The sequence below is a fragment of the Candidatus Borrelia fainii genome (genome assembly GCF_027925085.1).
Lineage (GTDB): Bacteria > Spirochaetota > Spirochaetia > Borreliales > Borreliaceae > Borrelia > Borrelia turicatae.
The window spans coordinates 461371-519041 of the sequence record NZ_AP027070.1 but is presented as its reverse complement, the minus strand read 5'-3'; the positions used below and the strand labels follow the sequence as shown (position 1 = coordinate 519041).

Annotated in this window: 50 protein-coding genes, 6 tRNA genes, 3 rRNA genes and 1 other RNA gene (2 of these 60 only partly in view); 36 read left to right on the top strand and 24 right to left on the bottom strand. The window is 29.3% G+C overall.

The genetic code is table 11. The features are described from left to right. From QMG63_RS02380 to QMG63_RS02365, 4 genes are all read right to left on the bottom strand, one after another. Positions 1 to 3146, bottom strand: the 5' portion of a protein-coding gene (locus tag QMG63_RS02380) for an ATP-binding protein (RefSeq protein WP_281861386.1). Its footprint begins 1306 nt before the window's first position; 3146 of the gene's 4452 nt are visible here — the first part of the coding sequence; its start codon is at positions 3144 to 3146; the stop codon falls past the left edge of the window. Positions 3147 to 3201: 55 nt separating this feature from the next. Next, positions 3202 to 3312: ribosomal RNA gene (gene rrf / locus QMG63_RS02375) — 5S ribosomal RNA — on the bottom strand. A gap of 21 nt (positions 3313 to 3333) precedes the next feature. Continuing rightward, positions 3334 to 6268 (bottom strand): 23S ribosomal RNA (locus QMG63_RS02370). A 306-nt stretch (positions 6269 to 6574) separates the two neighbouring features. After that, positions 6575 to 7414, bottom strand: coding sequence for a Cof-type HAD-IIB family hydrolase (locus tag QMG63_RS02365; protein ID WP_281861384.1), 840 nt, complete (start codon positions 7412 to 7414; stop codon positions 6575 to 6577). A 133-nt stretch (positions 7415 to 7547) separates the two neighbouring features. Between QMG63_RS02365 and hpt the strand changes: the two genes are divergently transcribed. The 3 genes from hpt to purB are packed head-to-tail and all read left to right on the top strand — an operon-like array spanning position 7548 to position 10753. After that, entirely contained in the window at positions 7548 to 8072 is a 525-nt protein-coding gene (gene hpt / locus QMG63_RS02360; RefSeq protein ID WP_281861382.1) for a hypoxanthine phosphoribosyltransferase, read from the top strand. A 9-nt stretch (positions 8073 to 8081) separates the two neighbouring features. Beyond that, entirely contained in the window at positions 8082 to 9365 is a 1284-nt protein-coding gene (locus QMG63_RS02355; RefSeq protein WP_281861380.1) for an adenylosuccinate synthase, read from the top strand. After that, positions 9350 to 10753, top strand: coding sequence for an adenylosuccinate lyase (purB, locus tag QMG63_RS02350; protein WP_281861378.1), 1404 nt, complete (start codon positions 9350 to 9352; stop codon positions 10751 to 10753). The genes QMG63_RS02355 and purB overlap by 16 nt, the downstream gene beginning before the upstream one ends. Here the strand turns inward: purB and QMG63_RS02345 are convergent. Beyond that, entirely contained in the window at positions 10750 to 11304 is a 555-nt protein-coding gene (locus QMG63_RS02345; RefSeq protein WP_281861377.1) for a DNA-3-methyladenine glycosylase, read from the bottom strand. The genes purB and QMG63_RS02345 overlap by 4 nt on opposite strands. Before the next feature lie 164 nt (positions 11305 to 11468). Here QMG63_RS02345 and QMG63_RS02340 point away from each other — a divergent pair. Next, positions 11469 to 11542, top strand: a tRNA-Ile gene (locus tag QMG63_RS02340). Between the two features lie 520 nt (positions 11543 to 12062). Here the strand turns inward: QMG63_RS02340 and QMG63_RS02335 are convergent. The 4 genes from QMG63_RS02335 to rsmI all read right to left on the bottom strand — a co-directional run bounded on the left by QMG63_RS02335 (position 12063) and on the right by rsmI (position 16361). Next, positions 12063 to 12137: transfer RNA gene (locus QMG63_RS02335), tRNA-Ala, on the bottom strand. 73 nt (positions 12138 to 12210) lie between these two features. Further along, a 16S ribosomal RNA gene (locus tag QMG63_RS02330) occupies positions 12211 to 13747 on the bottom strand. A 135-nt stretch (positions 13748 to 13882) separates the two neighbouring features. Continuing rightward, positions 13883 to 15298 carry a DNA repair protein RadA gene (gene radA / locus QMG63_RS02325; protein ID WP_281861375.1) on the bottom strand — a complete coding sequence of 472 codons (1416 nt, stop codon included), beginning with the start codon at positions 15296 to 15298 and terminating at the stop codon, positions 13883 to 13885. Between the two features lie 388 nt (positions 15299 to 15686). Further along, a complete protein-coding gene (gene rsmI / locus QMG63_RS02320) occupies positions 15687 to 16361 on the bottom strand; it encodes a 16S rRNA (cytidine(1402)-2'-O)-methyltransferase (protein ID WP_281861373.1) in 675 nt (224 codons plus the stop codon). A gap of 202 nt (positions 16362 to 16563) precedes the next feature. Here rsmI and QMG63_RS02315 point away from each other — a divergent pair, with 202 nt between their 5' ends. Continuing rightward, positions 16564 to 16884 (top strand): hypothetical protein, encoded by a 321-nt coding sequence (locus QMG63_RS02315; RefSeq protein ID WP_281861371.1) that lies wholly within the window; start codon positions 16564 to 16566, stop codon positions 16882 to 16884. A 9-nt stretch (positions 16885 to 16893) separates the two neighbouring features. Here the strand turns inward: QMG63_RS02315 and QMG63_RS02310 are convergent, their stop codons facing one another. Beyond that, positions 16894 to 17283: a DUF1893 domain-containing protein gene (locus QMG63_RS02310; RefSeq protein WP_281861369.1), complete on the bottom strand. Its 390-nt coding sequence runs from the start codon at positions 17281 to 17283 to the stop codon at positions 16894 to 16896. Between the two features lie 114 nt (positions 17284 to 17397). On the opposite strand from QMG63_RS02310, the gene QMG63_RS02305 reads away from it, so the two are divergent. The 3 genes from QMG63_RS02305 to QMG63_RS02295 all read left to right on the top strand — a co-directional run bounded on the left by QMG63_RS02305 (position 17398) and on the right by QMG63_RS02295 (position 19629). Further along, the gene (locus QMG63_RS02305) at positions 17398 to 17976 is read left to right on the top strand and encodes a YigZ family protein (RefSeq protein WP_281861367.1); all 579 of its coding nucleotides are present in this window, start codon (positions 17398 to 17400) and stop codon (positions 17974 to 17976) included. Positions 17977 to 18169: 193 nt separating this feature from the next. Continuing rightward, positions 18170 to 18922 (top strand): ParA family protein, encoded by a 753-nt coding sequence (locus QMG63_RS02300; RefSeq protein WP_281861366.1) that lies wholly within the window; start codon positions 18170 to 18172, stop codon positions 18920 to 18922. A 2-nt stretch (positions 18923 to 18924) separates the two neighbouring features. Next, positions 18925 to 19629, top strand: a complete 705-nt coding sequence (locus QMG63_RS02295; protein ID WP_281861364.1) for a hypothetical protein — start codon at positions 18925 to 18927, stop codon at positions 19627 to 19629. Here QMG63_RS02295 and QMG63_RS02290 read toward each other — a convergent pair. The 3 genes from QMG63_RS02290 to gyrB all read right to left on the bottom strand — a co-directional run bounded on the left by QMG63_RS02290 (position 19622) and on the right by gyrB (position 24885). Next, positions 19622 to 20404, bottom strand: coding sequence for a ParB/RepB/Spo0J family partition protein (locus tag QMG63_RS02290; protein ID WP_281861362.1), 783 nt, complete (start codon positions 20402 to 20404; stop codon positions 19622 to 19624). The two genes, QMG63_RS02295 and QMG63_RS02290, sit on opposite strands and share 8 nt — an antisense overlap. Before the next feature lie 132 nt (positions 20405 to 20536). Further along, positions 20537 to 22969 (bottom strand): DNA topoisomerase (ATP-hydrolyzing) subunit A, encoded by a 2433-nt coding sequence (gene gyrA / locus QMG63_RS02285; RefSeq protein ID WP_281861360.1) that lies wholly within the window; start codon positions 22967 to 22969, stop codon positions 20537 to 20539. An 11-nt stretch (positions 22970 to 22980) separates the two neighbouring features. Further along, complete coding sequence (gene gyrB, locus QMG63_RS02280; RefSeq protein ID WP_281861359.1) at positions 22981 to 24885, bottom strand: DNA topoisomerase (ATP-hydrolyzing) subunit B; 1905 nt, start codon at positions 24883 to 24885, stop codon at positions 22981 to 22983. Between the two features lie 246 nt (positions 24886 to 25131). On the opposite strand from gyrB, the gene dnaA reads away from it, so the two are divergent. The 11 genes from dnaA (at position 25132) to QMG63_RS02225 (ending at position 35339) form a co-directional block, all read left to right on the top strand. After that, positions 25132 to 26586, top strand: a complete 1455-nt coding sequence (gene dnaA / locus QMG63_RS02275; protein ID WP_281861357.1) for a chromosomal replication initiator protein DnaA — start codon at positions 25132 to 25134, stop codon at positions 26584 to 26586. A gap of 240 nt (positions 26587 to 26826) precedes the next feature. Then, entirely contained in the window at positions 26827 to 27987 is a 1161-nt protein-coding gene (gene dnaN, locus QMG63_RS02270; RefSeq protein WP_281861355.1) for a DNA polymerase III subunit beta, read from the top strand. A gap of 19 nt (positions 27988 to 28006) precedes the next feature. After that, positions 28007 to 29074: a DNA replication/repair protein RecF gene (recF, locus tag QMG63_RS02265; protein WP_281861353.1), complete on the top strand. Its 1068-nt coding sequence runs from the start codon at positions 28007 to 28009 to the stop codon at positions 29072 to 29074. Further along, entirely contained in the window at positions 29055 to 29354 is a 300-nt protein-coding gene (locus QMG63_RS02260; protein WP_281861351.1) for a DciA family protein, read from the top strand. Before recF ends, QMG63_RS02260 begins: the two co-directional genes overlap by 20 nt. A 90-nt stretch (positions 29355 to 29444) precedes the next feature. Next, a complete protein-coding gene (gene rpmH, locus QMG63_RS02255; protein WP_011772387.1) occupies positions 29445 to 29600 on the top strand; it encodes a 50S ribosomal protein L34 in 156 nt (51 codons plus the stop codon). Further along, positions 29581 to 29925 (top strand): ribonuclease P protein component, encoded by a 345-nt coding sequence (rnpA, locus tag QMG63_RS02250; RefSeq protein WP_281861349.1) that lies wholly within the window; start codon positions 29581 to 29583, stop codon positions 29923 to 29925. The genes rpmH and rnpA overlap by 20 nt, the downstream gene beginning before the upstream one ends. Then, positions 29922 to 31559 (top strand): membrane protein insertase YidC, encoded by a 1638-nt coding sequence (gene yidC / locus QMG63_RS02245; protein ID WP_281861347.1) that lies wholly within the window; start codon positions 29922 to 29924, stop codon positions 31557 to 31559. Before rnpA ends, yidC begins: the two co-directional genes overlap by 4 nt. After that, the gene (gene jag, locus QMG63_RS02240) at positions 31556 to 32275 is read left to right on the top strand and encodes an RNA-binding cell elongation regulator Jag/EloR (protein WP_281861345.1); all 720 of its coding nucleotides are present in this window, start codon (positions 31556 to 31558) and stop codon (positions 32273 to 32275) included. The genes yidC and jag overlap by 4 nt, the downstream gene beginning before the upstream one ends. 150 nt (positions 32276 to 32425) lie before the next feature. Further along, a complete protein-coding gene (locus QMG63_RS02235) occupies positions 32426 to 33484 on the top strand; it encodes an NAD-dependent epimerase/dehydratase family protein (protein ID WP_281861343.1) in 1059 nt (352 codons plus the stop codon). A 117-nt stretch (positions 33485 to 33601) separates the two neighbouring features. After that, positions 33602 to 34681 (top strand): class II fructose-bisphosphate aldolase, encoded by a 1080-nt coding sequence (fbaA, locus tag QMG63_RS02230; protein ID WP_281861341.1) that lies wholly within the window; start codon positions 33602 to 33604, stop codon positions 34679 to 34681. A 247-nt stretch (positions 34682 to 34928) separates the two neighbouring features. Next, positions 34929 to 35339, top strand: a complete 411-nt coding sequence (locus QMG63_RS02225; RefSeq protein ID WP_281861339.1) for an Hsp20/alpha crystallin family protein — start codon at positions 34929 to 34931, stop codon at positions 35337 to 35339. Positions 35340 to 35366: 27 nt separating this feature from the next. Here the strand turns inward: QMG63_RS02225 and aspS are convergent, their stop codons facing one another. The 8 genes from aspS to QMG63_RS02185 form a co-directional block, all read right to left on the bottom strand. After that, positions 35367 to 37124, bottom strand: a complete 1758-nt coding sequence (gene aspS / locus QMG63_RS02220) for an aspartate--tRNA ligase (protein WP_281861338.1) — start codon at positions 37122 to 37124, stop codon at positions 35367 to 35369. Between the two features lie 3 nt (positions 37125 to 37127). Then, positions 37128 to 39176 (bottom strand): cation:proton antiporter domain-containing protein, encoded by a 2049-nt coding sequence (locus tag QMG63_RS02215; RefSeq protein ID WP_425592809.1) that lies wholly within the window; start codon positions 39174 to 39176, stop codon positions 37128 to 37130. 68 nt (positions 39177 to 39244) lie between these two features. After that, positions 39245 to 39526 carry an HPr family phosphocarrier protein gene (locus QMG63_RS02210; protein ID WP_281861333.1) on the bottom strand — a complete coding sequence of 94 codons (282 nt, stop codon included), beginning with the start codon at positions 39524 to 39526 and terminating at the stop codon, positions 39245 to 39247. 14 nt (positions 39527 to 39540) lie between these two features. Then, a complete protein-coding gene (locus tag QMG63_RS02205; protein WP_281861331.1) occupies positions 39541 to 39837 on the bottom strand; it encodes an HPF/RaiA family ribosome-associated protein in 297 nt (98 codons plus the stop codon). Then, positions 39827 to 39943 carry an RNA polymerase factor sigma-54 gene (locus QMG63_RS02200; RefSeq protein ID WP_281861329.1) on the bottom strand — a complete coding sequence of 39 codons (117 nt, stop codon included), beginning with the start codon at positions 39941 to 39943 and terminating at the stop codon, positions 39827 to 39829. Before QMG63_RS02200 ends, QMG63_RS02205 begins: the two co-directional genes overlap by 11 nt. Before the next feature lie 482 nt (positions 39944 to 40425). Then, complete coding sequence (locus QMG63_RS02195) at positions 40426 to 40656, bottom strand: RNA polymerase factor sigma-54 (protein ID WP_281861327.1); 231 nt, start codon at positions 40654 to 40656, stop codon at positions 40426 to 40428. 367 nt (positions 40657 to 41023) lie between these two features. Continuing rightward, the gene (locus QMG63_RS02190; RefSeq protein WP_281861325.1) at positions 41024 to 41557 is read right to left on the bottom strand and encodes a chromate transporter; all 534 of its coding nucleotides are present in this window, start codon (positions 41555 to 41557) and stop codon (positions 41024 to 41026) included. A gap of 2 nt (positions 41558 to 41559) precedes the next feature. Beyond that, positions 41560 to 42135, bottom strand: a complete 576-nt coding sequence (locus QMG63_RS02185) for a chromate transporter (RefSeq protein ID WP_281861323.1) — start codon at positions 42133 to 42135, stop codon at positions 41560 to 41562. A 172-nt stretch (positions 42136 to 42307) separates the two neighbouring features. On the opposite strand from QMG63_RS02185, the gene QMG63_RS02180 reads away from it, so the two are divergent. Next, complete coding sequence (locus QMG63_RS02180; RefSeq protein ID WP_281861321.1) at positions 42308 to 43174, top strand: mechanosensitive ion channel family protein; 867 nt, start codon at positions 42308 to 42310, stop codon at positions 43172 to 43174. Here QMG63_RS02180 and QMG63_RS02175 read toward each other — a convergent pair. Then, entirely contained in the window at positions 43166 to 44323 is a 1158-nt protein-coding gene (locus QMG63_RS02175; RefSeq protein ID WP_281861319.1) for a glycosyltransferase, read from the bottom strand. The two genes, QMG63_RS02180 and QMG63_RS02175, sit on opposite strands and share 9 nt — an antisense overlap. Positions 44324 to 44382: 59 nt before the next feature. On the opposite strand from QMG63_RS02175, the gene holA reads away from it, so the two are divergent. Next, entirely contained in the window at positions 44383 to 45372 is a 990-nt protein-coding gene (holA, locus tag QMG63_RS02170; protein WP_281861317.1) for a DNA polymerase III subunit delta, read from the top strand. 99 nt (positions 45373 to 45471) lie between these two features. Here holA and uvrC read toward each other — a convergent pair whose 3' ends face one another. Then, positions 45472 to 47280: an excinuclease ABC subunit UvrC gene (gene uvrC / locus QMG63_RS02165; RefSeq protein ID WP_281861315.1), complete on the bottom strand. Its 1809-nt coding sequence runs from the start codon at positions 47278 to 47280 to the stop codon at positions 45472 to 45474. 116 nt (positions 47281 to 47396) lie between these two features. On the opposite strand from uvrC, the gene QMG63_RS02160 reads away from it, so the two are divergent. The 4 genes from QMG63_RS02160 to QMG63_RS02145 all read left to right on the top strand — a co-directional run bounded on the left by QMG63_RS02160 (position 47397) and on the right by QMG63_RS02145 (position 50525). After that, entirely contained in the window at positions 47397 to 48914 is a 1518-nt protein-coding gene (locus QMG63_RS02160; protein WP_281861313.1) for a fibronectin type III domain-containing protein, read from the top strand. Then, entirely contained in the window at positions 48907 to 50214 is a 1308-nt protein-coding gene (locus tag QMG63_RS02155; RefSeq protein ID WP_281861312.1) for a tetratricopeptide repeat protein, read from the top strand. The genes QMG63_RS02160 and QMG63_RS02155 overlap by 8 nt, the downstream gene beginning before the upstream one ends. A gap of 69 nt (positions 50215 to 50283) precedes the next feature. Then, a tRNA-Ser gene (locus tag QMG63_RS02150) sits at positions 50284 to 50373 on the top strand. Positions 50374 to 50439: 66 nt separating this feature from the next. Further along, a tRNA-Ser gene (locus QMG63_RS02145) sits at positions 50440 to 50525 on the top strand. Positions 50526 to 50556: 31 nt separating this feature from the next. Here QMG63_RS02145 and QMG63_RS02140 read toward each other — a convergent pair. Continuing rightward, positions 50557 to 51243 (bottom strand): DUF3298 domain-containing protein, encoded by a 687-nt coding sequence (locus QMG63_RS02140; RefSeq protein ID WP_281861311.1) that lies wholly within the window; start codon positions 51241 to 51243, stop codon positions 50557 to 50559. Positions 51244 to 51370: 127 nt separating this feature from the next. Between QMG63_RS02140 and QMG63_RS02135 the strand changes: the two genes are divergently transcribed. The 11 genes from QMG63_RS02135 to lptB form a co-directional block, all read left to right on the top strand. Next, positions 51371 to 51444 (top strand) — tRNA-Arg (locus QMG63_RS02135). A gap of 15 nt (positions 51445 to 51459) precedes the next feature. Beyond that, positions 51460 to 51546, top strand: a tRNA-Ser gene (locus tag QMG63_RS02130). Between the two features lie 2 nt (positions 51547 to 51548). Further along, positions 51549 to 51646: signal recognition particle sRNA small type (gene ffs, locus QMG63_RS02125), an RNA gene on the top strand. 163 nt (positions 51647 to 51809) lie between these two features. Further along, a complete protein-coding gene (gene dnaX, locus QMG63_RS02120) occupies positions 51810 to 53456 on the top strand; it encodes a DNA polymerase III subunit gamma/tau (RefSeq protein WP_281861309.1) in 1647 nt (548 codons plus the stop codon). Positions 53457 to 53462: 6 nt separating this feature from the next. Continuing rightward, positions 53463 to 53762, top strand: coding sequence for a YbaB/EbfC family nucleoid-associated protein (locus QMG63_RS02115; protein WP_281861307.1), 300 nt, complete (start codon positions 53463 to 53465; stop codon positions 53760 to 53762). A 3-nt stretch (positions 53763 to 53765) separates the two neighbouring features. Beyond that, entirely contained in the window at positions 53766 to 54350 is a 585-nt protein-coding gene (recR, locus tag QMG63_RS02110; RefSeq protein ID WP_281861305.1) for a recombination mediator RecR, read from the top strand. A 285-nt stretch (positions 54351 to 54635) separates the two neighbouring features. Next, positions 54636 to 55145 (top strand): nucleoside-diphosphate kinase, encoded by a 510-nt coding sequence (locus QMG63_RS02105; RefSeq protein ID WP_281861303.1) that lies wholly within the window; start codon positions 54636 to 54638, stop codon positions 55143 to 55145. Continuing rightward, positions 55120 to 55971 carry a DNA adenine methylase gene (locus QMG63_RS02100; protein ID WP_281861301.1) on the top strand — a complete coding sequence of 284 codons (852 nt, stop codon included), beginning with the start codon at positions 55120 to 55122 and terminating at the stop codon, positions 55969 to 55971. The genes QMG63_RS02105 and QMG63_RS02100 overlap by 26 nt, the downstream gene beginning before the upstream one ends. Before the next feature lie 237 nt (positions 55972 to 56208). Further along, positions 56209 to 56742: a hypothetical protein gene (locus QMG63_RS02095; protein WP_425592808.1), complete on the top strand. Its 534-nt coding sequence runs from the start codon at positions 56209 to 56211 to the stop codon at positions 56740 to 56742. Beyond that, complete coding sequence (locus QMG63_RS02090; protein ID WP_281861297.1) at positions 56739 to 57437, top strand: LptA/OstA family protein; 699 nt, start codon at positions 56739 to 56741, stop codon at positions 57435 to 57437. Before QMG63_RS02095 ends, QMG63_RS02090 begins: the two co-directional genes overlap by 4 nt. Continuing rightward, positions 57415 to 57671 carry the 5' portion of an LPS export ABC transporter ATP-binding protein gene (lptB, locus tag QMG63_RS02085; RefSeq protein WP_281861295.1) on the top strand. It continues 535 nt past the right edge of the window, so only the first 257 of its 792 coding nucleotides appear in the window; the start codon lies at positions 57415 to 57417; its stop codon lies beyond the right edge, outside the window. Before QMG63_RS02090 ends, lptB begins: the two co-directional genes overlap by 23 nt.

Sequence of the window (57671 nt, the reverse complement as noted above, 5' to 3'; positions counted from 1 at the left end):
AATGCCTTATAAGCATGCTCATAAGAATAAAAATAATGTATATTATCCTTATAATCAAATGTCTTACTTATGTTTCTTAATACCTCAACAGTCTTTTTACTTAAAGATAAGCTTAAAATCTTTTTATTCCTTACCAATTCCAATTTATTTACTTCTTTATCTTTAATCTTATGACCTAAAACAAAAGGCAACATAAATGAAAAAGTTGTTCCCTTGCCTAACTCACTTTCAACTGCGATACCAGGACCTCCCATTAAACTAACAAGCTTCCTAGATATTGCAAGTCCAAGACCGCTTCCTTCATACTTCTTTGAATCAGAATCATTGCATTGTCTAAATAACCCAAATATTACTGGTATATTAGTTTCCTTAATTCCTTTACCAGTATCAGTTACTTTAAACTCAATAGTAATTATTTTATTACCATCATTATCTTCTGTACTGCGGATCATCTCATAGTTTAAAACTATGATTCCATCCGTAGTAAATTTAAAAGAATTTCCTATTAAATTAATTAGTACCCTCTTAAGCCTAGCTCTATCTCCTATTAAGTAATTTTCTAAATCTGATTTTGAATAAAAAATCAAATCAATATTTTGTTTTGCACTTTGCGACTGAAAACCTTTCAAAACACATTCAATTTCATGCTCCAAATCTATTTCATTATTTTCAATATAGATCCCATTCATATCTATTTTAGAGATATACAATATTTCATCAATTAAAGAGAGTAATGAGATAGATGAATAATTTATCATTTGCACATACTCTTTTTGCACACCCAAAAGATTAGTATTTTCCAAAAGCTCAGTGGCTGCTATTATGCCATTAATGGGGGTACGAATATCATGGCTCATACTTGCTAAAAAAATAGTTTTGGCAGCAATAGCATTCTCAATAACCTTTTTCTCACTGATTACAGAAGAATACATTTTTTTCCTAAATCCTATCTCCTTCCACAAATTAAATAGGCAAAACATAAAAATAGTAAAAACAAACATACCCATGGTTAATATCGATATACCAGACTTTTTTAGTCTTAGATCCTTAAAACTTTCATGAACGTTGAATACCCAATCATCAAAATATAATTTACTATTAACATTTGTACGAAATAAAATCTTTTGTATAATTCTTCTTAAAATATAATTTTGGTTATAAACTGCAATATTTAAATCAAATGTTAGATTTGGAACAGTAAAAATTTTCTTAATATCCCTAATATTTAAGTCTTCAAAATTAATAGTAGCAGTATATTCATCGCTAACAATTCCACTGACCTTGCCCCTATAGAGAAGATCCAAAGCATCTGTAAAGCTATCCACTTGAATCAGTTGTGTTCCTATTTTGGTTTCCAATTTTTTGCTATACAAAAACTTAAGCACCGCAATACTATCAAACGACCTAGAAGTAAATAGTTTAGTTTTATTTGAAAAAAGATGTAGTGGGATTCCTGATACTGCTTTGATGTTAAAAATATAATCTGAATTCGAATCATCTAAATTAGCAGACAATATATCTATTTTTCCTAATTTCATTAATTTTTCAATATCTCTTTCATGCACACTTATAATATTGAAATCCAAGTTTGTCAATCTTTTTATTTTCTTAATTAACCACTCATTTACTCCTTTATAACGACCAGAATTAAAATAATCAATAGGATACCAATCTTTAACAGCAAGGGTTAACCTCTTATTGTTTTGTAACCAAATTTTTTCCTCAATATTAAAGTTCTTGCTATTTATATGCCCATAAAAATTATTCTGATAATCTTCAATCTCATCTTGTCCAAGCCAATTTTTACCTATTTGCAACAAAGTGTCGAACAAAATGTTTTCTATCAGCGCATTCAGCATATATGCAAACAATTGTAATCTTTTATTATTAACAGCTAATATCAAAAATTTATCTTTACTTAGACTTGAATCCTGAAATTTCAATATATTATTGTATCCATGCAATTTTAATAAATAGTTTACGGTAATTGAATTTTCTACAAATCCATATGAATGATTGACTATATCTAAAAAATTACTTACTATGTCTGTATTTTTATCTAATTGAATATTATTTAAACTTAAATCAATAACTTGTGAATTTATGACTTTATTACTATTTTTAGCATTTGTAAAATACAAATTAAAATTAAGTGAACATATTGGAGCAGTTGCTTTATACTTTTTAGAAGTTAAAATATTATCATCTTCAATAATTCCACCCCAAACAGACACATCCTTATCATCCAGGTTTTCTTTAATGCTCTCCTTTGGGAATCCTACAAATTTAACTGAAAAACCATATTCTCTAGCAAGAGCATTCCACAAATCAACTAAAATGCCTGCAAATTGACCTTTAGAATTAATAAAACTCAAAGGAGGATAATCATTATATATTCCAACATCCAGCTTAAATAAAAAATCGAATTCTCTAAAAGAAGCATATTCTTCTCTAGAGAGAGATTGCATATAACTTAAAAGATCAACATCTAAATCTTTTAGTTGGCTAACAGCATTCTTGCTAATAGCAGCTCTTATACCAAAACTGTAAAAATACTCAGAATTAAAAACTTTCATAAAAGATGGATAAAAAGAACTATACCATACACAAGATAATGACTTATAACTCCCATATACTAAATCAATCTTATTATCTTTTAATGCCAAGAGTAATTTTTCAGTATCTGGAAATAAAAAAACATTATCATTATGACCATGAAATCTTAAAATATCTTCATATATAGTATTCTTTATAACACCTACACGTAATTCGTTTGAAAAAAATAAATTGGAAGGTTTTTGCTCTTTTTCTGAATCATAAATCAATACGGTTACACATTTGCCAATCTCATTTTTAAAATAAAGGTATTCATTTAAGTCTGAATTATAAGTTAATCCCAAATAAACTACATCATCTTCAATTTTATCCTTATCAAGATAATCAATAGCTTCTATACTAATGTCATAATCATTATCTTGTGCCCACTTGTCTAGAAGATAAAAAATCATACCAACCATCTTATTTTCTTGATTTTTATAATAAAGTGGATAATATTGATCTACAAGTTTAAATTTTAAGGTTTCTTTAGCGTGTAAACTGATATTAGAGACAAAAAATAAAAACAAAAATAAACTCAAACCACGCATAATTTATATTATATGTCTAATACATATTAAATATATCAAAATGCAAACAAAAAAACCCTGGCAATAACCTACTCTCCCGCGAACTCGCAGTACCATCAGCGAATAAGAGCTTAACTTCTGTGTTCGGAATGATAACAGGTGTTTCCTCTTTTCTTCAATCACCAGGGTATATAAGGAAGACAAAAATATGGTCAAAGATTTGGGTAATTAGTATTAGTCAGCTTAATATATTACTATACTTACACTTCTAACCTATCAACCTGGTATTCTCCCAGGACCCTAATAGGATATCTCATCTTGAGGAAGGCTTCCCACTTAGATGCTTTCAGCGGTTATCCCTTCCGAACGTAGCTACCCAGCACTTACCCTTGGCAGGATAACTGGTACACTAGAGGTTCGTCCATCTCGGTCCTCTCGTACTAGAGATAGCTCCTCTCAAATATCCAACGCTTGTGGCAGATAGGGACCAAACTGTCTCACGACGTTCTGAACCCAGCTCGCGTACCGCTTTAAATGGCGAACAGCCATACCCTTAGGACCTGCTCCAGCCCTAGGATGCGATGAGCCGACATCGAGGTGCCAAACCCTTCCGTCGATGTGAACTCTTGGGAAGGATAAGCCTGTTATCCCCGGAGTACCTTTTATTCGTTAAGTGACGGCGCTTCCACTCGCTACCGCCAGATCACTAAGACCTACTTTCGTATCTGCTCGACTTGTCAGTCTCACAGTTAAGCTACCTTATGCCTTTACACTTACAGAGTGATTTCCAACCACTCTAAGGTAACCTTTGCGCACCTCCGTTACTCTTTGGGAGGCGACCGCCCCAGTCAAACTACCCACCTGGCACTCTCCTCATATCACTATGAGTTAGAAACTTAATTAAACAAGGGTGGTATTTCAAGTACGACTCCACTATCCCTAACGAGATAGCTTCAAAGTCTCCCACCTATCCTACACATATTTAATCAAACCTCAATACCAAGCTATAGTAAAGGTTCACGGGGTCTTTCCGTCTAACCACAAGTAATCGGCATCTTCACCGATACTTCAATTTCACCGAGCTCCACGTTGAGACAGCGTCCAAATCGTTACACCATTCGTGCGGGTCGGAACTTACCCGACAAGGAATTTCGCTACCTTAGGACCGTTATAGTTACGGCCGCCGTTTACTGGGGCTTAAATTCAATGCTTCGCTTTTACACTAACATCTCCTCTTAACCTTCCAGCACCGGGCAGGTGTCAGTCCCTATACTTCTCTTTACAGATTTGCAGAGACCTGTGTTTTTGGTAAACAGTCGTTCGGACCATTTTTATGCTACCTAATCTCTTAGGTCATACTTATCCCGAAGTTACGTATGTATTTTGCAGAGTTCCTTAACGTGGATTCTCTCGCGCGCCTTAGAATTCTCATCCCACCTACCTGTGTCGGTTTGCGGTACGGTCCCTTATAGCCTAACCTTAGAAGTTATTTCTTGGCACCTTGACTACCTACATTTCATGTTGCCTAAACAACACTCATCATCACATCTCAGCTCTTTTAGCGGATTTTCCTACTAAAATCAACACCTTAATGCTTAAACTAGGACTACCATCGCCTAGCAGTAGTTAACCTCATGCGTCACTCCAATCGAAACTATAAGAGGTACGGGAATATTAACCCGTTTCCCATCGACTTCACTTTTCAGCTTTGCCTTAGGGGCCGACTAACCCTGGGAAGACGACCTTTACCCAGGAAACCTTAGGTTTTCGGCGAATGGGAATCTCACCCATTTTTTCGTTACTCATACCTGCATTCTCACTTCTGATACCTCCATTAAACTTCTCAATTTAACTTCTCAGGCTTACAGAACGCTCCTCTACCATTCTAACGTAAATTAGAATCCAAAGCTTCGGTAATGTGTTTAGCCCCGTTACATTATCGGCGCTTAAGTACTCGACCAGTGAGCTATTACGCACTCTTTAAAGGTATGGCTGCTTCTAAGCCAACCTCCTGGATGTTTACGTACCTAAACCTCCTTTTCCACTTAACACATTTCTGAGACCTTAGCTGTTGGTCTGGGTTGTTTCCCTCTCGACTATGGACCTTATCGCCCATAGTCTCACTCCTATTCATCATACAATAGCATTCGGAGTTTAACTGAGTTTGGTACCCTTTGACAGGCCCTAGCTCAATTAGTGCTCTACCTCTATTGCACTAAAATAAGGCTGAACTTAAATCCATTTCGAGGAGAACCAGCTATATCCGAGTTTGTTTAGCCTTTCACTCCTATTCACAGCTCATCCCTGCCTTTTTAAACAGACTAGAGTTCGGCCCTCCACTTGGTTTTACCCAAGCTTCAGCCTGGCCATAAATAGATCACTCGGCTTCGGGTCTACCACATCTAACTAAATCGCCCGTTTAAGACTCGCTTTCGCTCAGGCTCCAGCACTACAATGCCTTAACCTTGCTAGACATGATAACTCGCAGGTTCATTATGCAAAAGGCACGCCATCACCATGAATAATCATGGCTTTGACTGCTTGTAAGTCTACGGTTTCAGTTCTATTTCACTCCCCTCCCGGGGTTCTTTTCACCTTTCCCTCACGGTACTCTTCACTATCGGTAGCTTTATAGTATTTAGCCTTGGAGAGTGGTCTCCCCAGCTTCAGACAAGGTTTCTCGTGTCCCGTCCTACTTAGGAACATCTTTAAGAAGATATTTACATTTAAATTACAGGGCTATCACCTTCTTTGGCTAACTTTTCCAAGTTATTCTTCTACATAAATATTTTGTAACTTCTCAGCTTATTGCAGACTAAGCTCCAAGCGTCCTACAACCCTCTAAATGCAATGCTCTGCAGCTTGACACATTTAAAGTTTAGGCTACTCCCCTTTCGTTCGCCACTACTTAGGGAATCTCTTTGATTTCTTTTCCTCAGGGTACTTAGATGGTTCACTTCCCCTGGTATAGCCTTTACTACATACGTAGTAAATAATTAGCATCTAGCTAATTGGATTACTCCATTCGGTGATCTTGGGATCATAAAATGTTTGCTTTTTCCCCAAGCTTTTCGCAGCTTACCACGACCTTCTTCGCCTTAAAGCTCCTAGGCATCCACCATAGACTCTTTATTACTTTGACCATATTTTTATCTTCCATCTCTAACTTGCCAATCGTTTATACAACATAGAATAATATATACTTTTCACTTTACTATGTCAATACCATTATTACACTTTTTATTAAATAATTTTTTCAATAATTAAAGGACACAAAACAAATACCAGATTAATTGTTGACAAAAAAAATAATCATACAATCTGTACACAAAATAACCATTAAAAACACATAATTCATGAAGCAAGCAAATAAAATACTTACCCTTAGATAAAGTAAAGCAAATATTAAAAACCCAAATGGTTTAAATAAAATATAAGAAAAAGATTACCTAAAATTGAATGTCAAGATTAAAAAACTCAATTAAAAACTTTGCAACTCCATCTTCATCATTACTGAATTTCGTAACCTCGTTGTTTAACAAATTATTCTTAACAAACTCGTTTGCATTTTTCATGAGAATACCTTTTCCAGCATTTTTTAACATCTCATAATCATTACCATTATCTCCAAATGCTAAAATAGCATCAATAGAAACACCTTCAAATAAAGCAATATTTTTAATAGCATTATATTTACTAGCATCAATATTTGTAATTTCCAAAAGATCGTTAGCAGAATAAAATATACTTATATCTTTAAAATTTTTATCTTTGATTTTATTTGCAAACTCTTCAAGCTTAGAAAAATCATGAAAATAATAAACTATTTTAGAACAGGAATCTATCTCAAGTTCAGATAAATCAGTAATAATAGGTTGTATGCCTAAATTTTCAATAAAATAATTCATGATTGGACTTCTAATCTCTCTATCAGAATACCAATCATTAAGAGTATAAAGATTAACATCAATATCCCCTCGCTTTACTTTAAGAAGTTCTCTTACTAAATCATAATTAATCTCATATCTCAAAATTAAATTATTTTTTAAAAATATCTCAGCACCATTAGCCGTTACAATATAACTTTCATCAATTTGCACATCTTTAAGTTGCATTAAAACGTCTTTAATTTCATATAATCTTCTACCAGTAGCAACAATTATATGAAAATCATCCTTTAATCTTAAAAGAACTTTAAGAGTCAATGGCGCAATTTCATGATTGTTATTAAGCAATGTTCCATCAAGATCAAAAACCAACATCTTATACTTTTCATAATTGGCATTCATTGTAACATCCTCTTTTTAAATAAATGATATCACATTAAATTTATGACTTATAATCTCTAACTTGAATTAAATTAACAAAAAAAATATAATAATTAATGTTAAAAGTTAAAGAGAGAGTTAAATGTAAAGCTGAATGAGTGATAAAATTTCAACTTTATTCACAGAAGAAAAAATAAAAAGAAAAATTAAAGAGCTAGCACAAAAGATTAAAGACTATTATGAAGATAAAAACAATGTGGTTTTTATATCAATTCTTAAAGGCTCTTTTATATTTTTTGCAGATATTACAAGAGAAATTGGATTAAACGTAAAAATAGATTTTCTGCAAGTTTCAAGTTATAAAAATAAAACTTTCTCTTCATTAAATGTACTAATTAAAAAAGATATTGATATTAATATACAAAATAGTTATGTAATCATCTTTGATGATATCATAGATACTGGGCTTACATATGAAAAAATAGTTGCTCACTTAAAAACCAAAGATCCTAAAGAGATTAAAATTTGTACTCTTTTTAACAAACCATCCAGAAGATTAATAGAATTAAAGATAGACTATGCGGGATTTGAAATTGAAAATGATTTTATAGTTGGATATGGCATTGACTTTAATGAACAACATAGAACTTTAAAGAATGTAGCAAAAATAAGTAAATAGGAGATATAAATGTCAATTTATGCAGTTATTGGAACTCAATGGGGTGATGAGGGTAAGGGAAAAATTATAGACTTCCTCTCATCAAAGATAGATTATGTTGTAAGGTTTAACGGAGGAAATAACGCTGGACATACAATTGTTGTTAATAATAAAAAATTCATCTTTAATTTACTACCATCAGGTGTCTTGCAAGGAGCAAAATGTATACTTGGCCCTGGAGTAGTAATTGATCCTTTAATTTTAATTAAAGAACTTGAAGTTCTCAAGAATAATAACATAAAGACAGAAATATTCATAAGTGATAAAGCACATATAATAATGCCTTATCACATTAAACTTGACGAGCTTAATGAACAAAAAAAGGGTGTTCACAAAATCGGAACTACAAAACGAGGAATTGGACCTTGCTACGCTGATAAAATTAACAGAACAGGCATAAGAGCTGTTGACTTACTTGACATTGAAATTTTTAAAAGAAAATTAAAAATAAATTTGGATGAAAAAAATGAAATTATAGAAAAAATATACAACCATAAACCTTTTTATTATGATAATATTTTAAATAAATATAAAAAATATATAGCAATACTTCAATCTGCAATCACAAATACAGAAGAAATGTTAACTCAGGCCATAAATTCAGGAAAAATTATCTTAATAGAAGGTGCTCAAGGCACAATGCTTGACATTGAACATGGAACATTTCCATTCGTAACATCAAGCAATACATTAATTACAGCAACAATAGGCTGTGGTATTCCTATCTCAAGAATCAAGGAAAAGATTGGCATAGTAAAAGCATTCTCATCAAGAGTTGGTTCAGGACCGTTTGTAACTGAAATTTTAAGTCCTATTGGAGATAAAATTAGAGAAAAAGGACAAGAATATGGATCAACAACAAATAGACCTAGAAGAATTGGTTGGCTTGATCTCTTAACAATAAAAAAATCGATAAGCCTTAACGAACTAAACCATTTAGCCCTAACTAAATTAGACATACTAAATGACATTGAAAACCTTAAGATTTGCACAGCTTACGAACTTAAAGGTAAAATATATAACTATATACCTACTTCTTGTGAAATACTCGAGAATGTTAAACCTGTATACAAAGTCTTTAAAGGATTTAAACAAAATATTAGAAATATTAGCCATTATGAAGATTTGCCTATTGAAGCTAAAGAGTACATTGAATTTATAGAAAAAGAAGTAGGGGTACAAATTTCAATTTTATCTCTTGGAGCAGAAAGAGAAAAAACCATTTTTAGGAATCAAAAATGGATAAATATATAAACCCGCTAAAATCAAGATATGCAAGCAAAGAAATGCTTTACATTTTTTCACCAAAATTCAAGTATACCACATGGAGAAAGTTGTGGTACAACTTAGCTTTAGTGCAAAAAGAATTGGGAATAAACATTAGTAATAAACAACTCAATAAACTATCCAAATACATAGAAAACATTGATTTCAAACTTGTAGAAAAATATGAGTCAAAATTTAAACATGAAGTCATGGCACATCTTTATGCTTATGCCGACTTGGCTGGTGATGATGCTAGAAAAATTCTACACCTTGGCGTCACAAGTGCATATTTAATGGATAACACAGACTTAGTCCAAATCAAAGAAGCTTTATTGATCATCGAAAATAAACTGATAAAACTAATTAACACTTTAAAAAAGTTTTCAATAAAGCACAAAAACCTGGTAACACTTGCATATACACATCTACAAGAAGCACAATTAACAACTCTTGGAAAAAGAAGTAGCTTATGGCTCCAAAGTCTAATTTTTGACTTTGAAGAACTTAAGTTCATTATGTCCAAAATGTGCTTTAGAGGAGTAAAGGGAACGGTTGGAAATCAAAGTAGCTTTAAAGAATTGTTTGCGTCCAACTTTGAAAGGGTAAAAGATCTAGATATCAATCTTGCAAAAAAAATGGGATTTGACAAAGTTTATAAAATAACTAGTCAAACTTATGATCGCAAATTTGATTCATCAATATTAAATTTCTTAAGCAATCTAGCTCAAAGTGCACATAAGATTACCAATGACATCAGATTCATGCAACATCTTAAAGAAATTGAAGAACATTTTGAAAAACACCAAATAGGTTCATCCGCAATGCCTTACAAAAGAAATCCTATCTATAGCGAAAGAATAGCTTCCCTTGCCAAGTTTATAATAAGCCTACAATCAAGTGGTAGTTTTATAGCAGCAACTCAATGGCTTGAAAGAACTCTGGATGATTCAGCCTGCAAAAGACTCAATATTCCCCAAGCATTCTTAGCTACTGATGCTATCTTAATACTACTAAATAAAATGTTTAATAATATCAGGGTAAACAAAAAAATGATTGAAAAACACGTTACAACAGAAATGCCATTTACATTAACAGAAGACATATTAATGAAAGCAACAAACAATGGAGGTGATAGACAAATATTACATGAAAAGATAAGAATTTATTCAATGCAAGTAAAGGAAAATCTCTATTCAGGAACAACTGAGAACGAATTAATTAAACTAATCCTTAATGATCAAAGTTTTAAATTAACATCTAAAGACATAGATGAAATCTTAAATCCAAATGAAAATATAGGTTTTGCCTCATTCCAAGTTGAAAATTTTATTAAAGAAATAATTGATCCTATTCTTGAAAAAAATAAGGAAAATTAACATTTAGAAACATATTTATTGCCCCTTATGTAAAATCGCCAAAGTTTATTCGCATACTCCTTACCTGCATAATCAACATTTATTCTCTTTGAGCATGACACTTCAAAATTAAAAGATAAACCTCTTTTTAAAAAAAGTTCACTATTATTAATAAGATCAACTTTATTAAAGTTTAAATCTATATTTAAAAACTTAGCAAGCTTGCCAGGTCCATTAGTAAATATCCCATCAACTTTTGGTGAAATAGGCTCAACACCTCTTATTAAAACAGCATGGGGATTATGTTCATTAGATGCCACAACGTTTAACATGTAATACATGCCATAAATCATATAAACATAAGCATGTCCCCCAATATTATACATGGCACTGGTACGACTTGTCCTTTTTCCCCCATAAGCATGACAAGCTTTGTCTATTACACCCATATAAGCTTCCGTCTCAACAATTCTTGAAATAATTTCTCTATCACCTATTTTCCTAACAAGCAAGTGTCCAAGCAAAGATTTGGCTACAATAACAGCATCTTGCATAAAAAATTCTCTATTCATCAGTACAATTTTAAACCAAAACAAAAATCAAATTCAAAATTTATTACAATTGAAAAAAACGTTAAATAAAAATTACAAATAACAAATAACTATTATGAAAAAGAAACCATATATTGACAAACACAATAAAGTTAAATAAAATCTTAAAGGGTAAGAATATTTAAGGGATCATAGCTCAGGTGGTTAGAGCGCAGGTCTGATAAACCTGAGGTCGGAGGTTCAACTCCTCCTGGTCCCAATTGATTAAATTCAACCCCTATTAAGTATTTAGTAATCTCAATAAAATAATTAAAAATGCATTTTTGAACTTCAATCAAGTTCGCCATGTGCAATAAAATTTGCTAAGTCTATTTAAATTTATCACTAAAACCATCAAGACAACAAGTAATATAAAACCATGATCTGAAATATCAAACCATATATTATATTTATTCACTCAAAACAAACAAGAACATCAAATATCTTAAAATTTGCATGAAGTAAAAATTATTTCCTACAAGCTAAAAAATTTTAAAATAACTTAAATAAAATAATTTAAAAAAATAAACAAGTAACACCCTTATTTTTTATGTTGCTTATCTTATATAAATGAGAATTTTCTCTGAGTAAATTATTAAACAAAAAAATATTTTATCTGGAAATCAAAATTTAAATAGAATTTTCTTTAATTTTTGAAGCTAGTTTTTAATTGATACAACACAAGTTACTCTTTAAAAACTATAACCTCCATCTATTCATTCACTTTTACAATAAACAAATGGAGGTTAAGGGATTCGAACCCTTGACCCCCGGCTTGCAAAGCCGATGCTCTAAACCAACTGAGCTAAACCCCCAAAAAAAGTCTTTGAAAAGACAAAGGAAGAGTTAAAATAATAATTTACCATAATAATAATTTCTTTCTCTTAGAAAGGAGGTGATCCAGCCACACTTTCCAGTACGGCTACCTTGTTACGACTTCACCCCCCTCACTAAACATACCTTAGATACCTTCCTCCCTTGCGGGTTAGAATAATAGCTTCGGGTATCCTCAACTCGGGTGGTGTGACGGGCGGTGTGTACAAGGCCCGAGAACGTATTCACCGTATCATTCTGATATACGATTACTAGCGATTCCAACTTCATGAAGTCGAGTTTCAGACTTCAATCTGGACTGAGACCTGCTTTATGCGTTTTGCTTCACATCACTGTTTCGCATCGCTTTGTACAGGCCATTGTAGCACGTGTGTAGCCCAGGACATAAGGGCCATGATGATTTGACGTCATCCCCACCTTCCTCCGGCTTATCACCGGCAGTCTCGTCTGAGTCCCCATCTTTACATGCTGGTAACAGACAATAAGGGTTGCGCTCGTTGCGGGACTTAACCCAACACCTCACAGCACGAGCTGACGACAACCATGCAGCACCTGTATACAGACCCCAAACGGGGAATAGTTATCTCTAACTACATCCTGTATATGTCAAGCCCTGGTAAGGTTCCTCGCGTATCATCGAATTAAACCACATGCTCCACCGCTTGTGCGGGCCCCCGTCAATTCCTTTGAGTTTCACTCTTGCGAGCATACTCCCCAGGCGGCACACTTAACACGTTAGCTTCGGTACTAACCTTTCGATTAACACCAAGTGTGCATCGTTTACAGCGTAGACTACCAGGGTATCTAATCCTGTTTGCTCCCTACGCTTTCGTGACTCAGCGTCAGTCTTGACCCAGAAGTTCGCCTTCGCCTCTGGTATTCTTCCTGATATCAACAGATTCCACCCTTACACCAGGAATTCTAACTTCCCCTATCAGACTCTAGTCATGCAGTTTCCAGCATAGTTCCACAGTTGAGCTGTGGTATTTTACGCATAGACTTACATATCCGCCTACTCACCCTTTACGCCCAATAATCCCGAACAACGCTCGCCCCTTACGTATTACCGCGGCTGCTGGCACGTAATTAGCCGGGGCTTATTCATAAATTAACGTCATCACCTTGTCATTTCCTACAAAGTTTATTCCTCATTTATAAAAGAACTTTACAATCTTTCGACCTTCTTCGTTCACGCAGTGTCGCTCCGTCAGGCTTTCGCCCATTGCGGAAGATTCTTAGCTGCTGCCTCCCGTAGGAGTCTGGACCGTATCTCAGTTCCAGTGTGACCGTTCACCCTCTCAGGCCGGTTACTTATCATAGCCTTGGTAGGCTATTACCCTACCAACTAGCTAATAAGACGCAGACTCATCTACAAGCGAAGCTTTAAAGGCTTCCTTTCATCAATTAACATCTCAATTGACCTTATTCGGTATTAGCTACTATTTCTAATAGTTATCCCCATCTCATAGGTAGATTATCCACGCGTTACTCACCCGTTCGCCACTGAATGTATTGCTACATTCCGTCTGACTTGCATGCTTAAGACGCACTGCCAGCGTTAGTTCTAAGCCAGGATCAAACTCTTCGTTATTTTTATTTCTTTACTTTTAAAATTAACAGGTTATTTATTTTATTTGGCTCTTAAACCTTACTTAACTCTTCCCTTCTCTTTTCTTCCAATACTTAATATCAACTCTTACTACTTTATAACATACGTTACACTTTGTCAATACTTAACACTCATTTTTTTATAATATCTATTTTTCAACCGACTGTCTTCTTGAACTTCTCTTTTGCTCTCACCCACTAACCACCTAACAACACCTAAAACACTCTCTATACCTTCATATCCATTATAATAATTCTCTCTTAAATTTGCTCCCAAAACATGCTGAAATCCAGCTTTCTTAGCTGCAATAACCTTACTCTCAATATTAGAGGATGCCTTAATTTTTCCTGAAAGAGAAATTTCACCTGTAAAGATTAAATCTTGATTTATAATAACATTGGTTTTGGCAGAAAATAATGCAACCAAAACAGCAAGTTCAATTTCTATATCATCTATCCTAAGACCTCCAGAAACATTCACATATACATCATCATTATTAAAACTGAGATTCAAATATTTACTAAGAACAGCTAAGATTCTTGATATTTTCTTAGAATCTATTTTTTCTGAAAAAATTCTAGGAATATTCATACCTGTCCTTGTGATTAAAGCCTGTATTTCAACAAATAAAACTCGACTCCCCTCATTAATGATTCCAATAGCAATCCCTGAAGATATTTCTTCCTTTTTCTCCAAAAAAATACAAGAGGGATCTTTAATCTCAACAAGCCCCAAACCCGTCATTTCAAAAATACCTACTTCATTAATAGCGCCAAACCTATTTTTAGTAGCTCTAAGCATACGTAACGATTTTTCTGCCTCTTCAAAATAAAAAACAGAATCTACCATATGCTCTATTACTTTTGGTCCTGCTAAAATACCATCCTTCGTAATATGTCCCACTAAACATAAAGTTATATTTTTCCCTCTTGCCCATTCTATAAGCTTATAAACACAATGTTTTAATTGAGCAACCCCTCCAAGTCCGCCTTGAACTTCTTTTGAATGCAAAGTTTGAATAGAATCGATAACAATAAAGTCAGGTTCAATATTTACAAGCATTTTGATTAAAGAATCAACATTTATCTCATTAGTTATCAATATATCAGAAAAAATCTTAAGTCTATTTGCTCTTAATTTAATTTGTGGAATTGATTCTTCACCTGCAAGATAAAGTACATTTTTGTCAGCAAGTGAAAGAATACTAGAAATTTGAAGTAAAAAAGTTGACTTCCCAATGCCAGGCTCTCCTGATATCAAAATTGCACTACCAATTACAATACCATCACCAAGAATCCTATCAAATTCTTCAATACCTGTTAAATGTCTAACATTATCAATCTGTTTAAAATCTCTTAAAGAAAAGATTTCATTTTTTGACTTACTTAAATCTCCCTTATAACCAGATTTAAGTTCAGAATAATGTCCTAAACTTTCCCAACTAAAGCACTCAGGACATTTCCCAAGCCACTTTAAAGATTTATACCCACAATTTAAACATTTGTAAATTTCCTTATCCCTATTTTTTATCATAAAACGTTAATAAGTAGACCTCTCTTAATTTGGACAAGTGATAAATCTGTCTTTAAAACTTATATCCCGTCTTGAATTTTCAATATTAAAAAAATCTTAAAAACCTTTATCATTGCCCTTAAACTCACTGCAAAAATTGTTAAACCAATTCCTTAAAGGTCAAGATACCATCGCTAAATTTATCACAATTTGCAAAATACATACCACAAGAATACATTAATTATACACAAAATTATGCAAATCAGACTCTTACCTGTCCTTAAATCTATATTTTGAAAATCTTTTTGAATAATCATAACCTCCCTCATAAGGTACTTCAAATTCATCATAATTTATAAACAATCAATAATACCCATTAATACACTTTTTCTCATCCTGTAAAATAATTTTAACTTTTAGACTTCCTGCTAACCAAAATCGTAAATTCTCCCTTGATTTTGTTATTTTCTTCAAAATATTTCTTAAGTTCTAAAGGTTTCCCAATTTTATATTCCTCATATAATTTTGTCATCTCACGACCAACAAGAACATTAGCATCCAAATTTACTAAAGAAATTTCAAATAATAACTTCAAAATTCTATGACTGGATTCAAGAAGAACAAATGCATCACCTCTATGATAAAGTTCCTCAATCCTTTTGATCCTTTTAATTCCTTTGTTTGGCAAAAATCCTTCAAATACTACAACTTTATCTTTAAAAGGATTTACACTAATAACTGCATTTAAAGAACTAACACCTGGGATAGGAAAAACTTTATGCCCATTTTTAAATGCCGCATCAACAAGCAAACCACCAGGATCACTAAGACAAGGAGTGCCCGCATCACTAACAAAAGCCACGCTTTTTCCATTAGACAAGTATTCTAATAACAAACCAATTCTTTTATGCTCTATTATAGCATTACAAGAAATTAATTTTTTAACTATACCATAATGAGATAAAAGTTTCTTAGCAATTCTCGTATCCTCAGCAAATACAACATCAACTAATCTTAAAATATCAATTGCACGATATGTAATATCACCTAAATTACCTATAGGTGTTCCCACAATGTATAACACATAATCTCCTTAAAATCTAAAATACAGCTTACCTAACATGCATTAAACTTAATACTGCATAAATTAATTATTCTCAAAATACCCTATACTTTAATAAAAGTACTTGGTTTTTACATGTCCATATAAAAAAATATTTATTTTATGCTATATTTATATTATTATTTAATTTTAACAACTGAAAACTAAAAGGTGGTAAAGTTTTATGTTTAAACTCATCAAAAAAATCTTTATAATCTATTTTCTATGCATCACACTTACTGGACTTACTATGGTTTTCATTGACAGTAAATTTTCTAAAAGACAAACTATTCAAGATGGTAAAAGTCAAATTATCAAACATGTAATTGATCCAAATTTAATTATGCTTACCTCTGCTATTGGAGGATTTTTGGGAATTTATTCCGGAATATGGTTTTTTGATCATGGAAAAGATAATTTTTACTTAAGCTGGGGAAGCCTAATAATATTAATATACAACATGGGATTAATCATTTCCGTATATTCCAAATCAAAAAACAAATAAATTCAAATTTTAAGAATTACTTACAATAATTCCTCTTTTAATCAGGTACTTATAAACTTCCTCTGGATTTTCTAAGCTTTCAATCAAGCTCTCAATTTTATCATTTATTTTCTCTACTAATCTTTTAAAACTTACTCTTATTCCTCTACTTTCTAAAAAGTCCTTTGCCGGTTGAGAAATAACACCTGCCTTAACATTTTGAAGCCCAATATTGTAAATAATAACAGCAGCGGCCTTGCCTACAACCTTATCATAAATTTCTAAACCTTCTTTATTTTGAATGTACTTATTAATAAAATTATCAACCTCCAAGAGGGGTTTTAAACCTCTTTCCATATTAGAGTAAAGTATTCTATGTTCCTTAAACAATTTTAATGTAGGATTTAATCCTGATATCATTTCCAACACCTCTTAAAGACTTGCTTTCAGAATTTAAAAAAAATAATCATTAATAATAATAAACATAAATTAAAAATACTTCAACATAAAAAAGATGATATATTATTAAATTGAATGATGCTAATTCCTAAAGAAAATACTTATTCAAAAATTGAAGTAAAAAAATCAATTTTCTTATCATACATTTTTCATGTAGAGAAAAAAGAAGAAATAAATAAAATATTAAAAGAATATAAACTGAAATTTAAAAATGCAACTCATGTTGTCTATGGATTTAGAATTGGCAATTCAAATTCATTTATAAACGGAATGAACGATGACAAAGAACCTCGATTAACAGCCGGAAAACCTACGCTAGATGCAATATTAAACAAAAATTTAACAGACACCTTAATTATTACAATACGCTATTTTGGAGGAACTTTGCTTGGAAAAAAGGGTTTAATTAAAGCATATTCCAAAGCAGCACAAGAAGCAATCAACAAATCAAATCTGACAGAAAAGGAAGAAATGGAGACATTATGCCTTAATCTAAACTATAATCAATATAGTTTACTCATACGAACAAAAAATAAGATGGGAATTAAAATTACAGATGCAAAATTCCTAGATAAAATAAACACTACAATAAAATTTAACATAAAAGATAAAAAAAATATCATAACATTTTTACAAGCAAACTCTCTACTCTAATTTGATTTAATTAAGTTATAGACATAACTTAATTAAACTCCATATACATATTAACATCTAGTCAGATTAAATGTTTAAATGTGTATTATCTAGTTTTTTCCAAAAAAAAATTCTATATATACTATTATCATTTTTATTATTTATGTTCTACAATAGAATATTATTAATATACACTAATTAAGAGAAAATTGTTATGAAAATAATATCCATTATTAATCAAAAAGGTGGTGTTGGTAAAACCACCAGTGCTATAAATATTGCCTATTCAATCACAGTACTTAATAAAAAAGCTCTTCTAATAGACATTGACTCACAAGGTAATACTAGTAGCGGTGTTAATATTTTAAAAAAAGAAGTTACAAATTCAAGTTATGAACTTATCTATAAAAAACAAAAAATTACACCTACTAAAAATTTTAACTTGGATATAATTCCTTCAAGTCTTAAGCTAGCACTACTTGAAAAAGAATTAATACATGAAATTTCAAGAGAAAATTTTCTAAAAAATGCTTTAGAACAATATAAACAAGATGACTATGATTTTATCATTCTTGATTGTCCTCCTACTCTCTCAATACTTACAATAAATGCCCTTGTTGCAAGTAAATATCTTTTAATACCAATAGAAACAGAATTTTTTGCATTTGAAGGAATCAATCAATTATTAGATACAATAACTGCTGTCAAACAGATAAATAAAGAACTAGAGATTACTGGTGTATTTATCAATAAATATGATATTAGAAACAAAAGCAAAGAAAAATATATTGATTATCTAAAAAAAGTATTTAAAGAAAAATTTTTAAATACTAAAATAAGAAAAAATATAAGTATTTCCAAATCTCAAGAAAAAAACATACCAGTATATATGTATAACAAAGAAAGTAATGCAGCAAAAGACTTTTTAGAGCTTACAAAAGAAATAATGGAAAAAATCAAAGGATAAAAATGTCAGACAATCTAGACACTTTAATGGCTTTAATGGGCCAAAAGTTAAAAAATAATGCAAAAGACGAAAAAATTTTGGCAAAACAAGAATTAATTATCATTCAAAACAAAAATTTTAAATATGAAAAATTGGATAAAGAAATATCCGATTTTTTAAAAATGAAGCAATACGAGATTTTCAACATATTCAACAATACCTACACAGAAATTGGAAAAATACTAAAAGAGACACAAGAAAAACTACGTGGAAATAATCAATATGATGGTCTTTTTTACAAATGGTTTACCAGTATGGGATTTAAAAAAGATAAAGTTTACTCATTGATATCAAGATATGAGTTGCTTGTCGAAAATTCCGACAAGCAACTCATAATAAACAATTTACCACTATCACTCTCATATGAAATTTCTAAAAAATCTTGTCCTACTCATTTAAAAATGGAAGTTCTTAATGGAAAAATAAAATCTTTAAAAGAATTTAAATCACGTTATCAAAAAGATGAATACAACAAAAAAAATCTTGAAATAAACTTTAATAAAGCACAACTTAAAAGAGAAGACATTATAAAACTAATAGAAGTACTCTTAAAAGAACTAGAAAACATTAAAAACATTAAATTAGATAAAATAGAAAATAAAAAAGAATTTTTGATTATTTTAAAAGACATACGACAAAAAATAAATATCATAAAAAAAATTACTTAATACTCTCAAAAATAGAAATAATTCTTTTTAAATCAGAAGATGTAAAATAACTTATTTCGATCTTCCCTTTTTCTTTGCTTCCCTTAATACTTATTTTAGTTTGTATTCTGCTTATTAAAAATTCTTTAACACTATTTAAAAAAGGATCTCTTAAAATTTCTGATTTATCATTAATAGGTTTATAAAAATTTTTAACATAATTTTCTGTTTCTCTAACGGACAATTTTTTTTTAATGATTAAAAGATAAAGCCCATATCTATCCTGACTATCCTTTAACGACAATAAAACCTTAGCATGGCCCAATGATATTTCTTTTTTATGTAAAGAATTTAATATTTCTTGTTCAAGATCCAAAATTCTAACCAAATTAGCAACGTGAGACCTATTTTTACCTATTTTTTCAGACAAAGTTTTTTGAGTTAAAGAATGTTTATCCATAAGATTTTTATAAGCATATGCCTCTTCAACAGGAGTCAAATTTTCCCTTTGAATATTTTCAATTAAAGACATAAAATCTTTGTTCTTTTTAGTTGTCTCTATCTCTATTATAGAGATTTGCCTCATACCAGCTAATTTAGCAGCTCTAAATCTTCGCTCACCTATTACTAAATTATATCTACCATTATCATGAAAAACAACAATAGGTTGCAATATTCCATTTTCTCTTATAGAGATACTTAATTCTTCAAGCTCAACAAGATTAATAGACTTTCTAGGTTGCGACTTATCCACATCTACAAGATCAATATCTACCATTTTAAAAGTCTCACTCATTTTATCAAAAACCTCCTTGTAATAATACAAAATTTTATAAAGTTGTTCTATGTCAATTTCAACTAAAAAAAATAACAAAAAAAAAGAATGTTCCACGTAGAACATTCCAACAATACAAATAATATTAATTGATCATTTAATAAATTTTGAAACAGATATCAATTTATCCTCATCAAGAGATAATACTTGCATTCCTCTAGCATCCTTACCTTGCTCAGATATTTTATCAACCAATGTTCGTAAAACTTTTGAAGTCTTACTTACAAGTAATATTTCATCATCCTGTACAACTGTAATAGCATCAACAACTTCACCTGCCTTTTCATCGGATTTCTTATAGCAAGTATAACCAGTAGCTCCTCTTTTAAGCTCAGTCACTCTAGATATTTCTAATCTTTTTCCATATCCATTCTCAGAAACAATTAAAAGATGGGATCCTTGTTTTGCTGATAACGCCTTAATAAGCATATCACCCTCTCTTACTTTCATACCAGACACACCCTGAGTCCCTCTATGTGTAAGTCTAATATCATTTGAATTAAATGCAAAAGCATTGCCCCTCTTAGAAAGACAAATAATTTTATCATTCTTAGAAACAATCTCAGCACTTGTAACAAAATCCTTATCATCCAATTTAATGACAATAACGCCTCTTGATTTAACTGTTTTAAAGCCCTCTGTTTCAATACGAGCTATTTTTCCATTTGCTGTTGTTATTAATAAGTAATTATCCAGAGATAACTCATTGCAATTTTTAATAGCCAATATCTCTTCTCTTTCTCCCAAATTAATAAGCTCACGAATATTTTGTCCCTTTGAAGTTCTAGAAGAATCCTTAATTCCATAAGCATTAATTACATAAAGCTTTCCTTCATTTGAAATCATAAGTAAAAAGTCATGGGTATTCACACATAAAGCAATATTAACTTGATCTTTATCTTGTAAGTCAAAAGAACCAAGGCCCTTACCACCTATACCTTGAAGTTTATACTCATCTTGTAAGATTCTTTTAATGAAACCCTGCTTTGTAAGAATAACAATAACATTTTCCCTCTGCATTAAATCTGACATACTAGTTTTTAAAACCTCCTCATCATAAATTATTTTTGTTCGGCGCTCATCGCCAAATTTTAAACTTAAATTAATAATCTCTTCCCTTACAATATTAACAACTCTCTCTGGACTGACAAGAATATCTTCATAATCTTTTATTAAATCCAAGACAATTTTAAACTCTTCTTCAAGTTTCTCTATCTCAAGAGATGTCAATTTCTGTAATTTCATATCCAATATAGAATTAGCTTGAATTTCTGATAAATTAAATTCCTTAATAATACATTCTTTAGCATCTTTTACAAATCTAGAAAATCTTATTATTTTTATTACCCTATCAATATGTCTTAAGGAAACATTTAATCCTTCAAGAATATGAGCCTTTTCTCTTGCCTTTTTTAAGTCAAACTCTACCCGCCTTCTAACAATTTCCTTTCTATGATCAATAAATTCAGATATAAGTTCTTTTAAATTTAATTGTTTTGGAATACCATTAACAAGAGCCAAGTTATTTATGCTAAAATTTTTCTTAAGTTCAGTATATTCATAAAGCAAATTCATAACAACATGAGGATCAAAACCTTTTTTAATTTCAAGAACAATTCTAATACCTTCACGGTCAGATTCATCCCTTATATCAGATATACCTTCAAGTTTTTCTTCTTTTATTAAGAATGCAATTTTCATAAGCAAGGAAGATTTGTTAACAGCATAAGGTATTTGTGTAATTATAATAGCAATATGATCTTCTCTCTTTTCTTCAATATGATACCTAGACCGAATAACAACACTGCCCTTCCCCGTTGTATAAGCCTTAACTAAACTTTCATTATAAATGATTTCAGCATAAGTAGGAAAATCTGGTCCTTTAACTATTGAAATTAAATCATACACAGAAACACTATCATGATTTAACATATAAACTATGGCATCACAAATTTCTCTCAAATTATGTGGAGCCATATTTGTTGCCATTCCAACAGCAATTCCACTAGAACCGTTAACCAAAAGAAATGGAAAAGCAGCTGGTAAAACTTCAGGCTCAAGCAACGAATCATCATAATTGGCTCTAAAATTAACAGTTTGCCTATCGATATCTTTAACAAGTTCTTCAGCTATTTTTGCCATTCTAGCTTCAGTATACCTCATAGCAGCAGGAGGGTCTCCATCAATAGAACCAAAATTCCCCTGTCCGCTTACTATAGGATATCTTAACGAAAAATCCTGTGCAAGCCTTACAAGTGCTTCATAAATTGACTGATCACCATGAGGATGATATTTACCAAGAACATCTCCAACGATTCTTCCAGCCTTCTTAAATGCTTTATCAGCCCTAAGTCCCATTTCATGCATTGAATAAAGAATTCTTCTGTGAACAGGTTTAAGACCATCTCTCACATCAGGAAGGGCTCTTGAAACAATAACAGACATTGCATAATTTAAATAAGAGGTTTTAACCTCATCTTCTATTTTTATATTTAATATTTGCTCTTTATCTTCTTCAATTGCCATTAATGCTCCAATTACACATCAAGATTTACTACATCAAGCGCATTCTGCTCAATAAATTCTCTTCTGGGCTCAACATCATCTCCCATAAGAGTAACAAAAATATTCTCAGCCTGTATAGCATCATCTATCTTTATTAATTTCATTTTTCTAGTAGCAGGATTCATAGTGGTTTCCCAAAGTTGTGTAGGATTCATTTCTCCAAGCCCCTTATACCTTTGAAGACTAATTTTATCCCTTTTGCCAGTCTCGATAGATCTTAAAAAAACTTCTTTTTCCAAATCATCATAAAAGTAATAAACACTATTTTCATACTTAATTTTATAAAGAGGTGGCATAGCTATATATACATGTCCATTATCGATTAACTCCCTCATGTAACGAAAGAAAAAAGTAAGAAGCAATGTTCGAATATGAGACCCATCAACATCGGCATCAGCCATAATAATAATCTTATGATAACGAAGTTTTTCAATATAAAAATTCTTTCCAACACCAGCACCAAGAGATGCAATTATTGGAATAAGCTTATCATTTGTAATAACCTTCTCTTCTCGTGTTTTTTCAACATTAAGCATTTTACCCCACAATGGCAAGATAGCTTGATAAAACCTATCTCTTCCCATTTTTGCACTTCCTCCTGCAGAATCCCCTTCCACAATATAAATTTCCCTTTCAACCGGGTTTTTAGATGCACAATCTGCCAATTTGCCAGGCAATGCCAAGCTTTCAAATGCACTTTTTTTTCTCTCAGACTCTCTTGCTTTTCTTGCAGCCTCACGAGCACGAGCAGCTCTTATTGCCTTATTAAGAATAATATCTACTTCTAAAAGATTATCACCAATAACTTTCAAAAGCTCATCATGTACAATAGTTTCAACAATTTTCTTTATATAAGAATTTCCCAATTTTCCTTTAGTTTGACCTTCAAATTGAGGTTCTGGAACCTTAATAGAAATTACCGCTGTTAAACCCTCCTTAAAATCATCTAATGTAAGATTTGGAACATCTTTTTTGTTTACCTTTGAATCCTTAAAAGCTTCACTCATGGCCTTTAAGAAACCAGTCTTAAAACCAGCAACATGAGTTCCTCCTTCTCTAGTATTGATATTGTTTACAAACGACAAAATATTATCAGAATATCCTTCAGTCCACTTAAGTCCAACACTAACAATAACATCATCATAAGTTCCTTCAATAAAATAGGGCTCATTTTGAATATTTTTGCTATTATTTGTTATAAAATCTACAAAAGCTTTTATTCCACCTTCAAAACAAAATTCTAAAAATCTCTCTTTTCCCAATCTCTTATCTTCAATTGAAATTCGTATCTTATCATTTAAAAATGCAAGTTCCCTCAATCTCTTTGACAAAGTTTCAAAATCATAATCCAAGGTTTCAAAAATTTCAGAATCAGCTAAAAAAGTAACTTTAGTACCCCTATTAGAACTTACCCCAACAATTTCAACCCCAGATGTTGAAATACCCCTGGAATAAGTTTGCTTAAAAATTTTTCCATCCCTGCTTACAACAACTTCCAAAAAAGATGATAAAGCATTAACAACCGAAATCCCAACTCCATGAAGTCCACCAGAAACCTTATAAGTACCTTTATTAAATTTTCCTCCAGAATGTAGCTTAGTCAAAACAAGTTCAAGAGCACTAATTCCTTCCTCCTCATGAATATCTGTAGGAATTCCTCTACCATTATCATTGACTGTTACAGAATTATCTGAATTTATAACAACTTCTATTTTATCGCAAAAACCCGCTAAAGCCTCGTCAATACTATTGTCAACTACTTCATAAACCAAGTGATGCAATCCATTAATTGAAACAGATCCAATATACATTCCAGGCCTTTTTCTAACAGCTTCAAGGCCCTTTAACACTTGAATATTACTAGCAACATAACTCATAAAACTTCCACACAATTAATCATAATATAGATATAAGCAAATTTTACATTAAAAACAATATAATATCTATTAAATAACACAAATTACAAGAGACATTCTACTTGACTTAAAATCAATAAAATTTCAAGACCCACAAATAGTTAAGATAATGTTCCAGTTCATTATTATACTATATACTTATACATACACAATACTAATAATCAAAAAGATATAATGATAAAAAGCCAAAATCGATGAGGATAAGATATGCAAGAGGGAAAAAATATATGGAGCTTAATTTTAGCAGCAATAAGGAAAGAACTTTCTGAAGAAGAATTTTATATATGGTTTGAAAATTTATATTTTATAGATGCAACTGATGAGAGTATAAAAATATCTGCTCCAAATTCTTTTCACAAAAACCAAGTAGAAAAAAGATTTTCCAAAAGAATAAAAGAAATTCTCACTGAAAAAGGCCATAATACAATTAATGTTGAATTTATAAATCCACCAAATGAATCTAAGACTCATAACATAGAATTAAAAAACACTTCACTTAAAGACATTTCTATGCAACAAACTTCACCTGAAAAAAAAACAATACTGAACACTCACACAAAGAACATAATAGAGCATACAAAACACTACGTTATAAAAGAAGAGATTCATACAAAATATAAAAATCCTTTTCTTAAAAAGAAATACACATTTGAAAACTTCATTATAGGTCCAAATAATAAACTTGCATATAATGCAAGCTTATCAATTGCAAAAAATCCTGGTAAAAAATACAATCCATGTCTAATTTATGGTGGAGTTGGTCTTGGCAAAACACATTTACTTCAAAGTATAGGAAACAAAACAGAAGAATTACATAAAGAATTTAAAATACTTTATGTAACTGCTGAAAATTTTTTAAATGAATTTGTAGAAAGTATAAAAACAAATGAAACAAAAAGATTTAAGAAAAAATACCGACACCTAGATATGCTATTAATAGATGATATTCATGATTTACAAAAAAAAGAAGGTATACAAGAAGAGCTTTTTCACACTTTCAATGCTCTTTATGAAGACAATAAACAAATGGTATTTACATGCGACAGACAACCCTCAGAACTCATCAATTTTACAGATAGATTAAAAAGCAGATTTACAAGGGGACTTAATGTCGACATATCAAAACCAAACTTTGAATTAAGAGTGGCAATTATAGAAAAAAAAGCAGAAGAAGATGGAATAAAAGTCCCAAAAAACATTCTTAACTTAGTTGCTAAAAAAGTTACAACAAATATAAGAGATCTTGAAGCAGCTGTAACAAAATTAAAAGCTCACATAAGCCTTGAAGATATAGAAATCGACACTAGTATAGTAGACAAAATAATTAAAGAAATAATAGCTTATGAAAACGATAACACAAATACAAATAACACAATTAACATTGAAAGTATAAAAAAAGTTATCTTAAGGGAATTAAAACTTACAAATAAAGACATTGAAGGCAACAGCAAAAAACCTGAAATCACAAAAGCAAGACACATTTATGCTTATCTTTTGAGGAATTTTACAGAGCTTTCAACAATTGAAATAGGTAAAATCATTGGGGGAAAAACCCATTCAACAGTACTTTATTCAATAAATAAGATAGATAAAGAGAGAAACAATGACATAGAAATTAACAATTTAATCATAGAACTTATGAACAAAATCAACAAAAACTAACAAAATCTATAAAATTCAAAATATTTTTGAACAAATTAAACAAACAATTCATCAAAAAACATAAACAATTAAACATATATTATTCCTTATAAAATAAAAAAATAAATAGAATTAGACAATTAGACAGCTTTCTACTAATACAACTACATAAAATATAATAAAAAATACATGCAATAAACTAAATAAAAATTGCATTAATAAAAGCCAAGAAGTGATAATATAATACAAGGAGGTAGAACATTGAACGAAAAATTTATATTGTGCGATACAGAACAGATTTCAAACGAAATTGACAAAGCCAAAAGTATAATTTTAAATAGGAACATAAATGACATTTGGAGTGCAATATTACTCGAAGTAAAAAATTCCAACCTCAAAATAAAAGCAACAGATAGGAATATCTTTTTTGAAAGCACAATCCCAATTGTTTCGGCGGAAAATTTTAAAGTATTAATCAATGCTTCAAACTTTTCAGACGCAGTAAAAGCATTAAATTTGTACAACGAGCTAAAAATAAAGTTTATAGAAAATGAAAGCAAATTAAGTATTATTGGCGAGTTAGAAAATAAAAATAACAATTCAATAAACGATCATTTAAGTGAACCAATTTTTTCTAGTGAAGAGATTGAAATTTACAATCATGATATAAATGAAGAAACTTACAATTTAACAATTGAGTTAACCCAAAGGGAATTTAAAAAAATTATAAACAAAGTTTCGTTTTCAGCTTCACATGATGAGTCCAAAAACGTTTTAAATGGAATTTATTTTACAAAAGACAAAAACTCTGCATTGACATTTGTTTCTACCAATTCGCATAGACTATCTGTATATAAAACAGATTTAATATTTGAGGAAGATATCAATTTTATAGTTCCTGTCAAAATGGTTAATCTCTTAAGGCAGATGATGGTAGGAGAAGGTATTATAAAGCTCAATGTCTCTGATAAAAAATTTTGTGTCAAATTCAATAATTATAAAATAGTTTGCAGTTTGATAAATGGAAACTATCCTGATTATGAAAGTATCATACCAAATGAACAGCAAAACAAAGCATTAATCGATGTTAGCATTTTAAAAGATAGGCTTTCAAGGGTAAGTTCTTACACAGATAAAAGGTCTAGAAAAGTTATTTTGAATTTTACAGGTAATCAACTAAGACTTATGGCAGAAGATCCAATTACAGGAAGAAAGGGTGAATTTTTTGTACAAAGTCCTAATTATGATTATGAAGGAAGCGATGAAGTTGTAGCTATTAATAGTGCTTATTTTACTGAAGCAATGGGTGTATTTGATACTTCAAAGTTAGAGATAAAATTTAGTGGAGGAGGTATATTGAAATTAAGTGAGCCTTCAAATTCTGGTTTCATTCACTTGATAATGCCCATGATATTAAACTAAAATTTTTTTTGTTGGCAAGATGGTAAAGAAAGTAGAGTTCTTTAATTTTAAGAATATAGAAAATCAGGTCATTAATTTTGATTTTAATAATATTTATTTTTGCGGAGAGAATGGTTCAGGTAAGACTAATATCCTTGATGCTATTTATTGTCTTGCTTTTGCATCTTCTTTTTTAGTTAGTACTGATAGGGAACTTATTACATATGGCAAGACCGAATTTTATTTAAAGTGTCTCTATGATACTGAAGGGAAGGTTGGAGAAATTGGTTTATCTTTAAGAAATGGAAAAAAAGAAATAAAGGTTAACAATAGTATTGTAAAAGATAGAAAAAGTTTGATATTAAATATTCCATCAGTTATTTTTTCAAATTATGATACTGACTTTATCATTGGAGCTCCTGCTAAGAAGAGATGGTTTTTTGATCAGGCAATAAGTTTTGTTTCTTTAAGTTATTTAGATTCTCTTAGGAAATATCGAAAAATTTTACAGCAAAGAAATTTGATTTTAAGACAAGGTAATAAAGATTTACTTAAAGTTTATAATGAAACTTTTGTTGATTTTGCTTTTGAGATAACAAAAATGAGGGAAAATTTTATCAAGCATTTTTATGAGTTTTTTAAGTATTATTATTCTTTTATTTTTGATGTTTCTTATAGTTTAGAGATTAAATATTTACCTTCTGTGAAATGTTCTAAAAGGGATGAATTTTTGCAAACTTTACTTTTAAAAGAACAAGATGAACTTTACAATGAAAGTACTTTAATAGGTCCACACAGAGATTTATATGAGATATTAAGTGGTGAGAGAGTATTTACTCATCATTCTTCAACAGGGCAAATCAGGGCACTTGCTTTAATTTATAGACTTGTTCAGGTCATTATGTTTAATAAGCGTTTTGGTATAGCTCCCATTTTGCTTTTTGATGATGTATTTTTGGAATTAGATAGTGTTAGAAGAAAGAGAATTTTTGATATTTTACCAAAAAATTCTCAATGTTTCTTTACTTTTTTAGATGACTGTTATGATATTAAACAAGGCAGTAATTTTATAGTATACAGGATTAAGAATGGAAGATTTGAGCTTTAAAAAGGCTTCTTATGTACTTAAAAAATATTTAAATACGGATATATGTGCTAATGAAAAGCTAAATGCCAGTTTTATATTGTCTAAAAATTGGCAAATTATATTCAAAGATCTTGCAGATAGAGTAAAATTATTGAATTTGAAGGATAATAAGATATTATTTGTTTCTGTTAAAAATTCAAGTGTTTTATATAGTGTTTCTCTTAATAGATCAAAAATAATAAAATTAATAAAAGAGTCTACAGGTCTTGAAATATTGGATATAAAGGTTTTGATAAGATGATTTTGTTGACAATTGTATTTGTATAATATAATATTGTAGTGTTTAACTTATATCTTATGACTAAAGAATGTTTTTAATTGGAGGATTTTTTTGAAGAGAACTTATCAGCCGAGTCGGGTTAAGAGAAACAGGAAATTTGGATTTAGGGCTAGGATGAAAACTAAGGGCGGAAGGCTTATTCTTGCTAGAAGAAGAGCTAAGGGGAGATCAAAATTAACTGTTTCTGATGAAAAAAAGAAATATTAGCATAAAATCAAAGGTAAAAATTCAGGAGCTTTTTAAAAAAGGTAGATTTATTAAGATAGAAGGAATTAACATATTTTATGAGTTTACAAGCTTATCAATCTCTAGAATGATTGTTACTTTTCCTAAAGTTTTTAAAGGTGCTGTTAAGAGAAATCGTGTTCGGAGAATTTTTAAGGAATGTTTTAGGAAACAGTTAGCTTTACTTGAAAATAGGTATGTTGACTTTATTTTTGTAGTTTATCCTCAAAGAGTAGATGTTAATTATTGTGAAGTTGATACTATGTTAAAGAATATAATTGTGCATGTCATGAAGAGGAAAGTGTGAGTAAGAGTAAAAGAATTTTAAAAGCTATTTATTTGTCTTTATTTTTTATTGGTATTTTTATGCTTGTTGATGATGTCTTTTTCTCCAGAAAATCCCCTTCTGTAATGGAGAGAGAGATTGGATTTAATTTAGATAGAGATTTTGATATTAAGCATAATTCAATTGATGAAAATGATACTTTAAGTTTAAGTGCTAATTCTAAAGAAATTGGTGTTGAGACTGGTATATATTATGCTACTTTTTCAACATTTGGAGGTAATCTAGTTTCTCTAAAGCTTAAAGATCATTTGAATTTAGAGAGAAATCCAACAGAAATGGTTAAGGTTAATATGGAAAGGGAAGGTCTTTTTTATATTACCTTTGATAACTTAACTAAAAGTTTGTTTTCATATGACAAAATAAATGATTATACACATGAGTTTAAGACCAAGTTTGAATATAATGAGAAATATTATGAGTATATAAAGAGATATACGTTTTCAAGCAAAAATGAATATTTAATCAAGCTTGAAATTTTTTTAAATAATGTTGATGCTGATGATAATTTTGATATTGATTTTTATAAATTTGTATTAAGTTCTGATATTGAAAATTTAAGCGAGAGAGGTAAACTGCAATATAATAATTATTTATCTCAAAGTATTTATTATGATACTAAGCTTAGATATGGTAAAGATGGTTTAAGTGTTATTAAGCCTAAGTGGGTTGGTTCAAGCACTAAATATTTTGAAGTTTTAGTTTCAAAAGAAAATATGAATGTTGAATTCAAACAAGAAAATAAAGTTTTAAAGACTTTTATTTTAAACAAAATAGTTGACTCTAATATTAATGATATCTTTTATATTTATGCAGGTCCTAGAGATAATGCATATTTAGATATTTTTAATAAAAATAATTTAAATAGTTTTGGTTTATCTGATGTTAAATTTGGAATGTCTGTAGAGAAAGGCTTGTTATACTTTATTCAAGTTCCTATGCAATTAATAATGCAAATTTTTTATGATGCTATTCCTAATTGGGGCCTTTCAATAATTTTTTTGACAATTGTTGTAAGAATACTTATATTTCCTTTGACTTTCAAGAGTTTTAGGGCTACAGCAGAACTTTCTAAGTTACAGCCAAAAATGAAAGAGATACAAGTAAAATTTAAAAATGATCCTAAAAGATTAAATGAGGAAATGGGTAAACTTTATAGGGAAGAAGGTGTTAATCCTCTTGGAGGATGTTTGCCTATTCTTTTACAACTACCTGTGTTTTTTGCTCTTTATGGGCTTGTAAATAACTTCTTTTTGCTAAGGGGGGCTAGTTTTATTCCAGGTTGGATTGATGATTTGTCAATTGGTGATAGCATATATTATTTTGGGTATAAAGTTTTTGTATGGACTGATATTAGAATTTTACCTTTTATCATGATGATTACTCAGTTATTATCTACAATAATTAGTTCTAATGTTAGTTTTAAAAATCTTGGATCACAACAGAAATTTTTATATTTTGGTATGCCTATTATGTTTTTTTTCATACTTTATGATATGCCATCAGGACTTTTAATCTATTGGATTACAACCAATATTTTTACTATTTTGCAACAATATTATATAAAGATGAATGTATCTGAAAGGAGGAACAGATGAGTTATGAATTTTATGGAAAAACAGAACAAGAAGCAATTAAAAAGGCAATGAGAGATCTTGATTTAAGAGAAGGTGAGTTTGATGTAGAGATTTTAGATAAGGAAAAGGTTGGATTTTTATTTAAAAAAGAGATGATTAAGATAAAAGTGTCTCCTCATGTGAAAGAGGACATACTAAAGTCTAAGGCCCGGATTGATGAAGGTATTTATGATAAGATTTTGGATTTTATTAAAGGAATGATAAATAAAATGGGTTATTGTGTTGATTTAAAGATTGAATCTAGAGAAGATGAGTATATTAAGATTTCTATTGATACAGACAGTCCAAATATCTTGATTGGAAGAGAGGGAAGAAATTTAGATGCTTTACAACTTTTGGCAAATGTTTATATGTCTAGGCTTATTGGAGACAATGGTATTTTTAATAGGATAGTATTAGATATTGAGGATTATAGAGAAAGATTTAAATCAAGATTTATTAATTTGGCAATCAATTCTTTGCATAAGGTTAAAAGGAGTAGACGTTCTATTCTTTTGCCAACAATGAATCCTTTTGAGAGAAGAATTATTCATACTACTTTGAATCGTTATAGTGATATTAAAACAGAGAGTGAGGGAGATGGAAATTTAAAGCGAGTTAGAATTTCTTATGTTAAGAATGGTAAATATAATAATTTCCGTAGTTATCAAAAAAGGGATTTTAATGTTAAGAAGTAAGGGTTTTTCTTTCTATATTTGTAAGTGGATGATTTATATTCATATGTTTAGATTCTACTTAAGCTATTGATATTTAATTGATAGATGTTTTGTAGTTATAGGTATTAGGGTAATAAATTTATTATTTATTTAATTTAAGGGGATTATTATATGAGAGTCTTTTTAACGGGTATTGCAGGATTTATTGGGTTTCATGTTGCCAAGAGGCTTGCTGATAATGGACATGAAATTTTAGGTGTTGATGTTTTAAATGATTATTATGAACCTGATTTGAAATATGAGAGATTAGAAGTTTTAGGATTCGATCGTAAGAATATAGGTAGTGGAAGAGTTATTCAAAGTAATAAATATAATAATTTAAGTTTTATTTATCTTGATATTTTAGATAAAGATAAAGTCTTATCTCTCTTTTCTGATTATGAATTTACGCATGTTTGTCATTTGGCAGCTCAGGCTGGTATTAGAGATAGTATTGAAAATCCTGATAGTTATATTTCAGTTAATATTGTTGGTTTTTTTAATGTGTTGGATGCATGCAGAATACATAAAAGTCATATTGAGCATTTTGTTTATGCCTCAACATCTGCAGTGTATGGAATAAATAAAAAGATGCCTTCAGATGAGGATAGCATTACAGATCATCCTTTAAATTTATATGCGGCTAGTAAAAAGTCTAATGAAGTTATAGCTCATGCTTATAGTTCATCTTTTAATATTCCAACAACAGGATTAAGATTTTTCACAGTTTATGGGCCTTATGGACGACCTGATATGGCATTATATTTATTTGCAGATGGGATTATAAAACAAACCCCCATTAATATTTTTAATAATGGGGATATGGCTAGAGACTTTACGTATGTAGATGATGTTGCAGATGGTGTTTATAGTGTACTTAAAAAACCAGCTGAGAGTGATGGTAATTTTGATGTACAAAATCCCAATTCTTCAAGCTCCCTTGCTCCTTATAAGATATACAATATAGGTACGGGACATTCTACTGAACTTTTGGAGTTTGTTAATGAGCTTGAAACGAATCTTGGAAATAAAGCTTGTAAAAATTTTTTACCTATGCAAAAAGCAGATGTTGTGAAGAGCTGTTGTAATATTTCGAGACTTAAAAATGATTTTGCTTATGAGTCCTCAACCTCTATTAAGGAGGGGATAAAAAAATTTGCAAATTGGTATAAATCTAAGATACTTAAGTAGTATGTTGTTCTGTATTTATTTTTTTGAAATTTTGTTTTTTTAAATTAGGGTCAGTTTTAGGTTTTAAGGTATATAATATAAGATACATGTCATTTTATGAGGAAGGAGGTATTATAGGTGGGTGTGTTAGATAAGATTAAGCCTGGAGTAGTTTATGGTAAGGCGTTACATACTTTATATGAAATATGTAAGAGTGAAGGATTTGCTATTCCTGCAATTAATTGTGTGGGTACAAATTCAATTAATGCTGTTTTGGAAGCAGCAAAAGAGATTAATTCTCCTATCATGATACAGTTTTCAAATACTGGTTCTGCTTTTGTTTGTGGTAAGGGACTCAATATCGAAAAACCTCAGGGGACTTCTATCCTTGGAGCTATTTCTGGTGCTATGCATGTTCATTTGCTAGCAGAACATTATGGAGTGCCTGTTGTTCTTCATACAGATCACTGCGCAAAAAAATTAATTCCTTGGGTTGAGGGGCTTTTGGAATATGGAGAGAAATATTATCAAGAGCATAAACGTCCTTTGTTTTCTTCACATATGTTAGACTTGTCTGAAGAGCCAATTAAAGAAAATATTGAAATATCAAAAAAGTTCTTAGATAGAATGTCCAAAATTGAAATGTTTCTGGAAATTGAGCTTGGAATTACTGGTGGTGAGGAAGATGGCGTTGATAATTCAGATAGGGATCAACATGAGTTATTTTCAACCCCTGAAGATATTTATTATGGATATTCTGAACTTATGAAAGTTAGTCCTAATTTCCAGATTGCAGCAGCTTTTGGAAATGTTCATGGAGTTTATAAGCCTGGAAATGTTCAGCTTACCCCTAAAGTATTAAGAGATGGACAAAATTATGTTATATCAAAGACTAATTCAAGTAATCCAAAGCCTGTTTCATATGTGTTTCATGGGGGTTCTGGCTCTACAATAGAAGAGATTCATGAAGCACTCTCTTATGGTATTGTTAAAATGAACATTGATACAGATACTCAGTGGGCTGCTTGGGAAGGTATATTGAGTTATTATAGGAAGAATGAAAATAGATTACAAGGGCAACTTGGTGATGGTAGTAATGCGGATATTCCAAATAAAAAATTTTATGATCCAAGAGTGTGGCTTAGGGAATCTGAGATTAGCATTAAGGAACGTGTAAAACTTGCTTGCAAGAGTCTTAATAACATTAATAGAAATTGAAATAAGTATAATTAAAAACTTGAACTTTGTCGCCTATAAGGGCGACTTTTTCATTTTTTTGTATTTATTATACATAAATGGGCTTATTTTTGTATTTAAATGTTAAATTTATTCCCATCATCATTATGTTTGTTATTTATCAATAATATTTATTGAATATTTATTTAAAATTATTGAATATTTGTTTAATATTTAAATAGAATGTTTTGTATGAGCTTTTATATAAATTGATAAAAAGGGGTTTTATATGTGGTTAACAAATTATAAGAAAAATTTTCTGGATTTTTTGAATGATGATTTTGATTTTATGAGTCCTAAAGGTGTTCATGATATTCCAGTTAATATTAAGGATGAGGGTAAGTCATTTATTCTTGAAGCTTACTTACCGGGGATAAAAAAAGATGATATATCAATTTCAATTAAAAATGATTATTTGACAATAAGTTATGAGAGTAAGGATGAATCAGAAGAGAAACATGATAAGTACTTAAGAGTAGAGAGAAGAGATCTCTCTTTTGTAAGAAGTTTTAGGTTATCTGGGAATATTGATCAAGATAAAATTAAATCAGAACTAAAAAATGGTGTTTTGCAAGTTAAGCTTCCTAAAAAGGCTGAAGTTATTGAGAAAGCCCAAGAGAAAAAAATTGCGATTGAATAAGTTTGGTGCAAGGATGCTTTGGCATTCTTAATTTTTATAATCTTCAATTGTTAAATTTAATTCTCTTAATTGTTCGTTTGGAATCTTTGAAGGAGATTTGTCAAGTGGGCTTGCTGCGAATGAATTTTTTGGGAAAAGTATTACATCTTTTATTGAATTTGAATGTGTCATTAGCATTAAGAGCCTATCAATTCCAATGGCTATTCCACCATGAATGGGAGCTCCATATTCTAATGCTTTTAAAAAGAAACCAAATCTCTCTTCTGCTATTGTGTCTTTAAATCCCACTATGTTAAAAATTCTTTGTTGGAGTTCTCTTGTGTGCACTCTAATTGAGCCTGAACCAAGTTCCATGCCGTTTAATACAAGATCATAAACTTCTCCTAAGACTTTACTTGGATTGCTTTCTAAATTGTGGATATATTTTTGTTGGGGAAGTGAGAACATATGATGGGCTGCTTTATAGCTTTTTGTGTCTTCATCGTACTCAAATAGGGGAAAATCATAAATCCATAAAAATTCAAATGTGTTTTTGTTTATAAGGTTTAGTTCATTTGCAATTTTGATTCTAATTTGTCCCATGGCTTTGCAAGCAGTTTCCCATGAATCAGCTATAAAAAATATTATGTCGTTGTTTTCAAGTGAGTAGGTTTGCAATAAAGTTTGTTTTATTTTATTTAAAAATTTGGCAATGCCCCCTAAAAATTCATTATTTTCTATTTTTGCGAAATAAAGACCACTTGCTTTGTAAATCTTAACATGTTCTTCTAAATTATTAATTTTGCTTCTTGAAAAATTATGAGCTTGATTTTTTATTATAAGTGCTTTTATTGTGCCTTTATTTTGTAATATATTTTTAAAAACATTAAATGAGGATTGTTTAAAATGTTTACTCATGTCTTGTATTAATAATTCATACCTAATATCTGGTTTATCGCTTCCATATGTATTCATTGCATGTTTATAAGTCATTCTTTTAAATTTTTTGGGTAAATTAATGTTTAGTGTGTTTTTAAAAATGGTGAAGATGAGATTTTCCATTAATTTAAATATATTTTCCTTCTTTATAAAACTCATTTCAATGTCAAGTTGTGTGAATTCTGGTTGTCTGTCACCTCTTGAGTCTTCATCTCTGTAGCATCTAGCTATTTGAAAGTATTTGTCAAGTCCAGCTATCATTGTGAGTTGCTTATAAATTTGTGGTGATTGTGGTAGTGCGTAAAAGTGCCCTTTATGTATTCTTGATGGGACAAGAAAATCTCTTGCGCCTTCTGGGGTTGATTTGACAAATGTTGGGGTTTCTAATTCTAAGAAATCTTTTTTTGTTAAGTAATTTCTAATTGTATGTATTACTTTGCTTCTTAATATTATTTTTTGTTTTTGCTCTTCACGTCTTAAATCTAAATATCTATATTCAAGTTTTGTATTTTCATTTGTATTGTTGTTATCTTCGATCATAAAGGGCAATTCATTACATCTTGAAATTATATTTATATTCTCTGCAAGTATTTCAAATGCTCCTGTTTTCATTTCTTTGTTTACGAGATTTGAAGGTCTTAGTTCTAACTTTCCTTGAACTTTAATGCAGTATTCCATCTTTATTTGAGATGTTATCTTTAAAAGCCTCTCATCGTTTACAAGTACCTGTGCTTCATCATACCTATCTCTAAGATTTATAAAGGTAACTTTTCCATGATGTCTTATTTTTTTTACCCAAGCATTGATTTCTATCCTTTGGTTTATAAGTTTATCGTTTATTTGATTGCATTTAATGGTTTTGAACATAATTTATCCTATTATTATATTATAAATTTCTTTATCAGTTTTAGCTTTAAGCATTTCTTTTTTATTAGAATCAACCTTACCCACAATCGATGCTAAAATGCGTGGATAATTAACATATTCTTTTGCTGGGTATAGTATTAATATAAATATATGACTTAAATTTTTATCAGTGGCATTAAAGTCAATCCCATCATGACTGATGCCGATGGCAATATGCATTTTTTTAATTAAATTGGTCTTTAAATGAGGTATTGCAAATCCTTCTTTAAGGGCTGTAGTTATTAGCTTTTCTCTTTCCATTAAGTCTTGTAATATTATTTCTTTGTCAATTTCAACTTTTATTACACTTAATAATTCTCTTAATACTTCGGTTTTATTTGTTGCTTTTAATTCTAAAATAATATTTTCTTTTTTAATTCTTTTGTTTAAAGCAATGTTACTGCGTATTTTATCATAATTGATTGAGTAGTTTAATTTTTGTGTCTTGACAGAAACAGTTTTAACTTCTTCAGTTATTCTCTCTAAGTTTAAAATAGTTTCTCTAAATAAATCTTGTATGATGATTAAGTGTTTGTTTGGACATTCAAATGTAATCTTGCTTCCCTCTCTTTTTATGGATAGTGAAATGTCATTGTATCTTGCGTTTATGTATTGTGAGAAGTCATTTTTTATTTGTTGAGTGAAAAATCCCTCTTTCCTTAGTTCATTTTTTAATTCCCATACAAGTATTTTTGTTAGGTTGTCATATTTGAATGATACTGTGATTTGAGTATTTTGCTCTGTTTTCATTTCTTTCTTTAATCCATTTTTATTTATTTGGAATAAAATATTTATTATTGGTGTTACAATGATTGTTGGCAAAAAAACTATGATTATTATTATTCCAAATATTTTTTGACTTATAAATCCAGAAGAGAGTGCTAAGTTTGCAATAATTAATGATATTTCACCTCGTGGAACCATTCCAAAAGCTATTCTTAGTGCACCTAGTTTGTTAAATCCTAAAAAACATGATGGAATGAAACAATATATGAGTTTTGTTGCTATGGCTATGAGGCTAAGCAAAGTTCCAAGAATTAAGACTTCTTTTGATAATATTACATTAATTTCGGCCATAAGCCCTATTGATGTAAAAAATATTGGAATAAAAAACCTTTCAAATATTGTTAATTTATCTTGAATTACACAGACAATATCCGTTTTTGACATGGCGAGTCCAAATATGTAGGCTCCAATTACAAATGACATTCCTAAATTTTGAAAAAAGCTTGCAACGATGAACGTAAAAGTGATAGTTATAACGGTTGCTAGGGTAACACTATTGAAGCTTTTGAGTAATTTTGAAATTGGTTTTGATAACAAGATCAGTATGAATGTTAAACAAAACCAAATTATTATATTCTTAATTGTGGCTGTAATTGAGATTGCAATATCAAGATCCGATAGTGATCTTGATATCGTTATGACACTTGTGAGCATAATCATTGAGAGGACATCATCAATTATTGAAGTTGATATTATTGTAACTCCTTCTGATGTACTTATTTTTTTCTTAGCTGAGAGTATACTTGCAGCAATTCCTGCAGAAGAAGGTGTTGCAATAATCCCTATAAAAAGAGCTGTAGGACTTATTAATTGTACATCAAACAAAATGGCAGATATTAGTACAAAACTTGTAAAAGTACCAATAACTTCCGTTATTCCTATTAATCCTCCACGTGGTAAGAATTTAAGGAATAATTTTAAATCTGTTTCAAGACCTGCCATAAAAAGTAAGATAATTGAAGCTATTGTTGATATTGCAAATATTTCTTCATTTATTAAGTAATGATCACTAACACTAATGATTCCTAGTGGGAATAATAAAGGAATTTTAATTTTGCCAAGAAATGTTGGACTTAAAAGTATGCCTGCTGTTATTTGTCCTATTACTTTTGGGATTCCAAATTTGCTTACTAAATTTCCAAGTATATTGGCTGATATTACAATGATTGCTAAACTCATTATGAAAGAAGAAATTTTGGCGTCGATATTATGGCCTGTATCTTTCATATAGTTTGCCGTTCCAAATAAAAGAATAGGATTTATGATAAATAATATTTTGTATAAGATTTTCTTATTCATTTTTGAATCTCTTTTTTAAAGTTCGATTTTAATAACTTTGATAGTATATCAATGATTTCAGTTTCTTTTTTTCCATTTGCGATGATTTTTATTTTTTCTTTATATATAACTCCAAGTATCATAATTTTAACTGTAGATTTGGCATCAGCTTCTCTTCCATCTTCTGTAACCAATTTTACATTACAAGAAGGGTATTTGCTTGCAATTTCTGCAATCATGCTTGATGGCCTTGAATGGAGACCTTCTTTGTTATTTATCTCAATTGTTATTGCTTGCATTTAATTTTACTTGTTTATTTTACTGTATATTTTTTATTTTTTTCTTTATTTGCTGTATTTTGCAGTCTTTCTATTAAGCGTTCTATTAAAGCATATAATTCTTTGCCATGTTCTGTAATATGTATTATTTTCCCCCAATTAAAGTGAAGATGAGCATCTATATCAAAGATATCGTTTTCTTTTTTTATTGTAATTTTGAGACTTTCTGAATTTTGTTTAATATGTGTTCCAATTTTTTCTAATTTTTTTACAATAAAATCTTCTGTATGCTCGCTTAAATGATAATTAATAGCTTGTATTTTAGGTTCCATAAATTTCTCCTTTAAATTTTAATTCATTCCTACACTTATTGATAGTTCTTTTTGAAATGTTGATTCCTTTAGATTTTAGTATATCAAAAATTTGATTATCTACCATATTTTATTTTGTTCCAATGTTTTCTTTATTATTAGTTTAATGCTTGATTTTGAAAATTCATTTGTTTTAACATTTTTGACTGAATTAAATAGTTTTTTAATTGAGATTGAGCCTTAGTTGAATTTTAAGTATTTATTTTTTATTATTCTTGATACAATTGATTTTGATAGATTAATTTTTCAAATATATCAGCTAATTTTATTAATCTTAAGCACTTAAAGCTTTTTAGTAAGAATTGTTTTTTTAGTGTATATGTTGATATACCTATTTTAGCTAATATTTTATCTTTGTATTTTAAAGATTCAATTAACCATTTTGATTATTTATATTTTTTTATAAATTTTTAATTTTTATCTTCAGTTTATTATCTTTATTTATAACAATTGTATCTAGTTCAATATAGTCATTTGTATTATTTTTGTATTTAAACTTGAATGTGATATTGGGGTTAAGCTTAAGTTGAATTGTGTCAAGAACATCGTTTAATCTTGAGTGCTGATATTAAGCTTTTCTTTTAGCTTATTTTGAGTATTTTTAAGTAAATCTGCTCTTTTAAAAATTTTAGTTATATTTGTATTTAATTTATGATATTTTGCTTGTAATATTAATGATTTTACGATGTTAGATACATCAATTTCTCTTGGCTCAAATTGTTGAATTGCTTTGATCATTTTATTTATTTGGTGTTGAGATTCTTTTTTTGAAGAAGTCATAAGGGTTGATTATATAAAATTTTTTGCTGTTTAGGTGTTTTATTATGATTCCTCCTATGTTAATCTTAGTTTCACTGAGTCTTTGAATTTGTAGTTGTAGTAAGCGGTGTCCTTTAAGAGAAAATTTTGGTGATGTTTTAGCCGGTGCAATTTTACATTATACTTTATTATTATCATTTTTGTAGAAAATTTTTCTAAATTTATAAGTTATAAGTTTTTAGTGTCTCGAAAAATATTTTTGAATCTACTTGAAGGCATTCATTACTTTCAATTTAGTCTAATATAATTTTTATTAATTCTTGTTTGTTAAGATTTAGAATTTTGATTGTATTAATTTGTGTTAATTTTAAGTTTTCTTTAAGCATCTTTACATAAAAATATATAATATTCCACTAGATATGATTAGTATTGCAGGGGTAATATTTTTGTAAAATAATAAAATTATTAAGTTTAATCCTGCAAGTGTAAAACTTTTTAAAAATTCTGTATCATTGTAGCTTATTTTAAAAAATATACTTTCAAATAGAATGATTATTGTCATTATCCATAATGCTATAATTACAGGTCTTAAATTTTTAAGGTAATAATTTAAGAAATTTATCTTATGCAGTGTTAATGTTATAAAGGTAATAATTAATATGGGTGCCGTTATTAAAGCTATTGTGGCAATTATTGCACCAGTAATTCCAGCTACTTTGGTGCCAACATATGTTGCTATATTGGTAGCAACAGAACCTGGAGTAATTCTAGATATTGTAATGATATTGATGAATTCTTCTTTTGTTAACCATTCTTTATTATCAATGATTTCTTGATTGATAATCGTTGCAATTCCATTTCCTCCACCGAAATTTAAAATTCCTATTTTGAAAAATGTAATGAATAAATTTATTAGAATCAAATTTATACCTTTTTTTGAAATATTTTTTGTATTGTATATGTTATAGAACATATAAATAAAATTATTATCAGTATATATGATATATCTATATGAAATTTATATAATGTATATGTTATTAATAAGCATGTTATCCATTTTGTTATTGATTGATTTAGCATTTTTTTTGAAAATTCAAGTATGATTATTGACATTATTATTGTTGATGATATTTTTGCACCTTCAAGGAATTTTGTAGCGTAGATGTTATTTGAGTTTAAATTTGCATAAAGGGCTATAATTGTGATTACGAATATGGATGGTAGGATTCCAGCGATAGTTAACATAATTGCCCCTTTAAATCCTTTAAGTTTTTTACCAATTAAGAATGCAAAATTGATTGCTGTTACCCCGGGAACTACGTTTGATGTTGCAAGTATTTCATTGAACTCTTTATCAGATATTAGCTTTTTTTTATTGACAATCATTTTTTTAAGTTCGGATATTATTAATAATCCCCCACCAATTGTAATGGTTGTTATCTTTAGTACAAGATAAAATAATATTAGTAATTCATATGGTGTTTCTTTTGTTTTATCCATGCACCTTTTATCCTAACTTAAAGAGTATATAGATTAAATTACATTGTATCACAATAACTATGTAATATTTATTAGTATAAGTGCTTTTGTATATTAATTTTTTGTTTTAGTGATAGGTCTTTTAAAGATTGTATTTTTCTTTTATTTTTTTATATTATAACCATAGTAGCTTATGGATAAACAGTCAAAAACGTTAAGTGTCTTTAGAGAAATATTTGTTTTTCAGGATTATGTTAATGAAATTTTTGAAATGATAATAGTTTATGGATTAAAGATTCTTGTAGCGCTGATCGTGTGGTGTCTTTCAAGGTTTTTTGTCAAAAGGGTAGGTAGGCTTTTCTTTAGTGCTTTTGAAAAATCCAAGTTAGAAACAAAATTAGATTCTACTATTCTTAATTTTTTTAAGTCATTTTTTAAAGTTATGATGGATATGGTGTTAATCTTGATGATTTTACCTTATCTTGGTGTTTCTACAACTTCTATTTTTGCTATATTTGGCTCTCTAGGTCTTGCAGTTGGTCTTGCTGCTCAAGGGATTTTATCTGACTTTGTTAGCGGGTTTGTTGTTTTAAATTCCAGTTTTTTTAAAATTGGTGATTACATTAGTTGTGATGATGTTGAGGGTGAAGTAAATGATATTCATATATTTTTTACTACACTTAAAACTGTAGATGGTAAAATTATTAAGATTCCAAATAGTAAGTTTACAGACACATCGGTTACTAATTTTTCTACAAATCCTGAAAGGAGGATTGCATTCGATTTTCAAGTACCTTATGACACAGATATTGGTTCTCTTAAAAGTAGAATAGAAGATTTGGCATTTTCCTTTAATAAGGAGCAACATGGTGTTAATAAGCCTAGTGTTGTTGTAAAGGAATATACCCCTTATTATATAGTCATGCAAGTGAGATCTTTTGTAAAAACCGAGTTTTTTTGGGATTTTCAATATTTCATAGCAGAAAATATTAAATGTATTTTAGATGATATGGGAATAAAATTTCCCATTCATAACGTGGATTTTAGCAAATTATATTAATATTTTTTTATTTTTAATTATTTCAAAATAATACTGTTCAATTTTTTCTACAAAAAATGAGCTTGAAAACATCACAGATGTCTCTTCTGTATTTTTTTTTAGAGTTTGTAATTTTTCTTCGTTTTCTATTATTTCTTTTATGTATTTGTGCAAATTTTCATAATCATCTATTAAAAATCCATTTTTTCCTTGCTGGATTACGTCTTTGTATATTATGTCATTAATAAGTACCGCAGGTATTCCAGCCGTTAATGCCTCAATTGTTGTCATTGGATATACTTCGCTTCTTGATAAACTTGCAAATACATCAGATATTTTATAATAGTAATACATTTCTTCCCATGGAATTGTTCCAATGAGTATTATTTGTTTTTCAAGTTCATATTGCTTTCTAAATCGCCTTACCTTAGTTTCTTCTTTTCCCTTTCCTATGAGAATGAGCTTGCAATTTTTGTTCTCAATTAGGAGTTTTTTTAAATATTTCATTAATAAGCATATATTTTTTTCTTCATTTATTCTTCCAACAAATATTATGATTTTATCGTTTTTACTTATTCCATGTTTGGTTAAAATCTCTTGTCTTTTTTCTTGGCTTAGGTCTTTTATGAAAATTTTTCTGTCTATTCCATTTGGAATTATTTTATAGTCAGCATTTGTTGCAAGATGAAAATATTTATTATGTGACTTAATTGATGGATAAATGAAATGATGTATTTGGTCATAAAATTTTTTCATCATTTTGTCTGGATTAGTTAAATATTTGAAAATTCCTAAGTAATGTAGATAATAATTCCACATTGTATGGTTTGTGTGAACTATTGGAATATTGTGTTGTAGTGCTAATTTTTTCCCGATTTTTCCCATAGTAAATTCCGAATGTGTATGAATGATTTCAGGTTGATATTCTTGTATTATCTTTTTTATTCTTGTTTTGTTTGGGAACGCTATTTTGGCATCTACTGTGTGGTTCAATTTAATTGAGAAGCATCTGTAAACGTGATCTTCTTGTAAATCTGTTTTTTGAGATTGTGGACAAAAAATATAAACACTGTGTCCTTTTCTTTCGAAACCTTCTTTAATTTGTTTTATAGATGTTGCTACTCCATTTTTATCTGGAAGATATGTATCTGTAAATATTGCAATTTTCATATTTTATCCTAACGATTGAAGTATAACATATTTATTACTTGGATTATAATATTATTTAAATGAAAGAAATTTATTTACTTTTAGGCAAAGAACAAGGATTAAAAGAAGCTTATTTAAATGATATTTTTAGTAAGTTAAATGCTGATGATATATGTGTTACTAGGCTTTTTATGTCAGAATTGTCATCAATAGAGCTTTCTGAATTGCTTTTAACCAATTCTTTTTTTTCTAAAGAGGAAGTTTTTATTGTTTATGAGTCTGAAAATTTAAAAAATAAAAAGGATTTAGAGTTGATTTATAGTACGATCTTAAAATCTTTAAATAAGATTATTATTTTTGTTTCTAATGAAAATTCGATTAGTTTTGATCCTAAAGGTTCTTTAAATTTAGTTAAAAAAACTTTTTATGATCTATCTGATGCTGACAAATTTTTATTTGTAAAGAAAAGTTTTTTTAAACTTGGAATTAAAATTACAGATAAAGCCATACATTTAATGCTTTTCATGTTAGATGCAGATACTAAGGTTTTGCAGTTTTATGTAAATTCTTTTGCTCTTATGATTAAAAATAAAACTATTGATGAACATGACATAAATTCTTGGCTTAGTTTTATGCGTCCTGAAAATTCTTTTTCCTTGTTTGAATCAGTTTTGAAAAAGGATATGGAGTATGCTTTAGTTAAGGTTAAATCCATCTTGGAGCAGGGAGAAGATTTGGTTAACGTTGTAATGAGTCTTGGTTGGCAGTTTAAAAAATTTTTAAAGGTCAAAATAGATTGTGAGAATTTGCATGATATCCCATCTGTCTTTAAAAAGCATAAAATATTTATCTCGTTAGAGAAAGTTTATAAGATAGGACTTAAAAATTACTCGATTTTTGATATCAAATTTATTTTGAAACTTTTACATAAGTTTGATTTGTATGCAAGAGTCTATGGTAAAAATATGCATTTGAATTTATCATATTTTATGATATTAGTTTTATTAAATCAGGATAATACTATACTTGATAATTTTTCTTCTAAATTTAAATTTACTAATGTTTTGTAATTGTTATTGTCTTTATAAGACAGTGTGTAAGAGCTTTTAAGACTTTTTTTAGTATTGTTAATCTTTAACCGTTATTTTTAAGTAATATGAAATATTAAATTAAGACTCTATGGAATAAGTATTTTTTAAATTTTGATCTTCTGAGAATTTTTTTATTTTTTTAGCCATTTTGATGTTGATTTTCATTTTTTGAGCTATTTCATCTTCGTTTAAGAGAAATATATCTTTGTATGTTCCAAGCTTTTTTAAAATATTTTTGGCTTTTTGTTCCCCAATTCCTTCTATTTTACTGTAATGCAATTTTATATTTCTGCGTAGTTTTCTATTAAAGCTATTTGCTTTTCTGTGAGATTCATCTCGAACATTTTGTAATATTTTAAGAGCGGGATTTCCTTTTGAGAGTTTAATGCCTTGTGTTTTGTTTGGTAAAAATATTGTTTCTTCTTGTTTTGCTAGAGCACAAATAGTGATTTTGTCTTCAATTTTTAATCTTTTTAAAATGGAGTAAGCCGCATTTAATTGACCTTTTCCTCCATCGATTAAGATTAAATTGGGTAATTCTAATTGCTCGTTAATTAGTTTTGAGTATCTCCTTGATATAATTTCTTTTATTGCCTTAAAATCATCAATTTCACCATCATTTAGTGAATTGATTTTATAAACTCTGTATCCATCTTTAAAGGGTTTGCCCATTTTAAAGGTAACAAGTGATGCTACTGTTTTATATCCATTAAGATGAGCAATATCAAATCCTTCAATTGTTTTTGGTATTTTTGTCATTTCAAGAATGATCTTTAAATTTTCTAGTGCTCTATTGTTTTCATTATTATATGCTCTTAATGCGATTTCTGCGTTGGAAATTGCCATTTCCATTATCTTTATAGTGTCTTTAGTGTCTTCATAAACTATTTCAGTGTTTGTATTTTTAAGTTCATTTATTAGTTTTATAATATCTTCAGTTTCAATCTTTTTAAAGGTACATATTTTATCAGGTACTATCATATTTAAAGATGTATAGTATTGTGTTATAAATTCTGCTATTAGCTCATCCTCTTCATATATACTTTCATCAAAATTTATGTCTTTTTCTACTAGTTTGCCGTCTTTGTATTTAAATATTACTATTATATTTAAATTGTCGGTTTTATGAATGTATATATAGTCTGTGCTAAGTTTATTTATTTTTGTAATTATCTGTGTTTGACTTATCTCAATTAATGATCTTTTAGTTTCTTTTAACTTTATTGCTGATTCAAAATCTTCCTTTTTGATTACCCCTTTCATTTTTATTTTAATTTCATCTAAAAGTTTAGATGTGTTTCCATTTAAGATATGTCTTATTTTGTTTACTTCTTCTTTGTATTGTTCTTCAAGATCATTTCTGTAACATACCCCAAGACATTGACCCATGTGAAAATAAAGACATGGGTTTTTTGATTTTTTTTTGCATTTTCTGGTTTTAAATGTTTTGTTAATAAGGTTTAGTACTAAGTCTAAGTGTTTTGCATTAACATATGGACCGAAATATTCACTTCCGTCATTTATTATTTTCCTAGTTTTAAAGACCCTTGGGTATTTTTCGCAAGTTATTTTGATCATAGGATACCCTTTATCGTCTTTTAATTTGATATTATAGTCTGGTTTGTGCTCCTTGATTAAGTTGCACTCTAAGAGTAGAGCTTCATATTCACTGTTTGTGGTAATTACTTCTATATTTACTACGTTTTTCATTAATATTTTTGTTTTAAGACTGATTTTTTCTAGGAAGTAGTTTTTTACTCTTGCTCTTAAATTTTTTGCTTTTCCAATGTATAGTATCTTGTTGTCTTGTGAGTACATTTTATAACAGCCACTTGTTGTTGGAAATTCTTGTACTTTTTTGTGTAGACAATTTAAATGTTCTCTCATGTTGTATCTATTATTGTTTCTAAGTAATCATTTTTATTTTTGTGATATAATATTATATCATATTTGGGTTATTTTATATTTTTGATTTTTTACGTTGAAAAAGATAAAGGTCTATAATGAGATTAGTTTTTATATTTGCGCTATTTTGTTTGTGTCTTTTTAGTGTTTTTTCTCAGGAACTTAAGTTGATTCTTGATGCTAAAGATGGGTTTAAATTTATTCAGGAAGCTCATAACATTAGCTTTACGAGAGGTGATAGAGGTATTCTTGGAATTTATTTGGATAGACATAAAGGAGTTTTAGATTTTAATAATGTTGATTTTAGATTAAAAATAGAAAAGGACAGTATTGTTAAAGATGCTGCTTTAAACTATTCTATTGACTCAGATAATGCAAAAATTTCAAATTCTTTTCATAATATTGCAGGCAATTCTTTAATTTTTTGTTCAAGTCAAAATACCATTAAGCTTAAACCTTTAACAAAAAAGGCTTTTTTTTGTTCAGGTAATGTAATTTCTGATTTTACTATCCAGTTTTGGGCATACCGTTCTACTTCTATTACTGGAGAAATTATTGTAAATTGGAACGGGTATAAAAATATTAAAGGTGTTTGGCTAGATCAAGCTATTCGATTAGAGAGTGAAGGCGGAACTTTTGTTTGGAATTTTAATAATGTGTTTTTAAATGATAATGGAGAACCTATTAAGATTAAACTTAAGAGTGATGATGATTTTATTCCAAAAGAGTGGCATTTACATACTGTAAGGTATAGGCAAAAAGATGGGTTATTGGAATATTTAATAGATTCTAAACCTCAGGCCATAGAGTATGTTACTGCTGATAAGAGAGAAGGTTTTGGTTATTTATTAAATATTGGTAATTTTATTAATTTTACATTGGGACAGTATTTTACGGGGGCTATTGAGAATTTTGAAATTCATAAAAGTTTTGAAGAAGTAAATAATGCTTTCTTTTCAAGAGATAAGGGATATATTATTACAGAACCAATCAAGCTATCTAAAGATTATTCTCAAATTTTATCTGTAGAATTTGATACTGTAAAGCCAAAAGATACAGATATTTTTTATTATTATAGATTGGATAATAGGATATTTTACGAAACAGATAAGGATGGAAAAATAAAAAAGAATTTAACAGGATATTGGATTCATTTTGATCCTAAGAGTGGGGTTCCTAAATTTAATGTATCAAAATATATTCAAATTAAGGTAGAACTTTATCCAAGCGGTGATCCTGTAGACAGTCCATCTCTTTATAGCATGATTCTTACTTACATACCTGAAGCTGCACCTTTTCCTCCTCTAATAACAAAAGCTGCCCCAGGAGCTGGTGAGATATTGATTGAATGGTTCCCTGTTATTAGTAGTAATGTTGGTGGCTATTACATTTATATTGGCGTTAGTCCTGGTAATTATCATGATAAATCTGAAAATATTTTGACATCTCCTATTGATGTTGGTAATCAGACTTCTTTTAGAATTACAGGTCTTGAGAATGGAAGGCTTTATTACATTAGTGTTGCTTCTTATAATTTAGACAAAAGTGTTAATGAGTCGTCTTTTTCGAAAGAAATTTCTGTAAGACCTATGGAGTTTTTTAAGCAGTATGAATAGTATTAATTTTGAAAAAGCCTTAGAACTTTATAAGAATGGTGATCTTAAGAATGCGCTTTTAAATCTGGATGTTTTTGATGATAGTTTTGATTCTTTAGTTCTTAAATCTCTTATTTATTTTAGACTTAAGGATTATAAGGCACTTCTATATGTATTAGATACTTATCCTGTTTTAAGTGAGTATCGTTTTTTAATTAAGCTTTTACATTATGGTAAGTTTGAGGATCAGAAAGGTGAATTGGGTTATTTTCAAAATTATAATCTTGGGGTTTTTTATTTTGGATTAAAAGATTATGAGAAGTCTTTGAATTATTTTTTAAAATCTATTCAGCAACATCCTAGTTTGATTCAGGCTATTAATAATGCTGCTATTTTGCTTGAGATACTGGGCAGAAAAGATGAAGCTGACCAAATGCTTATTAAAGCTGTTGATATGGATAAGAATAATGCTCTTGTTAAGTTGAATGTTTGGTTTTTAAAAAATAATTGTATATTTAATAGTGCTAAACCGTTTGAGATAGATGAGAGCTTTAAAGAGGCTAATCTTTCTCTTGTTGTTAATTATTTGATGTATTACCTTTATTCTATTGGAGAGATAAGTAGTGCGATTAAGCTTTCTGAGAGGTTTTTAACAGATTCAAATTATTCTAAATATATTTGGCATAATAGAGCAACTATTTTGCATAAAATAGGTAATATGACGCAAGCCACTAAATCTTATGTAAAAGCTATTTTAAGTTTTCCTAATATCTATACAATATATAATATGCATATTGCTACAATAGAGCTTTTGAATTTTTCTCCCAAAAGATCTATTGATAGAATGTTGTTAGATTATCCTAATATGGATTCAGTTTGTTTTTACGCGTTTTTGTTTTTTTTAAGAAATCGTGAACTTGAAGATGCTTATTTTTATGTAAAAAAGCTTTGTGAAATTAAACCAGATACTTATTCTAAATTTTTAAATCTATTTGAATCTAGAGAAGATATTTTGATTGAAGAACTCTTAGATGAATTTGCAATGGTTTTGAAGGGCAGATGGACGTTGGAATATTTGTTCTTTATTGACAATTCTTTGAATTTAAAAGATCCTGTTTTTGTTTTTGATTATGATACTAGACTTTGTCCATATATTTGGAAAATTAAAGATGAGCATATTGAACTTAGAGCTAATAACAATGAGGTAGAAATTACTAAGAAGATTTTTTCAGATGAACTTATGCAAGTTAAATTGGATGTTACAATTAAAGAGATTAGGGATTTAATAGAGGCTTATAGGGATTTTAAGATCAATTGTTAAGATTTAAAGTTATTTTTTTGTTGACAATGTAATGACTCTAATATACTATTTTTATTAGTATGTTTGCAAGGAGAGATGCCAGAGTGGTTGAATGGGGCTTCCTGCTAAGAAGTTGTCCTTTTAAAAAGGGGACCATGGGTTCGAATCCCATTCTCTCCGTAAGAGTTTTTGTTAAGGGTTGTCTTGACAAAAGTTTCTTTAATTTATTAGTATGCTAATAATTTGGGAGAGGTGGCAGAGTGGTTTAATGCTACGGTCTTGAAAACCGTCGTAGGTTTAGCCTACCGTGAGTTCGAATCTCACCCTCTCCGTTGTTTATTTTATTATGAGCAAATTTGACAATCAGTTTTCGGTATTATTATCGAGTGGGAATATGAATTCAATTTTTCCATCTACTCGTGGTCGTATTGTGAGTACGTCATAAAAGATTAGCACATTATTGTTCTTAAAATAATATTTGTATTGTTTGAAAACTTTTTCAAATTCTTCTTCAAATTTAGATTTATTATCAGAATGAATACTAAATTTTTTAAAATCTGTTTCTACCTGTGTTCTTAGTACTTGCATCAAAGAGTCTAATTGATCTTTTGAAATTATATCTGAGAGTTTTATTTTTTCTTTTCCTCTTAGATTAATTGGATGGTATGTTGTAATTCCATTTGCATCATACTTGTCTATTGTGTATTGACTGTATAGAATTGATGTTATGTTAAGGTCTGGGTTTTTAAATATTTCAAAGTTAGAGTGATAGAAATATTCATGGTTATAGTTTTTTGATTTTTTTGTTTTAAGAGATTCGATTTTATGAGTTTTCCATTCTTTTATAAGCTTTTCAAAACCAAGTTCTAGACCTTCTGTAATAGGAATTTGGGCGTCTATGTGAAAAATATTATTATCTTCATCAGTAATGGTTTCTTTTATAATTTTTTTTTCAATATTAATGTCAGCATTTTCTATTTTTTGTGTATGTTTTGTGCATGATATTATTAGTAAAAATGTTGCTATTGTGGTTGAAAGTTTAATTGTCATTTATTGCTCCTTTTTAGAGATGAATTAATGTTTTAATTTTGAATAATATTTTTGATTATTTGTTATAAATTTGATTTTATTGTAATAAATAATAATTTTTATTACAATTGAAATTGTATCTTTGATTGTGCCCATAGCTCAGCTGGATAGAGCATTAGATTGCGGTTCTGAAGGTCAGAGGTTCAAATCCTCTTGGGCACGAAGGTCGTTGGTTTTGGAGAGATGGCCGAGCGGCTTAAGGCGCACGCTTGGAAAGCGTGTATACATGAAAATGTATCATGGGTTCGAATCCCATTCTCTCCGATTCCTAGGATCCGCACTATTGAGTGTTACCTAATCCCGTCAGGACTGGAAGGTAGCAGCGGTAAGTAATTTCTCAATGAGTGCGCAAATCTTAGGATAAATTTATTTTAGTTAAATAGGCAAATATGCTTTTATAAAATTAATACTTGATCATAAGTATTGATATATATATTGTCAAATGATGATTTTTATTGTTTGAATGCTTTTGATTTTGTGTAATTTAAGGTTTAAGTAATATTTTTCTTAGTATATGGGGAGATGGGATGATATCTGCAAGAGGTACTGCCATTAAGAGGCGTCCCAGAGATTTAAATTCTCTTGAGGGCCAAGATTTTGTTGTTGAAACCTTAAAACATTCAATAAAAAATGATAAAATAGCAAATGCTTATATATTTTCAGGACCACGGGGAGTTGGTAAAACTTCTTCTGCAAGGGCTTTTGCACGATGTTTGAACTGTAAAATAGGCCCAACAATTATGCCTTGTGATATGTGTTTCAGTTGTAAATCCATTGATAATGATAATAAACTTGATATTATTGAGATTGATGGGGCCTCAAATACTTCTGTTCAAGATGTTAAACAAATTAAAGAAGATATAATGTTTCCCCCTTCAAGCTCTAGATATAGAGTTTATATTATTGATGAAGTGCATATGCTTTCAAATTCAGCTTTTAATGCTCTTTTAAAGACAATTGAAGAGCCTCCCAGTTATATTGTTTTTATTTTTGCTACGACAGAGGTACACAAACTTCCAGATACAATAAAGAGCAGGTGTCAACATTTTAATTTTAGACTTTTGCCTTTAGATAAGGTTTATGAAATGTTAAAGCATGTTTGTCTTGAAGATAACATTAAATATGAAGATGAGGCTTTAAGGTGGATTGCTTATAAGAGTGGAGGAAGCGTAAGGGATGCTTATACTCTCTTTGATCAGATTGTGTCATTAAGTAATTCCGATATACAATTTGAACAGATTAGATCCAAGATGGGGTTTACTAGTAGTGAGTTTTTAGAAAAATTGGCACTAAGCATTCTTAATGATGATTTAAAAGAATTGCTTTGTATTTTAGATGCTGTTTTTTTAACCGGGATTTCATGTGAGCAATTTCTTCTTGATACGATTGAATTTTTTAGAGAGATATTATTTTTAAAATTAGGTATTAAAAATCTTATGTTTATTGGTATTAGACCTGAAAGTTTAAAAGAAAAATTATTAAGTTTTGACTTGAAGCATGTTGAGAGAAGTATTAGTGTACTACTTGAAACTTATAGGGATTTGCAGTTTTCAATAAATCCTAAGTATGAACTTGAGATTAATTTTATTAAGATACTTAGACTTAAAGATTACGTGCCCAGCCATGTTTTAATTAAGCAAATTCAAGATATTGAAGCTAAGGTGTTTGATGAGGTTAGTTTGAATTTAAATGATACTGATTTCAATACGGATATAGAATCAAAATTAGGAAATATCTCTTCAGTAGAGCCAGTGGAATTGGGTCTTGATAAAACTGAGACTGCATTAAAGACTGAAGTTAAAGCCTATACTCATCTTAACCTTGATGGTGATGATATTGATGAAATTTTTATAGAAACAAAAGATAATTTTGATAAGGTAGATGATAATGATAAAATTAAAGAAAGTTTTGTTTATTTAGTATCTAAGTATGTTCAAACTTTAGTATATTCAGGAGAGGTTTTGATTGACAATGATGTGCTTTATTATAAAGTTTTTAGTGGATTTGAGTACAATCAGCTACAGGCCTATCAAAATGAGATAAGAGCTGAATTTTGTAAAGAATTTCCTAGATTAAATGTTGTATTTCAAAAACAGTTTAAGGATGATGATGATGAGTTTGATAGTAAGGTACTAAAAATTAAAAACATTTTTGGAGCAAGTGAGGTAAAGTAATAGGATATGGCAGTAAATCCATTAGATTTTTTAAAGAATATGTCAGGTTTTAAAGATAACATTGATAATTTTAAAAAAGAAATATCTCAAATTGTTGTATGTGGAAGAGCAGGAAGCGATGTTGTCGTTGTTGAGATGAATGGAGAATTTGTTGTTAAAAAAGTTGCAATTAAGGAAGAATTTTTTAGTGATTTAGATAATGAGGCCCTTGAGCACATGATAAAATCGGCTTTTAATGATGCTATTTCTAAGGTTAAGGAAGAGATAAAGTCAAAAACAATGGGTTCTATTCCATTTGGGATTTAAGATTTGATTATACAAGATTTAATTGTTTTACTTTCTAAGTTGCCAGGTATAGGTAGAAAGACAGCAGTACGAATGGTTTATGATATTTTGTATAATGGTGAGGAGTATTCAAGAGCTTTGGGACAAATTTTAATCAATTTTCATTCTAGTATAAGAAAATGTAAAAATTGTTATAATTTTTCTGAGGGAGAATTTTGTAATATTTGTATGGATTTAAGTAGATGTAAAGATATGATTTGTGTTGTGGAGATGCCGCAAGACTTAGAGGTTATTGAGTCTACTAAAGAATATTATGGATTGTATTTTGTGCTTCATGGTCATCTTGATCCTTTAAGAGATATTGGTCCAAATAGGTTAAATCTTGATAAATTAAAAAATTATGTTAGGGAATTTGGGGCTCGGGAAGTGATTATTGCTACAGAATTTAGTATTGAAGGAGATGTGACAGCAAATTATATTAGTAGCATTTTAAAGAATTTAGATATTAATGTTACAAGAATAGCATCTGGTCTTCCTGCTGGGGGTAGTGTTAGTAATGCAGATAAAATTACTACTTTGAGGGCTTTGCGTTTAAGATTTAAGATGTAAGCTTAGGTATTTATTTTTATAACTTTTAAAAAGTGTTTCAATTGATTTTTTTTCTATTATTTAAGTATTAGTTTTAATTTTCTAATTTGTGGTTTTAGATATTAAATTTATTTGTAAATATATCTTTTTTTAAGCTTAATAACACAGTAAGACACTTTGACATGTTTTTATATTGATGTTTTTTTCAAAAAAATAGATTATTTTTTTTGAAATTTATGTTTATAAACTTAATAAGTTATGTCTTATAATTAACTTGAATTGTATTGGAAACATTGGGAGGTTTTTATGTCTACTTTAATACAAAGAACTTTATGTATTATTAAACCTGATGGCGTTAGGAGGGGGTTAATTGGCAATGTGATTTCTAGATTTGAAAGAACGGGACTGAAAATTGTGGCTGCTAAGATGATTTTAGTTAATAGAGAAATGGCTGAGGCACATTATTTATATGATGATGTTGCTGTAAGGCATGGTGAGTTTGTTTGGCAATCTTTGATTAATTTTATAATAAGTTCTCCAGTTTTTGTTTTTATTGTTGAAGGTGTTGAAGCTGTCGAAGTTGTTAGAAAATTTTGTGGTTCTACAGAGCCAAAGATGGCTTATCCTGGGACAATTAGGGGTGATTTTGCTTATCATAGTTTTAACTATGCGAATGAGAAGGAATTTTCAGTTTATAACGTAATTCATGCTTCTGCTAATGTTGATGATGCTCTTCGTGAAGTATCCCTTTGGTTTAAAGAAAATGAAATTTTAACTTATAAAAGGGACGATGAGTTTGAACATTATTATGGTTAATGTTGATATGAACATTGTAATACGGCCTATCTTGAAATGGGCTGGTGGTAAAAAAAAATTGTTAAACTGTATTTTAGACAATATTCCTCTTGTTTTTAATAATTATATCGAACCTTTTGTAGGCGGTGGAGCATTATTTTTTGCTTTGAATTTAAAAAATTCAATTATTAATGATATAAATTCTAATTTGATTAATTTTTATAGGGAAATTGCCTATAATTTAGATAATTTTCTATTAGAAATTAAGAAATATAATAATGCTCCTTTAACTAAGGAGTATTATGTTCAAATTAGAAATAGTTTTAATAATGATAATTTGACTAATTTAGAAAAGGCATGTATTTTCCTTTATTTGAATAAAACCTGTTATAATGGTCTTTATAGGGAAAATGGTAATGGAAAATTTAATACTCCTTTTGGTAGACATAAAAAAATTAGTCTTTATGAAATTAAGGTTTTACAATTGGCTTCTAAGCTTTTGCGGGAGGTTAAAGTTTTAAATCTAGATTTTTTTTGTTTACTTGATTTTATAAAAAAAGATGATTTTGTTTATCTTGATCCACCTTATATTCCTTATTCCAAAACAAGCAATTTTACAAGTTATAGTAAGTATGGATTTGATTTTAGAATGCATGAAAAGTTATTACAATTTTGTGACAAAATAGACAAAAAAGGGGCTAAATTTTTACTTTCAAATTCTAATACCGAGTCTAGTCTTGAACTATATAAAAACTATAATGTTACTTTTGTTGATGCGAAGAGATTTATTAATTCAAATCCAATTAAACGTGGCAGTATAAGAGAAATTTTAGTGAAAAATTTTTAGGAGTATTGCATAATTGTTGTAGTATTTGTGAGTAATTATAAAGATGAACTGTTTTAAAGAAAAGCAGAAATTTATATGTTGTGATTAGTTTATAATATAGATTTTTTAGATTTAACAGATGTGGATAATAATTATTTAAATCTGATAAGTGAGAGTCGTGTTGAGATTTTGGTGTTTATTTTTCAATTGTAAAGCTTAAAATATATTTTTTTATAATCTTGTGTAAGGGCTTGTATGATGAAATTTGTTTTGTTTTATTTTTTGTTGATTTTGCTTTTCTTAAATTGTACTTTTGATTACGATGAGCATTCTGGTAGAGCCGAAGCTGCAAAAGAAACCCCTTCAATACAAATATTGGGGATTAGTTATCATAACGTTGTAGGTGGAAAGAAGCAAACTATCTTGGAAGCTTTAAGCTTTAATTATTTTAATTATTACAAAATTTATAAAATTGATAATGGAAGATTTTTATATCATGCTTTGGAAAATCGGATTTCAGGTAAATTTAATAGTTTAGAAGGCTCTCAAGTTACTAAAGATTTAGATATAAAGGATTCTGTGGAGTTAAAAATAGAAGATGTGAATAACTATTATCTTATTAATACCAATAGGCTTTTATGGAAAGATGATGAAAAAAAACTATTATCTCCTCCAAATGAGTTAGTGTTTATTAGGTTTGATGAGAGTAATATAACTGGAAAGGGTTTTTTATATTTTTTGAAGAATAATAATTTTTATTTTTATTCTGGTATTGAGGGACTTGTAAAATGAGAAGTTTAGTTGTCTGTTTGATTTATATTTCTTTTTTAAGTAGTTATGCACAAGATGAAAAGAGTTTCAATGAGTTTTCTAAATTGAAAACCGAAAGGGATGCACAAAAAAAGAATGAATTTATTTTTAGAGCGGATTTTTCACATGGTATTTTTTCTTCTGTTTATAGGAGAGTTACTTTAAAAGGAAATCCTGAGGTGATTTCTTCTGATTTTAGGCTTAAAGCTGATGAAATTGAAATTTATGGTGAAGGGAGTGCTTATATTGAAGCCCGTGGCAATGTTTATTATGAAGATTATGTAAATAAAATGAATGTTAAGTCCCAATTTTTATTTGTTAATAGAAAATTAGATAATTTTTATCTTCAAAAAGGTGTTGAGCTTGAAGATTTGGCAAATGAACTTATTGTTAAAGCCGAAAGAATAGAAGGTAATCGTAAGACAAGTGTTTATATTATGCAGTATTCTGTTAAGATATATAAAGGTGATATTTTTGCACGAGCTGAGAATGGAATTTATAACAAGGAAGAAAAAGAGATTGTTCTTGAGGGTATTCCAGTGATTTATCAAGATGATAATTATTATTCTGCTTCAAGGATAATTTTTAATACAGAAACCAAAAAATATAATCTTGAGGGTGATGTTGAAGGTAAATTTACTCAAGTGGAGGGAGATGTTCCTCAACAAAAAAAATAGCATAAAGTCGATCAAAGAAAAGCTTAGCCTTGAGACTGTTACTAATATTGTTCTTAAGGCAGATAATGTTGTTAAGAGATATGGAAAAAAATTAGCCGTTAATGGTGTAACCATTGATGTTCATCGAGGTGAAGTTGTAGGTCTGCTTGGTCCAAATGGTGCTGGGAAAACCACAACATTTTATACTATTGTAGGTTTTATTAAAGCTAATAGTGGACGTGTCTTGATAAATAG

What these genes read in the sequence shown, in the direction of transcription:
- QMG63_RS02210 (WP_281861333.1), bottom strand. Translation starts at nt 39,526, where the DNA reads ATGCAAGCAATAACAATTGAGATAAATAACAAAGAAGGTCTCCATTCA.
- dnaX (WP_281861309.1), top strand. Translation starts at nt 51,810, where the DNA reads ATGATATCTGCAAGAGGTACTGCCATTAAGAGGCGTCCCAGAGATTTA.
- uvrC (WP_281861315.1), bottom strand. Translation starts at nt 47,280, where the DNA reads ATGAGAGAACATTTAAATTGTCTACACAAAAAAGTACAAGAATTTCCA.
- QMG63_RS02295 (WP_281861364.1), top strand. Translation starts at nt 18,925, where the DNA reads ATGTCAGACAATCTAGACACTTTAATGGCTTTAATGGGCCAAAAGTTA.
- QMG63_RS02365 (WP_281861384.1), bottom strand. Translation starts at nt 7,414, where the DNA reads ATGAATGCCAATTATGAAAAGTATAAGATGTTGGTTTTTGATCTTGAT.
- QMG63_RS02180 (WP_281861321.1), top strand. Translation starts at nt 42,308, where the DNA reads ATGGATAAACAGTCAAAAACGTTAAGTGTCTTTAGAGAAATATTTGTT.
- purB (WP_281861378.1), top strand. Translation starts at nt 9,350, where the DNA reads ATGGATAAATATATAAACCCGCTAAAATCAAGATATGCAAGCAAAGAA.
- QMG63_RS02095 (WP_425592808.1), top strand. Translation starts at nt 56,209, where the DNA reads ATGAAATTTGTTTTGTTTTATTTTTTGTTGATTTTGCTTTTCTTAAAT.
- QMG63_RS02090 (WP_281861297.1), top strand. Translation starts at nt 56,739, where the DNA reads ATGAGAAGTTTAGTTGTCTGTTTGATTTATATTTCTTTTTTAAGTAGT.
- QMG63_RS02235 (WP_281861343.1), top strand. Translation starts at nt 32,426, where the DNA reads ATGAGAGTCTTTTTAACGGGTATTGCAGGATTTATTGGGTTTCATGTT.
- QMG63_RS02300 (WP_281861366.1), top strand. Translation starts at nt 18,170, where the DNA reads ATGAAAATAATATCCATTATTAATCAAAAAGGTGGTGTTGGTAAAACC.
- gyrA (WP_281861360.1), bottom strand. Translation starts at nt 22,969, where the DNA reads ATGGCAATTGAAGAAGATAAAGAGCAAATATTAAATATAAAAATAGAA.
- recF (WP_281861353.1), top strand. Translation starts at nt 28,007, where the DNA reads ATGGTAAAGAAAGTAGAGTTCTTTAATTTTAAGAATATAGAAAATCAG.
- holA (WP_281861317.1), top strand. Translation starts at nt 44,383, where the DNA reads ATGAAAGAAATTTATTTACTTTTAGGCAAAGAACAAGGATTAAAAGAA.
- QMG63_RS02355 (WP_281861380.1), top strand. Translation starts at nt 8,082, where the DNA reads ATGTCAATTTATGCAGTTATTGGAACTCAATGGGGTGATGAGGGTAAG.
- QMG63_RS02115 (WP_281861307.1), top strand. Translation starts at nt 53,463, where the DNA reads ATGGCAGTAAATCCATTAGATTTTTTAAAGAATATGTCAGGTTTTAAA.
- dnaA (WP_281861357.1), top strand. Translation starts at nt 25,132, where the DNA reads ATGCAAGAGGGAAAAAATATATGGAGCTTAATTTTAGCAGCAATAAGG.
- QMG63_RS02175 (WP_281861319.1), bottom strand. Translation starts at nt 44,323, where the DNA reads ATGAAAATTGCAATATTTACAGATACATATCTTCCAGATAAAAATGGA.
- QMG63_RS02200 (WP_281861329.1), bottom strand. Translation starts at nt 39,943, where the DNA reads ATGGTAGATAATCAAATTTTTGATATACTAAAATCTAAAGGAATCAAC.
- QMG63_RS02310 (WP_281861369.1), bottom strand. Translation starts at nt 17,283, where the DNA reads ATGATATCAGGATTAAATCCTACATTAAAATTGTTTAAGGAACATAGA.
- rnpA (WP_281861349.1), top strand. Translation starts at nt 29,581, where the DNA reads ATGAAAAAAAGAAATATTAGCATAAAATCAAAGGTAAAAATTCAGGAG.
- QMG63_RS02345 (WP_281861377.1), bottom strand. Translation starts at nt 11,304, where the DNA reads ATGAATAGAGAATTTTTTATGCAAGATGCTGTTATTGTAGCCAAATCT.
- QMG63_RS02225 (WP_281861339.1), top strand. Translation starts at nt 34,929, where the DNA reads ATGTGGTTAACAAATTATAAGAAAAATTTTCTGGATTTTTTGAATGAT.
- hpt (WP_281861382.1), top strand. Translation starts at nt 7,548, where the DNA reads ATGAGTGATAAAATTTCAACTTTATTCACAGAAGAAAAAATAAAAAGA.
- gyrB (WP_281861359.1), bottom strand. Translation starts at nt 24,885, where the DNA reads ATGAGTTATGTTGCTAGTAATATTCAAGTGTTAAAGGGCCTTGAAGCT.
- QMG63_RS02260 (WP_281861351.1), top strand. Translation starts at nt 29,055, where the DNA reads ATGGAAGATTTGAGCTTTAAAAAGGCTTCTTATGTACTTAAAAAATAT.
- aspS (WP_281861338.1), bottom strand. Translation starts at nt 37,124, where the DNA reads ATGTTCAAAACCATTAAATGCAATCAAATAAACGATAAACTTATAAAC.
- QMG63_RS02140 (WP_281861311.1), bottom strand. Translation starts at nt 51,243, where the DNA reads ATGACAATTAAACTTTCAACCACAATAGCAACATTTTTACTAATAATA.
- QMG63_RS02215 (WP_425592809.1), bottom strand. Translation starts at nt 39,176, where the DNA reads ATGAAAGATACAGGCCATAATATCGACGCCAAAATTTCTTCTTTCATA.
- QMG63_RS02305 (WP_281861367.1), top strand. Translation starts at nt 17,398, where the DNA reads ATGATGCTAATTCCTAAAGAAAATACTTATTCAAAAATTGAAGTAAAA.
- QMG63_RS02205 (WP_281861331.1), bottom strand. Translation starts at nt 39,837, where the DNA reads ATGGAACCTAAAATACAAGCTATTAATTATCATTTAAGCGAGCATACA.
- QMG63_RS02105 (WP_281861303.1), top strand. Translation starts at nt 54,636, where the DNA reads ATGTCTACTTTAATACAAAGAACTTTATGTATTATTAAACCTGATGGC.
- QMG63_RS02155 (WP_281861312.1), top strand. Translation starts at nt 48,907, where the DNA reads ATGAATAGTATTAATTTTGAAAAAGCCTTAGAACTTTATAAGAATGGT.
- radA (WP_281861375.1), bottom strand. Translation starts at nt 15,298, where the DNA reads ATGATAAAAAATAGGGATAAGGAAATTTACAAATGTTTAAATTGTGGG.
- QMG63_RS02160 (WP_281861313.1), top strand. Translation starts at nt 47,397, where the DNA reads ATGAGATTAGTTTTTATATTTGCGCTATTTTGTTTGTGTCTTTTTAGT.
- QMG63_RS02100 (WP_281861301.1), top strand. Translation starts at nt 55,120, where the DNA reads ATGAGTTTGAACATTATTATGGTTAATGTTGATATGAACATTGTAATA.
- QMG63_RS02315 (WP_281861371.1), top strand. Translation starts at nt 16,564, where the DNA reads ATGTTTAAACTCATCAAAAAAATCTTTATAATCTATTTTCTATGCATC.
- QMG63_RS02195 (WP_281861327.1), bottom strand. Translation starts at nt 40,656, where the DNA reads ATGACTTCTTCAAAAAAAGAATCTCAACACCAAATAAATAAAATGATC.
- QMG63_RS02290 (WP_281861362.1), bottom strand. Translation starts at nt 20,404, where the DNA reads ATGAGTGAGACTTTTAAAATGGTAGATATTGATCTTGTAGATGTGGAT.
- QMG63_RS02185 (WP_281861323.1), bottom strand. Translation starts at nt 42,135, where the DNA reads ATGGATAAAACAAAAGAAACACCATATGAATTACTAATATTATTTTAT.
- jag (WP_281861345.1), top strand. Translation starts at nt 31,556, where the DNA reads ATGAGTTATGAATTTTATGGAAAAACAGAACAAGAAGCAATTAAAAAG.